We start from the raw sequence: 57671 nt of genomic DNA, 5'->3' as shown, positions 1-57671 counted from the left end.
CAATGCGCTTGCGGAGACCACGACGGCCGTGACCGTCGCGAGCGATCCGGCGATGCCCGCGTACGCCCCGAAGTGGTGGGTCCACTTCGTGGGGTTGAACATCATGAAGAAGATCGTGCCGAAGACGATGCCGAGCAGACGCCAGGTCGGGCTCACGGCGACGCCGGGGATCCGGCGGCGGCGCAGCAGCACGAACAGCGTCGTGAACAGGCACAGCAGCATCGTGAGGAACGCGAAGCGGCGCGGCAGCGACCCGTCGACGGTCTGCACCATCAGGTAGTAGTAGCGGAGGAAGTCGTTCCACCACTCCTCGTTGGGGCCGATGATGGTGCGCACGCGGGTCGCCTCGAGGACCGCGGCGAGAGTCTGGTCGGAGAACACCACGACGAGCACGAGCAACCCGGCGGCGCCGATCGGTGCGAGCAGCGGCAGGGTGCCGACCTCGCGGTGGCGGCGCACGATGATCCGCGTCATCGGCCGGATGCCGGCGATGAGCGCAGCCACACACATCAGGCCGGTCGGTGCCGCGGCGAGCGTGAACGCGCCGATGATCACCGCGGTCGCGGCGGGCAGCAGACGACCGGTCGCGATGGCACGCTCGATCGAGCACCAGGTCAGCAGCGCACCGAGGGCGACGATCGGCTCGGGCCGCAGACCGTTGTTGTAGGGGAGCCAGAAGGCGAGGAAGACCAGTCCGCCGGTCCACAGTGCGATGTGGTTGTGTCGCACGGCCCGGCCGAGGCGCGGCACCACCTCACGGCTGATGACCATCCAGCACAGGATTCCGGCGATCAGTGCCGGGATGCGCATCCACGGGCTGGCCGTGGAGATCTTCGCGAACGCCGCCAGCACGTCGTAGTACCAGCCGAAGGGTGCTTCGGGGACACCGAACCAGCGGAAGTAGTTGGCCATGTAGCCGGAGTTCTCCGACACCCGCGCCATGGTCAGCAGGTAGCCGTCATCCGAGGTGTTCGCACCGAAGAAATGCCAGCCGACGAGCGTGAGGACCACGACGACGTCGACGCCGGTGAACTTCCACCAGCGGGCCGGCAGGAACCGGCGGTGACCACGACCGTCCGTGCCGTCGAGCTTGGCCAGCGCGCCGAGCGCGAGTGCCGTCGACAGCACCGCCAGGATCATCGCGAGGGACTTGACCAGCGTCGGCGACGACGTGAACCGGGAATCTACATCGACGGTGACGTCGAGGCCGGGAACTGCGGTCGGCAGGTCGCTGAACACGCCCACGACGAGCGGCCTCAGGTCGCCGGTGAGCTCACCGGACCGCGGGTTGCCGTTCTCGTCCGAGAGGCCGACGAACTCGGCGGTGGTGCGTTCGGAGTCGGAGAAGATCTGCAGTTCGCTGCACGCACCCGACTCGACGTCGGCGCGCGGCGCGGTCGCGACCACCACGTTGCGGTCGAGCACGTCGACGTTCTCGGCGCCGACCCGCACGAACATCGCGTTGAGCGCGGCGTCCTGCCCGTTGGTGGGGGCGGTCGCGAGCAGCATCCCGCCGTCGCCGGGCATCTCCGCGACGGCGCTGCACGGCACGGTGGCGCGGAACTGGAGGGGGACCTGCGACATCAGCGGCAGTTCGACGTCGGTCGCCGCCGCGTCCTGCGGCCACGACATCGTCGCCTCGGTCACGCGGACCGGGAGGAACGGTGTGGCCAGCGCCAAGATCATGCCGAGCAACCCGGCGACGACGGCGACGAGTCGCGCGGTCCGGTACCGAGTGCGAAGGTCCTCGCCCATCGACCGTGGGGCGGTCGGAGCGGGCGCGGGTGAGGTCGTCACGTCGTCGGGCACGGGAGTCGATGGTATCCGGCGACGTGGTGTGACGGCACTCGCCCTTACTCCAGCAGGACGGGGACCCCGTCACGGATGCGGCCCGGCGACCACAGGCCGGAGCGGGTCGTCACGTCGGTGGTGACCTCCGCGGGGGAGGCATCCGGGTCGATCGGACGGTACTGCTCGAGCGATCCCCAGTCGCGATCCCAGTCGTGGTTCAGATAGGTGGGGACGGCCTCGGCGTTCAGCAGAAGCGGGATCCAGCCGAGCGGTCCGCCGCCGATGTCGTCCTGCCAGCCGTTCGTCGCGTCGGCCCCGACACGGTCCGGGAGGATGCGGTACTCGGGGACCTCGGCGACACCGTTGCGGTGCCCGAAGGGTCGCTGGCACGGGAAGGCGAGACCCACCGACCAGTCGATGAGGACCGGGGCGTCGGATCCGACGACCTCCTGCAGGGTTTGCATGCGCGGCATCCGCGGCGGCGTGACCGCGACCCACTGGTCGGGGGAGAGGTCACCGTCGTCGACGACGATCCGCACGGCGTCGGCGTCGGCCGGGATCGCGTCGCTCGGCACGCGCAGGTTGCGCCAGGACGGCGACGGGCCGATGTCGATCGGGGCGAGCGTGGCCAGCGGCGTCACGTCGTCCCCGGACGACGAACCGAACTCCAGCAGCACGTCCTGACCGGGGGTGATGACACCGTCCGGGTCGACGTAGCGGACGCGTCCCGCCGCGGTCACGACCAGCAGCGGTGTCTCGTCGGTGCGCTCCGGCAGCGCGTACCAGCCGGATTCGAGCTCGGCCGACTGCTGCACGCCGGAGCGGTAGCTGCCGAGGACGGGCGTGGTCTGCGGGTCGAGGCCGAAGGGCAGCTTCACGGTGCTGCCGTTGATGCCCTCGTCGCTGGTGCGACCGCCCTCGGTGCCGGCGCTGGTGGATGTGGTGGTGCCGCCCTCCTCGCTGTCGATGGTGTTGGCGCCACCGGTCGTGGTGGTCTCCGCGTCGGCGGTGAGGTCGAGGGCCACGCCGTTCGGGGTGAAACCGACGGCCGTGCCCGCACCCAGGGCCTCGCCCGCATCACCGTCGAGAGGCTGCAGCATCGTCGCGTTCGGGTCGGACTCGACGAGCACCTCGTTGGCGAGTCCGCAGGAGTTGCCCGTGAGGGCCGCCGCGTTCGACTTGGCGATCGAATAGGCCGGGTACTGCGAGACCGCGCCCTTGAGCAGCGACAGCACCTCGAACAGCACCACCGCCGCCGCGACCAGCGTGAGCGGGGCCGACGCCAGGGCCCGCACCCTGCCGTTGCGGTCGGGCCGCGGCGTGGTGAACGGCTCGCGCAGGTGGAACCACGCGGCGAGGAGCAGGGCGAGCACCGTGAGGCCGAGCAGCGCCGTGGAGAAGGCGTAACCGGAAATCGACGGCGGCTTGTCCCACCACGGGATGCCGTAGCTCGAGACGTACCACCAGCCGTTCGAACCCGTGAAGGCCATCGCCAGGACGAACAGCACCCCGGCGGTGAACAGCGCCCGGTTGCGGGCCGATCGGATGCCGACCGAGCCCACTCCGATCGCGGCGAGCGCAGCCACCGACGCGGCCAGACCCGCGTACACACCGAAGTGGTGCGTCCACTTCGTCGGCGTGAGCATCATGAGCAGCAACGACGCGAAGACGATGCCGAGGATGCGGCGCGACGGTCCGATCGCGGTGCCCGGGATGCGGCCCTTGCGCAGGATCAGCATGACGCACACGACCAGGCACAACAGCATCACGAACACGCCGAACCGGCGGGCCAGCGAACCGTCGGGGGAGACGGTGAGCAGTGCGTCCCACCGCAGTCGCTCGTCGAACCACGGCACGTTCGGGCCCACGGCCGAACGCACGCGTGTCGCTTCGAGGACCGAGGCGAGTGTCTGGTCGGCGAAGACGGCGATGAGCACGACGGTGCCCGACGCCAGGATCGGCGCGAGGGGTGCGACGACACCGACGAGATGCCGGCGCGCGATAAGAACCTTCACCAGCGGGCGCATCCCTGCGACGAGCGCGGCCACCGCGATCAGGCCGGTCGGGCCGGCGGCGAGCGAGAAGGCCGCGATGAGGACCGCGATCGCGGCCGGCAACATGCGGCCGGTCGCGATGGCGCGTTCGATCGAACACCAGGTCAGCAGTGCACCGACCGCGATGATCGGCTCGGGGCGCAGACCGTTGTTGTAGGGGAGCCAGAAGGCGAGGAAGACCAGCCCGGCCGTCCACAGCGACACCCGGCTGTGCCGGACGGCGACGCCGAGCCGGGGGATGACCTCGCGGCTGATGACCATCCAGCACAGGATCGCCGCGATGAGCGTGGGCAGGCGCATCCACACGCTCGACGTCGAGACCTGTGCGAACACGACGAGCACGTCGTAGAACCAGCCGAACGGCGCCTCGGGCACACCGAACCAGCGGAAGTAGTTGGCCATGTATCCGGCGTCGCCGGACACCCGCGCCATGTTGAGGATGTAGCCGTCGTCCGAGGTGTTCGCGCCGAGGATGTGCCAGAGCAGCAGGGTGCCCACGACCACCGCGTCCACCAAGGTGAACCGCCACCAGCGGGCCGGCAGGAACCGGCGCGCGCGGCGCCCGTCGATTCCGTCCAGGCGATGCAGGGCGACGAGAGAGACCAGCGTCGCGAGCGCGCACACGATCATCGCGAGGAGCTTGAGCACGGTGGGGGTCGAGGTGAATCGCGAATCGAGCTCGGCGCGCACCGACAACCGTTCCGTGGAGTCGTCACCGTCGGGTTCGAACGCGCCCGCGGGGCCGGTGAGATCGCTGAAGACACCGACCATCTGCGGCCGCTCGTCGCCCTCGAGCTCGATAGCGACCGGCGGGTCCGCGCCCACGATCTCGGCAGCGGTGCGTTCGGAGTTCGATGCGACCGTCACCGCCGTGCAGGGTTCGTCGAGCGGCGCCGAGACGAGCACCGAGTTGCGCAGGACGGCCTCGACGGTGCCGGGGGCGCCGTCCTCACCGGGTACCGCGCGGATCACCAGGCCCTCCGCCGTGGCGTCCGGGGAGCCGGACGGGATGGTCGAGACGAGGGTGCCGCCGTCGGAACCGAGCTGCGCTGCTGCCGCGCACGGCACGCTGACCCGCAGCGTGAGCGGGGCGTAGGTGACGAGCGGCGCCTCGACACTGTCGATGCTGCCGTTCTGCGGCCACTCCAGTTCGCCGGTTTCCTGCCGGACCGGCAGGAACGGAAGAGTCAGAGCCAGCACGAACCCGAGCAGTCCCGACACGATCGCGACGATCCGAGCTGTGCGGACGCGCGATGTCGGGTCGGACGAATCGGTTTTCCCGGGCGAAGCGGTATCGGCTGGCACAAGCGTCGATGCTAGGCGAGTCCCGTCACGGTCCCGGCTCGCGCCGCTCCGCTTGCACTACTCGTGGGTACTCCGCGGTTCTGTCCGACCACGTCCGGAGCGATGCCTCCCGCCACTAGCATCGCTGTCTATGAAGACGTCCACCCCGATCGGGCGCGCTCTGCGCGCGGCGGGCATCGGGGAAGTCTGCGACGACTCGACCACGCGCGCGCTGTACTCGTCCGACGCTTCTCTCTATCGCGTCCCGCCACAGGCCGTGGTGCGCGCCCGATCGATCGACGACGTCGCCACGACCCTCGACGTGTGCCGCCGAGAAGGTGTCCCCCTCACCTCCCGCGGCACCGGCACGTCGCTCGCGGGCAATGCCGTCGGACCCGGCGTGGTCATCGACTTCTCGCGTCACCTGAACCGGGTGCTCTCCGTCGACCCAGAGACCCGGACCGCGCGGGTGCAACCGGGTGTCGTGCAGGCCGAACTGCAGCGCGCCGCGGCACCGCACGGTCTGCGCTTCGGCCCCGATCCGTCCACCCACAACCGGTGCACGATCGGCGGGATGATCGGCAACAACGCGTGCGGGGCGCGGGCGCTCGGCTACGGCCGCACGTCCGACAACGTCGTCGCCCTCGAGGTGCTCACCGGCACCGGTCACCCGCTGACGCTGCCCGGTGAGGACCCGACGCTCGGGCCGCTGCGCGAGATCGTCGCGCGCGATCTCGCGACCATCCGCACCGAATTCGGTCGTTTCGGCCGGCAGGTGTCGGGTTACGCACTCGAGCATCTGTTGCCGGAGAACGGATTCGACGTCCGGAAGCTGTTCGTCGGCAGCGAGGGCACCCTCGGGATCACGACCGAGGCGACGGTGGAGCTGGTCGCCGATCCCGCCGTCCGCACGATGGTCGTGCTCGGCTATCCCGACATCGTCGCCGCCGGTAACGCGGCGCACGGACTACTCGGGTTCCGGCCCACGGCGTGCGAGGGACTCGACTCACGGATCGTCGACATCGTCCGGCACCGGCGCGGACCGCAGGCGGTACCGCCCCTGCCGTCGGGTGCCGCGTGGCTGTTCGTCGAACTGGCCGGTGACGACGCCGACGAGGTGCGCGACCGGGCGTGCGCACTCGCGCAGGCCGCCGCCGCGACCGACGTCCTGCACGTCGAGGATCAGGCGCGGGCCGCCGCGCTGTGGCGTATCCGGGAGGAGGGGGCCGGCCTGTCGGCGAGAAGTCCGAAGGGACTGCCCGCGCACGCGGGATGGGAGGACGCCGCCGTCCCTGCCCACCGGGTCGGCGACTATCTCCGCGACTTCGAGGAACTGCTCGCCGGATACGACGTCACCGGCTATCCCTACGGGCACTTCGCCGACGGATGCATCCACATCCGCCTCGACATCCCGCTCGAGGTTCCCGGTCTTTTCCGTGAATTCCTCTTCGAGGCAGGCAAACTCGTCGCCGAGTACGGCGGGTCGATGTCGGGGGAGCACGGCGACGGCAGGGCCCGGAGCGAACTGCTGCCCCTGATGTACTCGCCCGACGCGCTCGCGCTGTTCGGCGCCGTGAAGTCGGTCTTCGATCCGGAGAACATCCTCAACCCCGGAGTGCTCGTCGACCCGCGTCCCGTCGACGTCGACCTCCGTGTCCCGGCCGCGCGGAAGGTCCGGGAGGGGCTGGCCTTCCGCTACCTCGACGACGGTGGCGACTTCACGCAGGCCGTCCACCGGTGCACGGGGATCGGCAAGTGCCGCGCCGACAACACCGGCACCGGCGGGGTGATGTGCCCGTCCTTCCTCGCGACCCGCGAGGAGAAGGACTCCACCCGCGGACGAGCACGGACGCTGCAGGAGATGCTCAACGGGCACCTCGTCGACGAGTCGTGGCAGTCGCCGGAGGTGCACGAAGCGCTCGAGCTGTGCCTGTCGTGCAAGGGATGTCTGTCGGACTGCCCGACCGGGGTCGACATGGCGACCCTCAAATCCGAAGTGCTGCACCAGACCTACCGGGGACGGCGACGGCCCGCCAGTCACTACGGTCTCGGCAGGCTACCGCAGTGGGCGGCGATCGCCTCCCGCGCGCCGCGTGCGGTCAACGCTCTGACCCGGATCCCGGGCGTCGCCCCGCTCGGCTTGACCGTCGCCGGTCTCGATCGACGCCGTCATGTTCCGGCGTTCGCTCCCCGCACCTTCCGGAAGTGGTTCGCCGACACCCTCCCGCAACGATCCCGCACGGGTGATCCGGTGCTGCTGTTCGTCGACACCTTCACCGAGTACTTCACCCCGGAGGTCGGGGCCGCTGCCGTGCGTGTCCTCGAGACGGCCGGATACAGCGTGCACATCACCGACGAACCCCGCTGCTGCGGACTGACGTGGATCACCACCGGCCAGCTCGACCAGGCCCGGAAGATCGTGGGCCGCACTGTCGCCGAACTCTTCCGCAGCGGCATGCCGATCGTCGGGCTCGAACCGTCGTGCACCGCCGTCCTGCGCTCCGACGCGGTCGAACTGCTCGGGTCCGCACCCGCGCGTCTCGTGGCCGACAGCACCACGACCCTCGCCGAACTCCTCGCCGACTGGGAACCGCCGTCGCTGGACGGAACACGGATCGTCGCGCAACCCCACTGCCACCACCACGCCGTCATGGGCTGGGGTGCCGATGCCGCCCTGCTGCGGCGCGCGGATGCCGACGTGCAGCGACTCGCCGGCTGCTGCGGCCTGGCCGGGAACTTCGGGGTCGAACGCGGGCACTACGACGCGTCGGTGGCGGTCGCGCGGACCCAACTGCTGCCGGCCGTCGAGGCGGCATCCGACGACGCGGTGATCCTCGCCGACGGGTACTCGTGCCGTACCCAACTCGGCGATCTCACGACGCGGCGCGGCACGCACCTGGCGGAGTTGCTGGCCTCACGACTGCCGTAGGTACGGCGGGCTCACCCTCTGCGGCGTCGCCCTCTGGTGCGTTCGCTTCGGGTGGGGCGCGGACCGAGTTCGTAGGGGATCTTCAGGATGTGGCGGGTTTTGGCGTCGATGTCGCAGTTGCCGGAGGCGACGGAGTGGAGAATTCCGTTGTAGACCAGGTCCCACAGGTCAGGGTTGCGTTGGAGATGGATGAACTTGAAAGAGTGGATCTCGTTGCCGTGGGCATCTTTCAGCCGAAGGACGCGGTTGTAACCGTCGGCGGAGAAACGGATGCGGGTGAGGCGGTAGGTGTCCACCCAGCTGCTACGCCATTGCACCCAACTGGCACCGGCTGCGGTCCAGTGGTTTCCGATGGCGCGGAACATCATCCACCCACCCGCAACAACAATGATCCAAGCACCCCACCAGTGAATCCAGCGAAAATCTCCGCTCGAGATCGTGAAGAACACGACCGTAATGCTCATCATGAGCAGCGCGTTGAAGTATCGGTGGTTTGCGGGAGGCTGGAGCCATTCGAGGGTGGGGCCGAGATGGTGCGGTATTTCCGGGGGGGTCCGTGGGAGCCGGTGGGCCGGTGTGCGCTCGGTTCCATTGTAGATACGCGGTGCACGGGGAGGGCGCGGGTCGCCTGTGATCGGATCAGGCATCTGAGGAAGGTCGGTTGCGTTCATTTGTGCCTCAGAACAGGTTTCCTACCCAGCGTGCTGCGGAGCCGGCGGCGCCGGAGATATCGTCCCAGTGTTCGATTACTTCGCCCACACCAAACGCGACACCGACCCCGGCGCCGACGGCGAGCAAGGTGGCCGGCCCTCCCGCAGCACTGGCGAGTATCAGTTCGGTCGCTACGGTTCCGGCAACAAACCCACCTACATCTTTTGCGACGGCCTTTACGGCGTCTCCAGTGGTTTCGGCGCTCATGACATCGACGTAGGTCTGGGCACCCGTAAGAAACCCTCCTACGACAGGTACTTTCGATCCGAACTTTGCTAGCGCGGACCCCTCCGGGAGATAGTCATCAACGTAGCTGCCGAAGAACTCGATGAACCTATTGTTGCCGAGTCCTGCAAGCAATCGAGAGTTCTCCGCAGCGAACCGCGCTGCATCGTCCGCGCCACCTTGGAAAGCTCGAACAGCCCTGGCCGCCGTCGCTTCCGGGTACGGATCACCAAGTCGCGCCGCTTCGGCAGCAAGCTCACGCAGCCGGGCGAGGGTCGCACCTCGCGTAGCGGCTTCGTTGCCCCATTTCGACAGCTCGGCGACTGTCGTCGCTATGTATCCGCCCAAGGTATGCGCCAAGAGCCATTCCCATTGGGCTTCTGCGTCCTTCAGAATCGTCGTCGGCCCGCGCAGGGCCTCCGCGAGCGCGCTGTGCGCTGAGATTTCGACCGCGCGACCGTCGGCAACAAGCGCCGCAGCCGTCTCGTAAGCCGCGATCTGCTTCGCCCGAAGTATCTGGGGCGCAAGATCGTACGAGTTCGGATCGACGTCGAGTGGCTCACCGATCCCGCCGCCGAACTCCACGGGAAGGTCGGCTTCCGCTGCTGTCGCCTCGGCCTGCGACATGCGTGACCGGACGGTGACGAGTCCGTCGGCGAATGCGCGCAGGGCAGCGGCAATCACGTCGATCTGGTCTGCAGCCTCGGTCGTCCCTGTGATGACGCGGTCGAGCGTCGTGCGGAACGCATCTCCCGCAGGGCTTCTGAATTCGTATTCGGATTCGGTGCGTCCGTCGCGTGCCGACTTCAGCCGGTCGTTCACACCTGTGGCGAGGGCAGCGAGCGAATCCGCACATGCGTAGCAGGAGGTGGGGTCGCCGAATACTCGGGTGTCGAGACTCATCCCTCACCTGCCTTCGCGATCTCCTGAGCAGTGTGCGACTCGGCGTCCTGGTAGGCGCGCAGACTGTCCTGGGTGGTGTCGGCTGCACTGGCCAGCGACCGGACCGCTGCGTCCAGCGCGGAAGCAATCGACCCGAGAGCTTCGACGAGCAGCGGAGTGGCGGCGCCCGCGTCGGGTATCGGCGCAGGATCGGATCCGAGCTCGTCGATTCCTATTGCTCCGGTCGCCAGGAGCTTCGCGACCGTGTTGAGGTCGCCGATGTCGATGGTCACCGGGTCGCTCTCCTGCCGAGCGGGTCCTCGAATGGACGGTCTTCGTCCTCGACCGGGGGCGGTGGTGGTTGTCGGCCGTCGAGCAGGACCACGTCGTACCGGGTGGTCCGATGGATCTCCTGCAGCCCTCTGCTGTCGACGCCCATCCACGGTTGCTGCGGTCCACAACAGCGGACCAGTTCCTCCAGTGAGGTGTAGGCGGGCAACGCCAACCGGTCGTCGGACAGAGTGCGCATCTCGAGCCGAACCTGCCCGGAACTGTCGCGGCGTCGGATCGGCACATACAGAACGTCGCTCATCGAATCCCCCGATTCCGTCGTACCCCCCGTACGACTCGCCGAGACCCTACCGCAGCGGCGATGAGTTTCCGGCTCCTGCCCGGTCGGTATCTGCGACAGCACCGCTGCCCACCTACCAGGAGGTCGTCATGAACACCTTCACCCCGTCCACCACCGGCACCCGCAACGACACCGCCGCGGCACCCTCACGCACCGCTCGCATCGCAGGCCTGATCGTCAGCGGCCTCGTCGTCCTGTTCCTGCTGTGGGACTCGATCATCCACATCGCCAACGTCTCGCAGGTACAGGAAGCCATGGCCGATCTCGGATTCGATCCGAGCCTCAACCGCGTGTTCGGCGTGGTCCTGCTGATCTGCCTGATCGCCTACGTCCTGCCGCCCACCGCGATCCTCGGTGCCGTTCTGCTCACCGGTTACCTCGGTGGTGCCGTCGCGACGAATCTGCTCACCGAGCAGCCGATCGTCGGCACGACCCTCTTCCCGATCTACACCGGCATCTTCGTCTGGGGTGGATTGTGGTTGCGGGACATCGGGGTTCGCCGCATCATGCCGATTCGCCTGTCGCGGTGACGACAACGAACGGTCCCACCTCGGTCACGGCGAATCGGGGATCGTCGAACAGTTCCTTGGGGAAGGTCACCGTGTACCGCCGCACATTGGGATCGTTCGGGTAGACGTCCTCGGCCAGACGCAGCGTGTAGCCCTCGGCGCCCTGTCGGAAGACGACGGCGTCGGGGGCTCGCCACGGCAGCTCCTCCCACGCGGCGAGCAGTTCGTCGGGGGAGGAGAGTTCCGACCACTCCTCGATCGCCGCGGCACGCGCGGAGAACTCCGCCAGCGGGTTGGCGTAGTGCGAGGTCAGGGCCTGGAAACCGAAGTACGGGTAGTAGGCGAGGAAGGACGTGTCGGCCGTGAGAACCACGTGGTCGTCACGCTCGCCTCCCAACTGGGACAGCAGGACGTCGTCCACCTCGGCGTAATAGGACGCGGCACCGGCGGGTCGCTGGTCGGCGCGTTCACCGGCCCCGTCGGTGTCGGTGTAGGCGACGGTGATCTCGCTCCCGAGCACCTGGGGGATGTTCTGGGTGAACGCCAGCGCACCGAGAGCACCCACCGCCACGAGAACCCTGCGCACGCGCGGATTCTCGCTGGTCGCCAGGCTGATCCAACGCGAGAAGTCGACGAAGGCGAATGCGCCTGCCGCAGCGAGCAGTACGAGCAGGATCACCTCGAGACGGAACGCGAGCAGGGTGTTGCCCACGGCGGTCAACGCCATCGAGGCGAGGTACCACAGGTAGACCGCGATCACCCCGAGCCCGAGCGCCTGCGCCCGATGCGACGACGACGCGCGGCCCACGAGCCACACGGTGCCCAGCAACGACAACAGTCCGATCAGAGACACGTGGAACATCGGTAACGGCAGTCGCGCACCGGCATCGGGGAGATAGTGCGTCGCGGTACCGGACTCGGACGGGGGATTACCGCCCAGCACGTCGAACACGAACGGCGCCCACACGATCAACGCGACGAGCATCGCGATCACCGCGATCACCACGAGACGCACGAGCACCGGAAGAACCGCACGCCACGACCCGGTGGCGCGACGCGCGAGGTACGCCGCGACGACGGCCATCACCGTCACCGCGAACGCCGCGATACCGAGATAGAGGGTGTAGAAGGTCGCGGCGAGACCGAGGAACAGGCCCGTCCCCACGACGGCGCCCCAGCCCTGCCGTCCCCGACCACCGCGTGTAGCGGGCAGGAAACCGCCCCAGGCCAGCACCAACGCCGGCGCGACCAGCACGGCGATCACCGCTCCGTAGGGTTCCGGCGAACCGTAGGCCAGCACGACGAGCGTCGTCGCGGTGGCGGCGAGCACCGCCAGGTCGGAGCGGACCAGTTCGGACCACAACACCAGGGCGACGACCGCCGCGACCGCCAGCGAACCGATCGCATACGGCTTGAACGCTTCCCAGCCGTCCATACCCAGCACGTTCGCGACACGGCCACCGATCCAGAACCACCCGGCCGGATAGAACGACGGCAGGTCGGCGTAGTTCATGTCGCGCAACGCCGCGCTGTCCGTCAGTCGCGTGAGGAACTGAGTGCGGAACTCCTGGTCGACGGAGATGCCGTGCAGGTAGAGGCGGGTCGCGGCGAGCGGCATCCCGAGGGTCGCGGTGACCAGACCGGACAGCGCCGCCCACGACAGCACCCGCGCCCCCGTCACCCATCTGCGGCGACGCAACAGATAGATCGACAGGCCGAGCACCGCGAGTGCCGCGAACTGCATCACGGTGGTGACGGCCTGCGTCACGTTCGACGAATTGAACGCCGGCCACTGCACGCGGTCGAAGGCGAACAGCCCCACCGCCGCGACGAGTGCTGCGACGAGCGCTGCGCAGACGAACTGCACGAGCGTCGAGACGGCACGGCGTAACGGGGCTACTGCTACAGGAGTGTCGGCGAGCACCCCACGAGCATAGAGATGCGTCCGCGAGACGAGTGGTGGCCCGATCCGTGCCGCAAAAACGCCGCCGTCCACCGGTCGGGACCTTCATCCTGGAAGTTGCGTCGGGAAACCGGGCCGTCGGTACGGCCCGGGGAATCCGAACGGAAGGCTCAGATCATGTCAGGTAAAACGGTTCGTGCGGCCCTTGCAACGCTCGCGACGGCACCCCTCCTCGTCTTCGGGGCGGCGCAGGCCTCGGCGTATCCGGTGATCGAACCGGGTGCGCCCGGCGGTCCCATCGACGGCCGGTTGTACGACCACCACGGCGTCGATCCCTACCAGTGCATCGTCGTCGGGGCGCCGGGTGTCGGCTACGCGACGAACGAGGCGGGGCAGGACGGCACCGTGAACGGCGTCTTCGTGAACGAAGGGTCGATCAACCACTGGTGCTACGGGCCGCCCGGGATGATCCACAGCGGAACCGGCTACGTCCGGTAGACCCCGAAAAGACGACTGCCCCGCCGGAACGGGTCCGGCGGGGCAGAGGGTGCACGTCTGTCAGATCGGCAGCTTGCGGAAGATCGCGCGCGGCAGGTGACGCAGCACGATCATCACGAACCGGAAGGTGCCCGGCGCCCAGACGATCTCCTTGCCGCGATCGGAGGCTGCGACAGCGAGCTTCGCGACATCTTCCTTGTTCACGGTGAGCGGGGCCTCGTCGACGTGCGCGCTGAACTGCGTGCGCACCTGGCCGGGGCGCACGACGGTCACGCGCGGCCCGAACGGGCGCAGCGCCTCACCGAGTCCGAGATAGAAGCCGTCGAGGCCGGCCTTGGTGGAACCGTAGACGAAGTTGGCGCGCTTGACGCGCTCGCCGGCGACCGACGACATCGCGATGATGCGCCCGAAGCCCTGCGCCTTCATCCTGTCGCCCACCAGCACACCCACGGAGACGGCGGCCGTGTAGTTGACCTCCGCGACCCGCACGGCCTTGCTCTGGTTCTGCCACAGTTCCTCGGCGTCGGCGTCCAGACCGAAGGCGACGATCGCGATGTCGACGTCGCCGTCCTTCCATGCCTGGTCGATGACGGCCGGGTGGCTCGCCGTGTCGAGCGCGTCGAAGTCGATCAGGTCGACCTGCGTCGCACCCGCGGCCTTCGCCTGGGCGACGGCGTCCTCACGACGCGGGTCGCCGGGCAGGGCCGCGAGGATCACGCGGGCCGGTGCCTTGCGCAGGTACTCCTCGACGATGGCCAGGCCGATCTCGGAGGTGCCACCGAGCAGCAGCAGGGTCTGGGGATTGCCGACGGCGTTGATCATCAGTGGAGTTCCAACCTTCTGGACATATCGGAGGCGAAGACGTTCGTGGGGTCGACGGAGCGGCGCACCTTCAGCCACTCGTCGATCCGCGGGTACATGGCGTGGAAGGTCTCCGCGTCGGTCCGCGAATCCTTCGCGGTGTAGAGGCGACCACCGAACTCGAGGACCCGCTTGTCGAGTTCGCGCACGAACTCGTTCAGGCCCGCCTTGATCGGGAAGTCGACGCAGATGTTCCACCCCTTCATGGGGAAGCTCAGCGGCGCCTTGTTGCCCTCACCGAACAGCTTGAAGACGTTGAGGAACGAGTAGTGCCCCGACTTCTGGATGTCGACGATGATGCGCTTGAACTCGTCGACGGACTCCGGCGGCACCACGAATTGGTACTGCAGGAAGCCCTTCGATCCGTAGGCGCGGTTCCACTCACCGAACATGTCGAGCGGGTGATAGAACTGCGTCAGGTTCTGGACCTTGCCGGTGTAATTGCCCGATTTGCGGTACCAGACCTCACCCACCGCCGAGAAGGTGTACTTGTTCGCCAGGCCGTTCGGGAAGACGTCCGGGAAGGTCAACAGCGTCGGCGCGTCGAACTTCAACGGGTCCTTCTGCAGCTTCTTCGGCAGCTGATCGAGCTTCGCGAGCGAACCGCGGGAGATCGCGGCGCGACCGAGCTTCGGCAGCGGAGCCACCGCATCGAACCAGGCGCTCGAGTAGTCGTAGTTCTCCTCCGAGCCGTCGCTGTGCACGGCGATCGTCTCGTCGAGCGTGGAGGTGACCACACCGTCGGCGATGAAGTACGCCGTCTCGGTCGGGGTCATCTCGATGGTCGCGCGGAGGATGATGCCCGTCAGACCCATGCCACCGACGGTCGCCCAGAACAGTTTGGAATTGCGTCCGGTGGGCGTGCACGTGCGAACCTGGCCGTCGGCCGTGAGCAGGTCGATCGACTTCACGTGGTTGCCGAAGCTGCCCGCGCTGTGGTGGTTCTTGCCGTGGATGTCGGAGCCGATCGCACCACCGATCGTCACCTGCCGGGTGCCCGGCAGAACCGGGACCCACAGGCCGAACGGCAGGGCGGCGCGCATGAGCTGGTCGAGGTCGACGCCGCCGTCCACCACCACGCGCCGCGAGTCGCGGTCGATGCTGTGGATCTTGTTCAGCGCCGTCATGTCGACGACGAGCCCGCCGGCGTTCTGCGCCGGGTCGCCGTAGGAGCGCCCGAGCCCGCGTGCGATGACACCGCGACGCAGGTGCGACGGCTTCGACTCGTTGTCTTCCGCGACCCGCGCGACCGCCTCGGCGATCACTTCGACGTCGGGGGTGGACAGCACCTCTGCGGTGGTCGGCGCGGTGCGCCCCCAGCCGGTCAGGGTGCGGGTCTGGGTGGGGAGCGGCTCGCTCGCCTGCTCCGTAGCTGTCGTGGACATCGGGGTAAAGGCTACCCGTGTGTCCTGGTCACCCGGCAAGATGCTGTTCCTCACGGGCGTTACCCTCGTCTGCGTGCCGGAATCCCACGACCATGTGCAGCCGCTGCCGGAGCACCACGCCCCACTGGCTCCCGAACTGCCGTTGACCGATTCGACGGCCGACGAGGCGCTGGACCTGAAGACGCAGCTCACACGGTTCGTCCTGACCGGCGGGTTCTCGGCGATCGTCGACTACGGCCTGTACGTCCTGCTCATGGCACTGGGCGTCACGCGCGACGTCGCGAAGGCCCTGTCGTTCGTGGCCGGCACCACCACCGCCTACCTGATCAACCGCCGCTGGACCTTCAAGGCCCCGCCGAGCCGCGTTCGTTTCGCAGCCGTGGTGGTCCTCTACGCAGTGACGTTCGCCGCACAGGTCGGCATCAACCGCGTACTCAACGAAGCCCTCGGCGACGAGTGGTGGGTCACGCCCTTCGCCTTCGTCGTCGCCCAGGGCACCGCGACGGTGATCAACTTCGTCGTCCAGCGGGTCGTGATCTTCCGCCTCCGCTGATTCGGGTGGATCCGACCCCGCTCAGCGGGGTTCAACCCACCGAAGTCCGATTCAGGGCCTGACGGATCTGCCGCACCACCTCGTCGGGTTCCTGGGTGATCGCGTGCCAGGTGAAGCGCAGCACGTGCCAGCCGGCGTTGATCAGGACGTTCTGCCTCTCGGCGTCGCGGCGGTGTCGCTCGGCGTCGCGGTGCCAGGCCCACCCGTCGATCTCGATCGCGACCCGCTCGGCGTCGAACACCACGTCGATCTCGAAGCCGCAGCTCATCGCGTGTGCTCGCCACCCGGTGAACCCCGCACCACGGAGTAGTCGGTGGAAGATGCGTTCGGCCTGGGAGTGGCCGCCTTCGCGAGCCGAGCACAACAGATGAGCGGCGCGGGGTGCGCCGTGACGTCCGAGATTCCTTCGATGTGCCTGCTCGAGGGCGGGTAGCGAGGTGTGACGCTGCAGCGCGCGGTCCATGAGCACCGAACCCGTCGGCAGTTCGACGGCGGCTTCGAGCACTGTGAGTGGCAGCGCGGTGACCGGTAGACCGCGCACTACGACGACGTCGCGTCGCTGGAGGTCGCGTCGGCGTACCCGCACCCCGTGGCGTCGGGCGAGGGTGCGCTTCTGCGGCACGGTCACGTAGCGGAGAGAAGGAGCGCGGTCGAGCAGTCCGTGCCACCATGCCGCGCTCGGTCCCCAGGCTGCCGCTTCCGGACCTGCCGCGTAGACGGCTGCCCGTAGCGCCACAGCCGGCGTGCATTCCCGGTCGGCACGCAGGTAGACGCCGCGTGCGAGCGCGAACCAGTCGCCGTTCTCGACTCGTCGGTCGACAGCGGAAGCGCTCATTCCGCAGTCCAGTGCTTGTGCTCGGGTGATGACGCCGTCCTGAGCGGCCATGATGCGGTACGCGTTTCGCAGGTTCATATCCGGTTCGACGCAGTGATCGCCGTTCCGGTTCCGCACCGATCGATTTGTGTGGATCCAGCCCCGGAAACCGGGGTCGAATCCACACAAATCGTCAGAAGCTCGGGAGACGACCCGCTTCGCGGGCGTCGGCCAGGGTGGGTGCCACCCGATCCTTGGCGGACAACTCGTACTCGAGCGGACGACCGTCGGCACCTGTTGTGGGCCAGTCGATCCCGATCTCCGAATCGAGGGGATTCACCTCGTGCTCACGGTCGGGGTTGTAGCCCGTCGAGCACAGGTAGACGACGGTCGAATTGTCCTCGAGGGCAAGGAAACCGTGGCCGAGGCCCTCGGACAGGAAGATCGCGCGCCGGTCCTTCGTATCCAGCAGCACCGAATCCCACTGCCCGAAGGTCGGCGACCCGACCCGCAGGTCGACGACGACGTCGAGCGCCGACCCCGACACGCACGTGACGTACTTCGCCTGTCCCGGAGGGACATCCGCGTAGTGGATGCCGCGCAGCACCCCGGCGGCGGAGACCGAGCAGTTCGCCTGCGCCAACTCCAGGGGACGGCCGGCGGCGTCGACGAAGGTCTCCTGCTTGAACCATTCGAGGAACACGCCCCGGTCGTCGCCGAACTGTTTCGGCGTGATCTCCCACGCCCCGGCGATCGTCAGTTCGCGGTACTGCACCTAGCGGTCCTTTCCTCGTTCGAGCAGATCCAGCAGGTAGCTGCCGTAGCCCGACTTCACCAGCGGCTCGGCCGCGGCGCGCAGTTTCTCGTCGTCGATGAACCCGAGTCGCCAGGCGACCTCCTCGGGTGCGCCGATCTTCAGGCCCTGGCGCTGTTCGATGGTGCGCACGTAGTTCGACGCGTCGAGCAGCGAGTCGAAGGTGCCGGTGTCGAGCCAGGCGGTGCCGCGCGGCAACACGTCGACCTGCAGTTTCCCCGCTTCGAGATAGGTGCGGTTGACGTCGGTGATCTCCAGTTCGCCACGCGCCGACGGCTTCAGCGACCGGGCGATCTCGACGACGTCGTTGTCGTAGAAGTACAGCCCGGGCACCGCGAAGTTCGACTTCGGGTCGTCGGGTTTCTCCTCGAGGGACAGGGCGCGGCCGGTGGAGTCGAACTCGATCACCCCGTAGGCCGACGGGTCGGACACCCGGTACGCGAACACCGCGCCACCGTCGATGTGGGCGAAGCGCTTGAGCTGCGTGCCGAGGCCGGGACCGTAGAAGATGTTGTCGCCGAGGATCAATGCGACCGGCTCGGTTCCGATGTGGTCGGCGCCGAGCACGAAGGCCTGTGCCAGACCGTCGGGCGAGGGTTGGATCGCGTAGGTGATGTTCACGCCGAACTGCGAACCGTCGCCGAGCAACCAGCGGAACTGTCCGGCGTCGTGCGGGGTGGTGATCATGAGGATGTCGCGGATCCCGGCGAGCATGAGCGTCGAGAGCGGGTAGTAGATCATCGGCTTGTCGTAGACGGGCACGAGCTGCTTGCTCACGCCCTGGGTGATCGGATGCAGACGCGAGCCCGTCCCACCCGCGAGGATGATTCCGCGCATGTCGGACAGTCTCGCATGAGTAGGCTTGCCCCAATGAGGCTGCTCGTCACCGGTGGTGCCGGTTTCATCGGCGCGAATTTCGTCCATCAGACCGTCGCGGAACGACCCGACACGCAGGTCACCGTGCTCGACAAGCTCACCTACGCCGGCAACCGCGCCTCCCTCGACCCCGTCGCCGACAAGATCACTTTCGTCCAGGGCGACATCGCCGACGCCGAGCTCGTCGACCGGCTCGTCGCCGACACCGATCTGGTGGTGCACTTCGCCGCCGAATCCCACAACGACAACTCCCTGGCGAACCCGGCGCCGTTCGTGCGGACCAATCTGGTGGGCACCTTCACGCTGCTCGAGGCCGTCCGCAGGTACGACGTGCGCTATCACCACATCTCCACCGACGAGGTCTACGGCGACCTCGCCCTCGACGACCCCGCCCGCTTCACCGAGGCCACCGCCTACAACCCGTCGAGCCCCTACTCCTCGACCAAGGCCGGCTCGGATCTGCTGGTGCGCGCCTGGGTGCGCTCGTTCGGCGTCCGCGCGACCATCTCCAACTGCTCGAACAACTACGGCCCGTACCAGCACGTGGAGAAGTTCATCCCCCGCCAGATCACCAACGTGCTCACCGGCGTGCGACCGAAGCTCTACGGCACCGGCACCAACGTGCGGGACTGGATCCACGTCGACGACCACAACAGTGCCGTGTGGACGATCATCGAACACGGACAACTCGGCGAGACCTATCTGATCGGCGCCGACGGGGAGACCGACAACCGCACCGTCGTCGAAACCGTCCTCGAGCTGTGCGGCAAGGACAGGACCGAGTTCGATTTCGTCACCGACCGCCCCGGCCACGACCTGCGGTACGCCATCGACGCGACCCGCCTGCGCACCGAACTGGGCTGGCAGCCCCGCTACCGCGACTTCCGTGAGGGCCTGGCCGCGACCATCGACTGGTACCGCGCCAACGAGCAGTGGTGGACGCCACAGAAACGCGCCACCGAGGCCGCCTACAGCCGCACCGAGCGCGTTCTGGGCGGATAACCTGCGCCGTTCGGGATGATCCCGGCACAATTCGCGAATGGGTCGAAACACTGGTGCACGACGCACACAACCGTGGAGCTCCTGTTTCCGCTGCTACTGTCGCATCGAAAACAGCGGATCGACCACGAGCGGGGAGTAGCCCGATGGAGCAGGCAGCTGCCGGCGACACAAGCACGATCGGACATGACGCGGACACGCTGGACGAGGTTCTCACCGAGCCGGTGCGTCGCGACCGGCTGATCGTCCAGCGCGGCGTCTTCGCATCCCTGTCGCCGCGCGTGCCGGAGAAGATGTACGTCCACACGAAGGGCGACGCGGCGTCCGACCGCTACGGGCTGCAGCTCGCCGACGGAGCGACCGCCCACACCAACACCTACTTCGGGCGTTTCCCCGCGACGTTCTGGCAGCGCTGGACCGACGTGAAGACCGTCAACCTGCAGCTCACCTACGGCTGCTCCGGTACCGCGAAGTTCACCGTGTGGGCGTCCGACGCCCGCGGACGCGAGCGGATCGTGACGGTCGAGACGGTGTCGGGTTCGGGCGAGCTCGACCTCGAACTGCCGATCGAGCGGTTCGTCGACGGCGGTGCGATGTGGTTCGCCGTCGACGCCAGCAACGGATCGGTGCTCGTCTCCGACGCGCGCTGGACGGTCGCCGCACCCGAGCGCCTGCGACCCGCCGCCGTCGTCATCTGCACGTTCAACCGCGCCGACGACTGCACCGTCACCGTCGGCACCCTCGCCTCGGACGACGGGGCGATGGCCGACATCGAAGCGGTGTGCATCGTCGACCAGGGCACCGACCAGGTGCGCTCGCGTTCGGCGTTCGCCGAGGTCGCCGACAAGCTCGGCGACAAGCTCATCTATCTGACCCAGCCGAATCTCGGTGGTGCGGGTGGTTTCTCGCGTGGCATGTACGAGATCACCGGCTCCGCCAAGGCCGAGCACGCCAACGTCATCGTCATGGACGACGACATCCTGTGCGAGCCCGAATCGGTGTTGCGTCTCAACGCCTTCGCGAACATGACGGTGCAGCCGACGATCGTCGGCGCCCAGATGCTGTCGCTGAGCAACCCGCAGGTCCTGCACGTCTCGGCCGAGCGTGAGGTGCTCGACGAGATCACCGCCGGCGCACTGACTCCGGGTGCGCGCATGGGCATCGATCTCGTGAAGAAGAAGCAGGACATGCGTTTCGACGCCGGCTGGAACGGCTGGTGGACCTGCCTGCTGCCCGCCGAGATCATCGCCGACTGCGGCCTGCCCATCCCGCTGTTCTTCCAGTGGGACGACATCGAATACGGCATCCGCGCCCGCTACGCGGGGCATCCGACGGTCACCCTGCCGAATGCGGGTGTGTGGCACGCCGACTTCTACCTCAAGGACTACGACGACTGGGCGCGCTACTTCAGCATCCGCAACGGTCTGATCGTCTCGTCCATCTACGGGCGCTTCGACGGGAACGACATGTCGAAGTACCTGTTCCGCAAGATCAGTGAGCTCATCGTCTCGATGCAGTACGGTCTCGCCGCGACCTTCATCAAGGCTGCGGAGGACTTCCTCGCCGGACCGGACTTCCTCTACGACGGCGGCCAGTCGGTGCTTAAGGAACTGCGCGAACTGCGCGACCGCTACCCCGAGACGAAGCCGCTGTCGGCCGCGCAGGTGGGCAAGGAATCCGACCCGCACACGCAGATGTCGGTGTGGCAGTTCGAGCCCGACAAGAAGCGCGAGGGCCTGGTTCTGCTCAAGCGTGCCGTGCAGCAGTTCGCCGGTAAGGTCGACCGCCGGACGGTCACCGTGCCCGCGCACTTCGCCGCATGGTGGCACGTGTCGCTGTTCGACAAGGCCGTCGTCACCGACGCCTCGCAGAACGCCGTGCGGGTGCGTCACCGCGACAAGGACACCGCCGTCGAACTCGCGAAGCAGACCGCGAAGGTGTGCTGGCAGCTCCGCAAGGAAGCGCCCCGGATGAAGACGGTCTGGCAGGAATCGCTACCCAAGCTCACGAGCCGCGAGAACTGGGCGCGCCTGTACGGCATCGACGGGTAGACCGTGCGGGCATGGTCGTTTCCCGTGCTCATCGGGGTTGCGACCGTGCTTGTCGCAGGGGCGTTCTCGTGGGTGCCCTCGCTGTGGTGGGACGAGGCCGCGACCATCTCGAGTGCCGACCGGTCCGTCGAGGGGATGCTCCGCGTCCACACCCGGATCGACGCCGTCCACGGCCTGCACAACCTCCTGCTGCACTATTGGTTCTCGCTGGTGGGCGTCGACGAGTTCACTGCCCGCCTGCCCGGTGTGCTCGCGCTCGGGGCGGGTGCCGCAGCCGTCACCGCGACCGGCCAGGTGCTGGCGGGTCGTCGCGTGGGGATCGCCGCCGGAGTGCTGTTCGCGCTGTCCCCGCGGGTGACCTGGGCGGCCACCGAAGCGCGGTCCTATGCCTTCGCCGCGGCGCTGGTCGCGGTGTTGTCGCTGCTGGTCGCGCTCGGCTGCACGACCGGCCGTCGACGCTGGTGGGCCCTGTACGCCGTCGTCCTGCCGGTCGCGACAGTGATGTTCGTGTACTCCGCGACAGTCGTCGTCGCGCATGCCGTCACCGTGCTGGTCCGTGGTCGTGGGCGCGGCGCGTTCCTGCTGTCCGCAGGGGTTGGCGCTGCCTTGTCGACGCCGTTCGTCCTGCTTGCCTACTCGCAGGCCAAGCAGGTCGCGTGGATTCCCCCGCTCGACTCGATGATCGTCCGCACGATCGCCCTGGACCAGTGGTTCCCGCAGACCCCGTGGACGGCCGCGTTGTTCGCCGCGATCACCGTCGCCGGGGTGATCGTCGCGGTCCGTCGTGGCGTGGGACAGGGGGAGCGCACCCTGCTGTGGCTCGCGGTGCCGGGCTTCGCCGTGCCGATGGTGCTGCTGCTCGGCTACTCGCTGCTCGAGGACAACATGTACCTCGAGCGCTATCTGTCGTTCACGGTTCCCGCGATGGTGCTGCTCGTGGGCTGGGCCGCCGCCCGTGTCGCGACCCGCTGGTGGTCGATGCTGGTGGTGCTGACCGCGGTCGCCGTCAGCGTCGCGCCGGCCTACGTGCAGCAGCGACAGCCGTTCGGCAAGCCTGGCGGCATGGACTACAGCGTGATCGCCGACCGGCTCGTCGAACGCTCCGAACCCGGCGACTGTGTCGCCTTCGAACCACGCGTCTCATGGGCACCGACGTCACTGCGCGCCGTCGTCGACGCCCGGCCCGACGCGGTGGAAGGACTCGACGACGTGGGACTGGGATACGACGCCGTCGACCGCGTGAACCTGTGGTCGACCGATGCCCCGCCACCGGAACTTGCCCGACGCGCGGCGGCCCGATGCGGGGTGCTGTGGGTGATCGCCGACGGCGAGCGCGAGACCGGCTTCCGGGTGTGGCACCCGAACAACGTGTGGTGGCGGTTCGAACCCCACCGGTTCACCGAGACGGACACCTACCGGGAGCTCGAGGCCGTCGGTTTCCGGATCACCGACCGGGAGCCGATCCACCGTTCACAGCTGGTCCGGCTCGAACCGGCTCAGACCCAGTAGGCGACGCGCGAGCGGTAGTTGCGCAGCGCGAGCAGGGCGATACCCCAGCCGACGACGGTGATGATCAGGACGATGACCCAGTGGTAGAGCTGCTGGTCGCCGCCGAGCAGCGGGGTCCGCACGATGTCGAGGAAGTGGTAGAGCGGGTTGATCTCGGCGATCCGCGCGCGACCCTCGTTGCCGGTGCCCTCGAGCGTCTTCTCCGTCCAGATGATCGGCGTCATGAAGAACAGCAGCTGGACGATGCTGCCGAGCAGCGGCGCGATGTCGCGGTAGCGCGTGGCGAGGATGCCGAACACCAGCGACACCCACACCGCGTTGATCGCGATCAACGCCAGCGCCGGGATGGCGAGGAAGGCCGTCCAGTACAGCTGACGTGGGAAGAAGATGAAGATGCCGATGTAGATGACGATGTTGTGCGCGAACAGGATCATCTGCCGCCACACCAGCCGGTAGACGTGCACACTCAACGGCGTCGGCAGCTGTTTGATCAGGCCCTCGTTGGACATGAACACGTCCGCGCCCTCGAGGATCGACCCTTGGATCAGGTTCCAGATGATGAAGCCGAGCGCGACGTACGGCAGGAACTCCGGGACATCGAGGTTGAACAGCGTGCCGTAGAGGACACCCATCGCGATCGCCGACACACCCGTGGCGATCGTGATCCAGAACGGACCGAGCACCGACCGGCGGTAGCGCTGCTTGATGTCCTGCCAGCCGAGCAGCAACCACAGCTCGCGGTGGTTGAATCCTTCGCGCAGATCCTGGAACGCGCGCCGGAACGAGCGTGAGGACGACTCGATGGGTTCGTCGTCGACGGTGAGGGCATCAGACACGGGTCCCGAGCCTACCCGCGGCGCAAATGTGACCTGCCGGGGCGCGGGGTGATCGGGACTCCCGACGGATGCGCAGGTCCTGTCGATCTTGCACGATTTTCTCGACGAGAACTGCACGCCCGTGTCGATCGCGGTCCGGTGCGGTATCCGGAGCGTGGCACCATCGATCCGACTACCGGGGAGAGATCATGACGCTTGCTCTGCAGGGTTTGGACGAGATCCGCGCGGACCAGGAGAACTTCTACCGCCACCTGCACTCTCATCCGGAGTTGTCGCATCAGGAGACGCGCACCGCGGCCGAGGTGGCCGAACGATTGCGGGCCGCGGGATGCGAGGTGCACACCGATGTAGGCGGCACCGGCGTGGTGGGCGTTCTGCAGAACGGGGACGGCCCCGGTGTGCTGCTGCGCGCCGATATGGATGCACTGCCTGTCCGGGAGAAGACGGGTTTGGACTACGCCAGCGCGGCGATGGCGACGGATGCGGACGGAAACGAGACTCCTGTCATGCACGCGTGCGGACACGACATGCACGTCGCGTGCCTGGTCGGCGCGGTGGAACTGCTGGCCCGGTCGACCGCGCAGTGGCGGGGCAGACTCGTCGCGGTGTTCCAGCCCGGGGAGGAGGTCGCGGACGGCGCCCGGCGGATGGTCGACGACGGGTTCGCCAGGATCGCCGGGAAGGTCGACGTGGCGTTGTGTCAGCACGTGCTCGCCTTTCCCGCCGGCCTCGTCGGTACGCGCAGCGGTCCCACCCTCTCGGCCGCCGACAGCATGCGCATCACCGTTCACGGCCGGGGTGCGCACGGGTCGATGCCGCAGGCCTCCGTCGACCCGGTGATCCTTGCCGCGATGATCGTCGTCCGGTTGCAGACGATCATCGCCCGTGAGACTCGGCCGGGAGAGCCGGCGGTGCTCACCGTCGGCAGCGTCCAGGCCGGGACGAAGAGCAACGTCATCCCCGAGACGGCGACCATCCTGCTCAACATCCGCACCTACGACGAGGACACCCGCCATGCGATCCTCGCCGCCGTGAAGCGGATCGTCGTCGCCGAGTGCGACGCCTCCCGTTCGCCGCGACCACCCGAGTTCGAACTGTTCGACCAGTACCCGATGACGGACAACGACCCCGTGGTCACCGAGCGGGTCGCGGCGGCGTTCGCCGAGCACTTCGGGGACGACGCGGGTGAACTTCCGTTGCAGACGGCCAGTGAGGACTTCAGCGTCATTCCCCGCGCGCTCGGCATTCCGTACACGTACTGGGGGATAGGTGGCACCGATCCCGAGCTCTACCGTCAGGCCGAAGTCGAGGGGCGCATCGCCGACGACGTGCCGGTCAACCACTCGTCGAAGTTCGCCCCGCTGCTGCAGCCGACCCTCGACGCCGGGACGGCTGCTCTGACTGTCGCTGCGCGGGCGTTCCTGGGGATTGCATGACGGACGGAGACGCCCCGTGGGGGTGACTACCCAGAGCACGTTGTTGCTCGTACTCGATCTGCTCGGCACCTTCGCCTTCGCTGTCAACGGCGCCTTCACCGCCGTACGGGTCGCGAGGATCGACATCGTCGGCGTGGTGACGCTCGGAATGGTGACCGCGCTCGGTGGCGGGATCATCCGCGACATCCTGATCGACGACCTTCCCCCCGCGACGTTCAGCGACTGGCGTTATCTCGCGGTGGCCGCTGCCGGAAGCCTTCTCGCTCTCTTCGGCCGCAAGCTGGAGCGATTGTCCAAGCCGATCACCGTGTTCGACGCCGCAGGCTTGAGTCTGTTCGCGGTCACCGGTGCGGGTAAGGCCCTCGATTTCGGGTTGGGCCCGGTGCAGGCGATCATCCTGGGCACGATTACCGGGGTCGGGGGCGGCACGGTGCGCGACGTGTTGATCCGGCGGGTTCCGGTCGTGTTGAACAGCGAGTTGTATGCCATTCCTGCGCTGGTGGCCGCGACCGTGCTCGTCGTCTGCGAGAGTCTCGAGGTGCCCACGCTGCCCGCAGCGCTCGGGGCTGCGGCGTTGTGCTTCGTCATCCGAATGGTCGGGGTCCGTTACGATCTCGACGCGCCGCGTCCGCGTGGGTTCGACGACCCCGACCCACCGAAACCGGCCTGACCGAAACCGGTGTTGTTGTCGATTTTCGATGCGTTCTCGCAAACAACGCCGGACTCGATCGGCCGCGTCAGTCTCCGTCGCCGTCCGCAACCATCTGGCCCGAGTCGCCCAGCCACTCGTACAGTTCCGAAGCGGGTTGAATCTGCACCTGCTGTGTCTCGCCGACCCATGCGCTGGCGACGAGCGCCCCGAGGGTGATCGCATACTTGTTGCGGCGACGCTGCGGAGTGCGGGTCTCGACGTCTGGATCGATCTGCCGCAGTGCGGCGTCGAATTCGAGCCGATGATCTTTCATGATCGCTCCTCGAACGTCCGATGACGAGACCTACGGTTGGACTGCTTCGATCGTTGCACATCAGCGCGTCGCGGGGAACGGTTCGGCAGCGCAGCGCCGGCGTGCGGCGAGTGCCCGTGAGTGTCATCGAGATCGACGTGGGACCACCCACCTCGGCCGGGCATTCCGAACGGCCGCACGACGGCCGCGCTCCACTCCCGCCACGCCGGGCACGGTGGGGGAGGTTCGTCGTTCAGGAAACGGACGGCTGCGTCCTCGAAAGCCGGTGACAGGGGAAGGTTCGCGTGGGTGGTCCGAGCCGGACAACCGTTCCGTTCGACGCCGAGCCGCCAGTTCGGCGCGAGAGGGAGGTCGGTGACCGACGGGAGGGTCATCGCCCGCGTGCTGTCGGGAAGGGGCTGCGCCAGAACGGATTCTGCCGCTCCGGCGGTACCGAGCAGTTCCCGTGCCGTCGGAGTCTCGGGATCGAAGTGGAGGCGGAACAGGTCGGTGACGGGGACGGCGGCGCGCAGCAGGTCGCCGACGACCCGTCCGGGTGCGTTCACGTGTGGTGGCGGGTAGCCGGTGGGGGTGCTCGGAAAGAGGCCGATCAGCAGGAGTGCGTCGGCGTCCACTCGTCCGGTGGCGACGGCTTCCCACACCACCCACACGGCGTGCGAATGCGCCGCGACCACCAGCGGGCGGGGGAGCACCGACGCCTGTTCGACGAACAGGTCGACCTGCTCGCGGAACGGGCGCTGGGTGTCGCCGGGCTCGTAGGGTGAGCCCGTTCGTATCGGGCAGGTCGCGCTGTGCCGAGGCTGCCCGTCGCCCGGCCCGGCGTACGAGAAGTAGTACACCTGCTCGCAGCGGTAGCCGAGTCGGTGCACGTCCGTCGCGTGAATTTTCGCCTGCCCCGAGGCGGAGTTGATCCCCGCAACGATCATCAGCGAACCCGGTTGCGGTGAAGCGGGTTCGGACCTGCCGGATTCACGGCTCGTGACGACAACGATCGACACGGTGACGAGTACAACGACGAACGCGATCAGGGCATACACAGGCCGACGCAACGCCCCACGCTCCATCATCACGATCGCCATGCCGGTCGCGGCGGCCGAGACGGGTACGAGTGGCACCGTGAGGACCGGGATGCGATCCGCGACGACACCGAGCATCACGACCACCGCGCAGTACGGCGCCATCACGTCGATACGCAGTCCACGGCGCCAGGAGAGTGCGACATTCCCTCGCAGGTCGTGCCGGCCCTGCCAGGGGATCGGCCCGAGAACCAGCACCACCACCGCGACCAGGACGACCGCGAGCCAGAACAACCGCGCATACAGAACGGCATATGCCGCGGCGTCAGCCACTGTCGCCAGCAGCACCGGACCGAAGGCGACCGCGTAGAGGAGGGCCGCGAAGCGGAGCCTGCGGGCATCGAGACCGCCCAGGAGCCACGCCAGGAGCGTCACCCGGGCCGCGAACAGCAGCGCGCACACGATCAGGAAGACCGGCCACGACGGTGCCCGCGACATCAGGATCCGCAGGTCGGTGAACTGATCCAGGGGCGGCAGGGCCACCAGATGGATCAGTCCGGGCCAGGTCGGGATCGAGTTGGTCGCGGCGAGCAGCACGACGAACGCCGCTGCGACCGCGAGCGGCCACCACCGCGTCCACCGTCCCTGTCGCATCCGCGGGACTCCCGTTGCCGACTGCCTCGAATGTAAGGGATGCGATGGTGGACGAGCGACCGAGGACAACTCCTCGTGAGCACCCGTACGGACAGGAGGACCGCATGGCCGAGGTAGCGAAGGGGTCGAAGACCGATCTCACCGATCTCCGATACGAGGTGAGGCTCGGTGCCGCCGTGGACGGAGCGGTCGACCTGATGGCCGTCCTCCTCACCGACGCCGGCCGGGTACGCAGCGACGACGACTTCGTGTTCTTCAACAACCCGAAGGCGCCGGGCGTCCACCTCACCTCCGACACCTCCGTCACCGTCGATCTGTCCGCCGTGCCGGCGGACGTCCAGCGGGTGCTCGTCGCCGCGAGCACCGAGGCGCAGGGACGCACCTTCGGTGAGGTTCCGGGTGTACGCGTCGAGGTTCGGGGCCCGGGTCAGGTGCTGGAGTTCGTCCCGCCCGGCCTGGCCACCGAAACGGTCCTGCAGGTCGTCGCGCTGTACCGGCGCGGGAGCGGGTGGCGTCTCGACGCCGTCGGCCAGGGCTATCAGGACGGACTCGCGGCGTTCGCGACCGACCACGGGATCGTCGTCGACGATACGGACGACGAGCCCGAACCGACCGTGTCCGCTCCGAAGGCGTCCGCTCCGAAGGCGTCCCCCGCGGCGAGCCCGATCTCGTTCGAGAAGGTGCAGATCTCGCTCACCAAGGATTCGCCCACGCAGACGGCCCGGATCGATCTGCGCAAGTCGCAGGGTGACCCGAACTGGGTGCTCACCGTCGGACTCGAATGGGACGGGCGCGGTGCGACGTACGACCGGAACGGCAACGTGAAGAAGTACGGCAGCGGCGATCTCGACGTGTACTTCTACTGCCGCAACGAGGACACGAACGACTATGTGGTCATCAGCGGGGATCCCGGCCACCGGGGGAGTCTCGACACGTGGCCGTACATCCACCACTACGGCGACAGCAAAGGTCCGGGAAGCGGAAAGAAGCCTGCCGTCGAACAGGTTCGGGTGCTGCCGAACGAGAACGGCGACCTCCTCGTCAACATCTATCAGAGCGTCGACAACGGAGCAGGTGCGATCGACAAGTTCGGAAAGCCGCGTGTGGCAATCCGATACGGCCGCGCCGGGCACGACGGACTGCCGGGTCCCGACGCCGACGAGATCCTCGTGTACGTCGGCAACGGGAAGAACTCGTACTGGGCGACCGTCGCGCACATCGACGTGCAGGACGGTGTGCTGACCGTCGACGGTGAGACCCGGTACAGCAGGTTCGGGAGCGAACGCATGCCCGGGCTCGACTCGTCCGGCACCTGGGTGCGCTCCCCGAAGGGCGGACCGACCGGTCGCAGCAAGAAGCGGAACGACGGCCTCGGTCTGGATCGCTACGCCGGAGCGTGCCCGAAATAGCCGATCTGCTGCCGACACGCCGTTCTCTCCCTCCCCGACGAACCGCCACCACCGGCCCACCTGAGGAAAGGAGGTCGTATGTCCTCTTGTGGGGTCACGCCGCGCGATATCGGGGAGAATGACGGCGGGCGGGACGTACCGGAGATGGGAGTTGACGCGGCATGACGGCGACAGCCGAGTCGGGAGAGACGTGGTCGGCGGAACGCCTGTTCGCGGGACCGGGAGAAAGCCAGGAGCGCTTTCGGAAGACCGACTGGTCGGCCACACCCTTGGGTCCGGTGGAGTCGTGGCCTGCGGAATTGCGGATGGCGGTACGGACGGTGCTGCCGTCCGAGGTGCCGATGCTCCTGTGGTGGGGACCGCAGTTGGTGCAGCTCTTCAACGACGCGATCATCCCCGTCCTCGGCGACAAATATCCCGCGGCGGTCGCCCAGCCGGCACCCGAGTGCTGGCACGAGGTGTGGGACGAGGTCGGCGCCCGCGTCGAACGGGCGATGGCGGGGACGGCCACCTTCGCCGAGGAGGAACTACTGTTCATGCAGCGCCACGGCTACGAGGAGGAGACCTACTGGACCTTCTCCTACAGCCCCATCCGTGACGACTCCGGCGAGGTGGCCGGGGTGTTCGTCGCGACCACCGATGTCACCTCACGGGTGCTCGGTGAGCGGCGCCTGGAGGCCTTGAGCAGCCTCGGCACGGTGGCGATCACCGATTCGGGAATGTCGGTGATCGACACGTGCCGGAACGCGTTGGACGCGCTCGCTCCGAGCCATCAGGACATTCCCCTGGCCGCGCTCTTCCTCGACGGCCGCGTGCTGGATCCCGATGATCCTCGATCGAACTGGAAGCAGCTCGCGTCGATCGGGACGAAGCCCGGCTTCTCGGGTGCGCTGCTCGGTCCGGACGAGGACCGGTTGCTGTCGCAGGCCGCCGCGGCCTCCGCACCGATTGTCGTCTCGGGCGTCGCCGAGCGCTCCCCGGATCTTCTCGACCCGCAGCGTGCCCTCGGCGACCATCCGATCGACAGCATCCTCCTCGCGCCGTTGAAGGCCTCGGGTCACGACTTCCCGTTCGGTGTCCTTGCCGTCGGGCTGAGCCCGTACCGGGTGTTCGACGCCGCGTACTCGACCTTCGTCGACCTCGTGGTCACGAAGATCTCGGGGCTGCTGCGCGATGCGTCGGCGATGGATGCCGAGCGTCGGCGGGCCGATGCGTTCGCGGCACTGGACGCTGCCAAGACGCGGTTCCTCGAGTCGATCAGCCACGAGTTCCGCACGCCGCTCACGCTGCTCCTCGGCCCGTTGCAAAGTGTGCTCGACGAGGCCACGACGTTGACGGAGGCGCAGCGGCAATCGCTGGAAGCCTCGCAGCGCGCCGCAGTCCGGTTGCGGCGACTCGTCGACGCGTTGCTCGAAGCGACGCGTGCCGAGACCGACCCGTCGCGGAAGCCCCTGAGGCCGACCGATCCGGCGGCGCTCACGGCCGAATGTGTGGCCCTGTTCGCCGACGCGGCTCAGCGTGCGGGCCTGGACCTGCGCAGCCGGATCGCCGACGCGGCGGCCGAGCAGACCCGGCTCGATCCCCAGACGTGGGCTCATATCGTGCTGAACCTGCTCTCGAACGCGATCAAGTACACCCCCTCGGGATCGATCGATGTGGATCTGGACATCGAGGACGATCTGCTGGTCCTGAAGGTCGCCGACACCGGTCTCGGCATTCCGGAATCGGAACTCGGTCGCATCTTCGAACGGTTCCATCGCGTCGATAGCGTCGGGGGACGCAGTCAGGAGGGCATCGGGCTGGGTCTGTCCCTCGTCTCGGACTGGATCCACACGCTCGGCGGAAGTGTGACCGTGTCCAGTGAGCTCGGGCGCGGCAGCACCTTCACCGTGTCCGTTCCCCGCGTCCTCGACCCGACGTCGGAGTCGCCTGCGGGAACCGTCCCGGGGGATCTGAGCGCCATGTACATCGGCGAAGCGCAACAGTGGGACAGGGTCACTTTCGACGAGGACGAATCGTCCACGCAGGGAGAGGATGTGGAATCGTTGCCACGGATCCTCGTGATCGAGGACAACGCGGACATGCGTGACTATCTGACGCAGTTGTTGCGTCGCCAGAGCTGGCACGTGGATGCGGTGGGGGACAGCGATGCCGCACTCGAGCGGATCCGATCGCGACCGCCGCATCTCGTCCTCAGCGACATCATGCTCCCCGGTCGGGACGGGGTGGAGCTGCTCGGGGAGATCCGCCGCGACCCGGCGACCTCCCGTTTGCCGGTCATCCTCCTGACGGCACGGGCCGGCGCGGAGGCCACGATCGGTGGTCTGCGTACCGGCGCCGACGACTACATCACCAAACCGTTCCACCCCGATGAACTCGTCGCCCGCGTTCGCGTGAACCTCGAATTGTCGTGGCTGCGTGAGCAGATGCTCGCCGCGCGGGAACGTGAATCCGACCAGTTGAAGACGGCCCTGGAGACCCGGTCGACACTGAGCAAGGCCGTCGGATTGATGATGGCCACGTTCAAGTGCGATGCCGACGCGGCGTTCGACAAACTCGTCGCCTTCTCCCAGCACCGCAACGTCAAGGTGCGTGAGATCGCCGAGCAGATCGTCGGCGATTACACCGCCTCGCTCACCGATTCGTCGAAATAACTCGGGGATCAGCCGCCCTGTGACGGATCAGGCTCCCGCGTACAACTTGTCGATCTCCTCCGCGTATTTGGCATCGATGGGCTTGCGCTTGAGCTTCATCGTCGGGGTCAGCTCGTCGCCGGAGGGTTCCCAGATCGTCGGCAGCACCGTGTACTTCTTGATCTGCTCGACCCGCGACAGCTTGCTGTTCGCCTCCTCGACCGATTTCGCGATCGACTCGAGGACCACCGGGTGCCGGGAGAGCTCCTCGTGGGTGCCGCTGAGACCGTGCTGTTCGGCGAAGACGGCCAGGGCATCGGGATCGAGCGCGAGCAGTGCGACGTTGTAGGGGCGGTCGTTGCCGATGGCGACGGCGCCACCGAGCATCGGGCAAGCGGCACGCAGGGCGCCTTCGATGTTGGCGGGCGACATGTTCTTCCCCGCCGCGTTGACGATGATCTCCTTCTTCCGGTCGATCAACCGCACGTATCCGTCCGCGTCGATCTCACCGATGTCGCCGGTGTGCAACCAGCCGTCGGAATCGATTGCATCCGAAGTCTTCTCGGGGTCGTTGCGGTAGCCCTTCATCAACAGCGGACCCGAGACGAGCAGTTCGCCGTCCTCGGCGATCCTGAGCTGCGCACACGGCACGGCCTGCCCGACGGTGCCGATGCGGATGGCGCCCGGCCGGTTCATCGTGACCACGCACGAGGTCTCCGACATACCCCACACCTCGGAGCACGGAATGCCGAGGGCGAGAACGAACTCGAGGACCTCCGGCGAGATCGCGGCGGCACCGGTGACAGCGGCCCGGACCTGGTCGAGGCCGAGCTTGCCGCGGATCGCGGACAGCACCAGCCTGTCGGCCACCGCGTGCTGCACCTCGAGGGTGCGGGGGACCGGTTTGCCGTCGGACTGCAGCCGGGCGCGCTTGCGTCCGACGTCGATCGCCCACAACGCGAGTTTCTTCTTGATCGGGCTCGACTCCTCGGCGAGGGTCTTGTCGATCGCGGCCTTGAGCTTGTACCAGACCTGGGGGACGGCGCCGAAGAGCGTCGGCCGCAGGCTCGGTAGCACGGTGATGGCCTGCTTGAGGTCGTCGAGCGTGGTGATCTGCATGCCGCTGTACAGGCTCGAGTAGTGCGAGCCCCAGCGGTTGGCGATGTGCGCGTCGGGCAGATACGACAGGATCCGGTCGTCCGGGCCGGTGGGCAGATACGAGCTCGTCGCCTCGAGTTCGGCGAGCAGGTTGGCGTGGGTGAGTTCGACACCCTTCGGCGGCCCGGTGGTGCCGGAGGTGTAGATGAGGGTCAGCAGGTCGGGCGGTTGCACGGCCTTCCACGAGGCCTCGAAGTCGAAGGACGGATCGGCGGCGGCCTCGAGGCCGTCGAGGGAGATGGTGCCTTCCGGTTTGCCGTCGATGCACACGAGGTGCTCGACCTTCGTGTCGCCTAGCGCCTGCCGCAGAACGGGGACGAACTGTTCCTCGGCGATCATCACGCGGTTGCCGGCGTTGCCGAGCACGTACGAGATCTGTTCGGCGGTCAGCGAGTTGTAGATCGAGAACGGCACCGCGCCGAGGTGGATCGCGGCGGTGTCGAGAAGGTGGAATTCGGGCCGGTTGGTGAGCATGAGGCCGACGGTGTCCCCGCGGCTCACGCCGAGGCCGGCGAGTCCGGCGGCGAGGCGTTCGACGCGCTGCGCGTACTGACGCCAGGTGTAGGAGACGGAGTCGTCGGGGGTGCGCAGCGCGACCTTGTCGGGGTACGCCGCGGCGGTGGTCTGGAAGGCTTCGCAGAGGGTCGACGGTGAGGTGGCACGAGGGGTCATCACTGGCTCCCGAGGTCGAGTGTGGCGAAAGTGTAGGACGAAGTGCGTACGTCCGTGGTCGGATTTGCCGGATTGTTGCGCCGGAATCGAGACTGTCGTGCGGCAATGCAGGCAAGTGTTTGTTCCTGCTCGCCCCGGGTACCGCCGGGGACATGACCACCGTGGATCGCATCGCGGATCCGTGGGGTTCGCGCACACCCTACGGACCCGGGCAACGCTGGCCCACCCGCGTCGACACCTATCTCGCCGACGGACTGACCGAGGACGATGTCGACAGATGGGTGCAGTCGGCGACCATCCTGCATTCCAACGGCGACGGCCTCGACATCGCCGTCAAGGACGGACGCATGGTGGGGGTGCGCGGACGCGCCGTCGACCGGGTCAACCACGGGCGGCTCGACCCCAAGGACCTGTTCGGCTGGCAGGCGAACCACTCGGAGGACCGGCTCACCGTGCCGTTGATCCGCCGCGACGGCAAACTCGTCGAGACCGACTGGGACACCGCGATGGATGCCGTTGCCGGTCGCACGAAACAACTGCTCGACGAGCGCGGCCCCAGTTCGGTCGGCTTCTACACCACCGGGCAGCTGTTCCTGGAGGAGTACTACACCCTCGCGCTCATCGGTCACGGTGGCATCGGCACCAACCACATGGACGGCAACACGAGGCTGTGTACAGCGACGGCGGCGGCCGCCCTCAAACAGTCCTTCGGGTGCGACGGCCAGCCCGGCTCCTACACCGACATCGACCAGGCCGACGTCATCGCGCTCTACGGACACAACATGGCCGAGACGCAGACGGTGACATGGACGCGGATCCTCGATCGGCTCGCCGGACCGAATCCGCCGGCCGTGATCTGTGTGGATCCGCGGCGGACGCCGGTCGCGCGGGCCGCGACGGTGCACCTCGCCCCGCGCCCGGGCACCAACGTCGTCCTCATGAACGGGCTGTTGCACGAGATCCTGCGACGCGGGTGGATCGATGAGAAGTACATCGAGGACCACACCGTCGGATTCGACGAACTGCGCAGCCGGCTCGACGACTATCCCCTCGAGAAGGCCGCCGAGATCTGCGACGTCCCCATCGAGGATCTGCGGGAGGCCGCTCGACTGCTCGGCACGGCGGAGCGGCTGCTCTCGACGGTCCTGCAGGGCTTCTACCAGTCCCATCAGGCCACCACGGCTGCCGTGCAGGTGAACAACATCCATCTCGTGCGCGGCATGCTCGGCAGGCCCGGTTGCGGAGTCCTCCAGATGAACGGGCAGCCCACCGCGCAGAACACCCGCGAATGCGGCGCCGACGGCGACCTGCCGGCCTTCCGCAACTGGGCCAACGAATCGCACGTCGAGGACCTCGCCCGGGTGTGGAACATCGACCCGATGCGGATCCCGCACTACACCGCGCCCACCCACCTCATGCAGATGATGCGGTACGTCGAGGACGGCTCGATCCGCTTCCTCTACGTGAGCGGGACGAACCCGGCGGTGTCCCTGCCGGAACTGCGCCGGGTGCGCGAGATCCTCTCCCAGGACAGGCTTTTCCTCGTTGTGCAGGACATCTTCCTGTCGGAGACCGCGCAGCTCGCCGACGTCGTCCTGTCCGCTGCGACCTGGGGTGAGAAGACCGGGACGTTCACCAACACCGACCGGACCGTGCACCTGTCGGAGAAGGCCGTCGAACCACCCGGACAGGCCAGACCTGATCTCGACATCTTCGTCGACTACGCGCGCCGGATCGATCTGCGTGACAAGGACGGCGACCCGCTCGTGAAGTGGTCCACGCCCGAGGAGGCATTCGAGGCGTGGAAGGAGTGCACGGCCGGGCGGCCCTGCGACTACACGGGCATCACCTACGAGAAACTACGTGGCGGAAGCGGAATCCAGTGGCCGTGCAACGCCGACGCACCCGACGGGACCGAACGTCTCTACGAGGGCGGAAAGTTCTGGGCCGCACCGGACTACTGCGAGAACTACGGACGGGACATGGTCACCGGAGCGCCGGTCGAACCCACCGAGTACCGGGCGCTGAACCCCTTCGGCAAGGCGATCATCAAGGCGGGTGAGTATCTTCCCCCGCACGAGACGGTCTCCGACGAGTATCCCTATCTGCTCACCACCGGCCGCACGCTCTACCACTTCCACACCCGCACGAAGACCGGCCGCGCCCCGCAACTGCAACGCGCGGCACCGGAGGTGTGGGTGGAGATGTCGGCGGGCGACGCCGAGCGGCACGGCTGGTCGGAGGGCGACCTGCTGCGGATCGACACCCCGCGCGGGCACGTCACCGCGCGGTTGCGGATCAGCGGGATCCGGAACGGGGTGCTGTTCCTGCCGTTCCACTACGGCTACTGGGACACCCCGGCGGGCCACGAACCGGCGCTCGAGGGGCGCGCGGCCAACGAACTGACCTTCACCGACTGGGACCCGGCGTCGAAGCAACCCCTGTTCAAGTCGGGCGCCGCGCGCGTCGAACGGATCGCCGTCGCCGACGACGGGCCGTCCGCGGCACCGACCACCACCGCGTCGGCACCGGTCTCCGGCAGCGTGCCCGCCACCTCGGGTGGACCGGACGCCGAGATCACCGAGACGCTCGACGACGGAGGGCCGCGATGAACAAGGTCTCCCTGGCGATCCGCGAACTGCACCGCTCGGAGAACGACCTGGCGACCGAACTGCTGCGCACGGCGGACCGGCACAAGGTCGACCACGAGATCTTCTACGTGGCGCGTGACATCGCCGGCTGGTCGCAGCAGCACGTGCGCGAACTCGCCCGCGTCGGCCACGACTACGACCTCGACCTCGACGACGAGCCCCAGGGCGTCCACGAGGTGCTCGCGGAGGTGCGGCGGAAGGGAAGCGAGATGCTCGGACGCCGACACGCCCCGAGCGTCCTGTTGCTGCGGGACCTGCGCACCGTGCACCGCATGGCGGCGGGTGTCTCGCTCGACTGGGAGATCCTCGCCCAGACGGCGCAGGCCCTGAGCGACCGCGAACTGCTCGCCCTCTCCGAACGCTGCCATCCGCAGACCCTGCGCCAACTGCGCTGGGCGAACGCGAAACTCAAGGAGATCGCAGCGCAGACGGTCATCACCGACTGAGCGGCGGCCCCGTCAGGGTCGTTCGAATCTCTCCTCGCGCCCGAGTCTGCGCAGCCGGATCCACTCGCGCAGACCGGCCGGGTCGCGGCGCGTGATCAGGAAGTACCAGCCGAACCGCACCCATTCCTGGGGCAGCAACCGGCGCAGTCCCGGCTGCGACAGCAGGTAGCCGCGGTTGCGGTAGGTGAAGAACCGCTTGGTGTCGTTGTCCGGATACTGCGTGTGCATCCGGCCACCGAGGATCGGCTTGAACTCGTCGGCACCGTCCGGGTGCAGGTAGGCCGTCTGCAGGCAGGTGCCGAACGGCAGTCCCGACCGGACGAGACGGCGGTGCACCTCGACCTCGTCACCGCGGACGAACAGGCGCAGGTCGGGCACGCCCACCGCGTCGATCGCCGCGGCCGTGAAGAGCGCGCCGTTGAACAGCGAGGCGATACCGGGCAGCAGGTCCTCGTCGCCGAGTTCGTGCCGCCACCGCCGCCACACCACACCGCGGCGCAGCGGGAAGGCGAGGCGGTCGGGTTGCGCGATGTCGCACACGACCGGCGACACCTCGGCCAGGCCGTTGCGCTGCGCGCAGTCGAGCAGTGTCGCAAGCACGTCCGGTCCCTCGGGGCGGCCGTCGTCGTCGGCGAGCCACACCCGGTCGGCTCCCAGCGACAGCGCGTACAGGATGCCGAGGGCGAAGCCGCCCGCGCCGCCGAGATTGTGCTTCGAACCGAGATAGCTCGTGGGCAGGTCCACCGCGTCGACGAGCTCGCGCACCGCGTCCTCGTCGCCGTTGTCGACCACCACGAGATGGTCGAGCGGACGGGACTGCGAGGCAAGAACTTTCAGCGAGTCCGCCAGCAGTTCGCGCCGGCGGTGCGTGACGACGACGCCGATGATCCGTTCGTCAGCCACCGTTCGAACCCGTCGAGGCCGCGGTGTCGTGGGCGGACTTCGCGATCCGCTCACGCTCGAGCTCGTGGAGGATCGTGCGCACGTGATCGCCGGCCTCGTCGCCCTCGTAGGCGCGCACCACGTGCTCGATGTCGCCCTGCTCACGGATCTGACCGTGGTCGATCCACATCGCCTGGTCGCACAGCTGGGCGAGGAACTCGTTCGAGTGGCTGGCGAACACGAGGATGCCCGAGCGCGCGACGAGATCCTGCAGACGCACGCGTGCCTTCTTCATGAACTCCGCGTCGACCGCGCCGATGCCCTCGTCGAGCAGCAGGATCTCGGGATCGATGCTGGTGACCACGCCGAGCGCGACACGCACCCGCATACCGGTCGAGTAGGTGCGCAGCGGCATGTTGAGGTAGTCGCCGAGCTCGGTGAAGTCCGCGATCTCGTCGACCTTGGCCAGCATCTGCTTGCGGCTCATCCCGAGGAACATGCCGCGGATGATGATGTTCTCGTAGCCGGATATCTCCGGGTCCATGCCGACGCCGAGGTCGAACACCGGCGCGACGCGACCCTTCACCCGAGCGTGGCCGCGCGTGGGCTCGTAGATCCCGGAGAGCAGACGCAGCAGCGTGGACTTGCCGGCACCGTTGTGGCCGACGAGGCCGACGCGGTCGCCTTCCTTCAACGACATCGTGATGTCGCGCAGAGCCTCGACGACCACGACGTCGGAGTTGTTGCGGCCGATCGCTCCGCCCGCCTTACCCAGGAAGGCCTTCTTCAAGGAGCGGGTCTTGGCGTCGAAGATGGGAAAGTCGACGCACGCGCCGCGCGTTTCGATGCTGACCCGACTCACGATGCTGCTCCAGACGCTGACACGGGACCCGAGCGTACCCGTCGCGCCGATACCCGAGTCCCGGGGCGTACCCGGCGGGACTACAGGTACTGGCCGGTTCCGGGGTGGGTCTGACCGGGAAGCGATTGATCGTTCTGACCGCGACCGCCCTGCGCGACGCCGGGAGGAAGCGCTCCCTGACGCATCTGCTCGAGCTGGGCACGAGCCGCCATCTGCTGAGCGAACAGGGCCGTCTGGATGCCGTGGAACAGACCTTCGAGCCAACCGACGAGCTGGGCCTGCGCGATGCGCAGCTCGGCGTCGGAGGGCACCGCGTCCTCACCGAAGGGCAGCGCGAGCCGCTCGAGTTCCTCCCGCAGATCGGGGGCGAGGCCCTGACCGAGTTCGCGGATGGACGACAGGTGGATGTCCTTGAGCCGGGTGCGGCTGGCGTCGTCGAGCGGCGCGGCCTTCACCTCTTCGAGGAGCTGTTTGATCATGGTGCCGATCCGCATGACCTTCGCCGGCTGCTCGACCATGTCGGCCAGGGATTCGCCGCCGTTCTCGGTCTTCTCCTCCTCCGGCCGGCCGTCGGCCTCCACGCGGGCCGCCTCCTCGCGGGAGACACGGATGGGCCGGCCGTCGGGGCCGATCACGAGAACCTGGTCGTTGTCCGGATGCGTCATGGCTCCATTCTCCCTTTCCCACCCCGGGGGTGCCCGGTTGCCCGAAGGTCCCGGAGTGCCGGGTACCCCGATCGAGCCTACCGAGAAGGCAACGCCGGATGCAGGCACGGCGCGTCCCGATTGACATCGGGACCTAGAGTGTCTGCCATGGCTTACGACGTTGCCCGGATCCGGGGGTTGATCCCCTCGCTCGGGGACGGGTGGATCCATCTCGATCCACGGGCCGGTATGCAGATCCCCGATGTGGTGTCGCGCACCGTGTCCACCGCCTTCCGCAACTCGGCCGCGTCAGCGACCGGACGGCACCTGTCGTCGCGTCGCAGCGCCGCGATCCTCCAGGAGGCGCGCGTCGCGGTCGCGGAACTCGTGGGTGCCGACCCGGACGGGGTCGTCCTGGGCCCGAGCCACGCGGTGTTGCTCGCCTGGCTCGCCGAAGCACTCAGTTCCCGCCTCGGGCTCGGCACCGGCATGGTCCTGTCACGGCTCGACGACGAGGCGAACATCGCTCCCTGGTTGCGGGTCGCGAGCCGCTACGGCGCGCAGGTGCGCTGGGCCGAGGTCGAAATCGAGACGTGCGAGCTGCCCACCTGGCAGTACGAGGAACTCATCACGCCCACCACCCGGCTCGTCGCGCTCACCGCGGCGTCGTCCATCGTCGGCACGGCGCCCGACGTGCGGGTCGTCGCGGATCTCGTCCACGAGGTCGGTGGGCTCATGGTCGTCGACGCCGCCGGCGCCGCCCCTTACGCCCACGTCGACATCGACGATCTCGGCGCCGACGTCCTCACCGTCGACATCGCCGCGTGGGGCGGACCGCAGATCGGTGCGCTGGTCTTCTCCGACCCCTCGCATCTCGAACGGGTCCCGGCGATGTCGCTGAACCCGCACGCGCGCGGCGCCGAACGTCTCGAGGTGGGCGGTCACCAGTTCGGTCTGCTCGCCGGTATCCCCGCGTCCATCGACTTCATGGCCTCACTGGACGACGACGCCACCGGTTCGCGCCGCGAGCGTCTCGACATCTCGATCAGCTCGATGCAGAACTACCAGGACGTGCTGTTCGACCGTCTGATGCGACAGCTCGACAGTCTCACCGGCGTGATCGTGCTCGGCCGCGCGTCGAGCCGCGTCCCCACCCTCAGCTTCACCGTCGACGGGGTCCCGGCCGAGAAGGTCGCCGCGCATCTCGCCGACCGCCGCATCGCGACGGTGGCGAGCACCCGCGGATCGAGCCGGCTCCTCGACTCCCTCGGCGTCAGCGACGAAGGGGGAGCGGTGAGCATCGGCCTCGCTCCCTACACCACGAGCTTCGAGGTCGATCAGCTCGTCCGCGAGCTCCGCAACCTCTAGTTCCGCTCGATCCGCAGCACGACCTTCCCGACGGTCTCGGGGCTGTCGAGCAGTTCGTGTGCCTGTGCTGCCTCGGTGATCGGCAGCTCGGCGTGCACGACGGGATGGACCTTCGCCTCCTCGATGAGCGGCCACAGATTGGCGCGCACGGAGTCGATGATCTCGCTCTTGCCCGACGGACCCGAGTCCGGACGGCCGCGCAGACCGGTCGCGATGACGTGACCGCGCTTGGCGAGCAGCTTGCCGAGGTGCAGTTCACCCTTGGTGCCGCCCTGCATGCCGATGACGACGAGCCGTCCGTCCGGAGCGAGGACGTCGATGTTCCGGGACAGGTACTTCGCACCCATGTTGTCGAGCACCACGTCGGCGCCACCGAAGGCATTGCGCACCTCGGAGACGAAGTCCTGTTCGCGGTAGTCGATCGCCAGGTCGGCACCGAGTTCGCGGCAGCGGTCCAGCTTGCCGGCCGAGGCCGTCACCGCCACCTTCGCGCCGAGCGCCTTGCCCACCTGGATGGCGTGCGTGCCGATGCCGCCACCGCCACCGTGGACGAGCAGGACGTCGCCGCGCTTCAGGCCGGCCGTCATCACGACGTTCGACCACACCGTGCACGTGATCTCGGGAAGCGACGCGGCGACCGCGATGTCGATGCCCTTCGGGACGGGCAGCAACTGGGACGCGGGCACCGCGACCTTCTCGGCGTAACCGCCGCCGGTGAGCAGGGCGCAGACCTTGTCGCCGATGTTCCAGCCCGTCACCCCCTCGCCGAGTTCGGAGATCACTCCGGAGCATTCGAGGCCCAGGATGTCGCTCGCCCCCGGGGGCGGCGGATAGAGGCCGCGCCGTTGCAGCAGGTCGGCGCGGTTGACCGCGGTCGCCGCGACATCGAGAAGTACGTGCCCGGGAGGCAGGTCCGGGTCGGGCTGCTCGGTCCACCGGAGAACTTCTGGACCACCGGGTTCGGTGGCGACGATTGCATACATGTGTTCGACGCTATCGCGTGCGGCGCAGTGAGGGGACGGTCACTCCGCTCACGGCGCGCTCACCTGCTCGAAACTACCGTGCAGTAACCGGATCGGGCCGTCGGCATTACACTCCCGGCGTGACCAGCGAACGAGACGAACCCAAGTGGTTGACGGCAAAGGAGCAGGAGGCCTGGCGGCTCTACATGGACGGCAACAACCGTCTCATGAGCGCCCTCAGTCGGTCCCTCAACGATCGACACGACCTGTCGCTGGCGGAATATCGGATCCTGGTCATGCTCTCCGAAGCCCCCGACGGTGCCCTGCGCATGAGCGACCTCGCCGACGGCGTGCTGTCCTCGCGCAGCCGTCTCACCCATCAGATCCGGCGGATGGAGCAGGAGAAGATGGTCGTGCGCAGCTCGTGCCCCGACGACGGTCGCGGTGTGCTCGCCACCATCACCGAGGAGGGCCGGCGGCGCCTGGCGGAGGCCGCCCCCACCCACGTCGACGACGTGCGCAACTACCTCATCGACCTGCTGTCGGCCGACGAGCTCGACATGCTGGCGCGGGTCTTCGCGCGCGTCGAGCACACTCTGGCCGACCGTTGAGGTCGCGAATCGGTTAGGCCCTGCTTGCGCGGAGCGGTTAGGATCTGCCACGGAAGCGTGGCAGAGCGGCCGAATGCACTCGCCTTGAAAGCGAGCTTGGGTAACACCAACGGGGGTTCAAATCCCTCCGCTTCCGCCACGGAAGAGGTTCCGGCACCCGTCAGGGAGTCGGAGCCTCTTCTCGTTTCTACCGCCGGGTCGCGACCATCTTCTCCTCGAGGATCCAGGTGCGCCCCTCGTCGACGGAGTACTCGCCGAGCCAGACGAAGTGATCCGCACCCACCTCCGTGAACCGCCACCGGAGGAACGGGTCGCCGTCGGTGCTGATCAGGTGCATCTCGTCGCCGGACGGTCGTCCGACGAACTTGCGGACGCGCCCGTGGATCGGTTCGATCCAGGTGGAACGCCAGGCGCCGATCCCGTCGTCGAAGAACCGGATCGTGGTGCCGTGGAACGCATAACGCTCGTCCTCGGTGGATTGCGGACCGCCGGCCGGGACGATCCACACATCCTGGATCGCGCGCCCGCCGAGCACGGTGCCGAAGTGCAGTTCTCCGCGGAACGACGCGGGTGCCTCCTCGTCCCCGGGGCGGCTCCACTGCAGATCCCAGCTGCCGTCGAACCGTGAGAAGGCCTCGAGCTTCGGGTCGGCGACGCCGGTCAGAAGAGTGGCACCGAGAGCATTCATGCGGCCAGTGTGCCCGCGCCGTGCGGGCATGTCCCCGGTTCCCGTGGACCGATCACATCTGTCAGCTCGGTCCGGCGGCCACCGCTCGTTCCACGGCCGCGGCCGCACCGTCGTGCCAGGGTTCACCGTGGCCGACGAGGACGTGCTTCGCGCCGGTGCCGGCGATGGCCGCCAGCGAGGCGAGGGCCGTCCTGCTGTCGGCGGTCGCCGCACCCGAGACGATCTGCGGACCGTGCCTGCCCGTGTACGGATCGAGGGTGACGATGGCGTCGCCGACGATCACGGTGTCGCGGTCCGGGAGATGTAGCGCGCAGTGCCCGTAGGTGTGGCCGGGGGTGTGCAGGGGGACGGGGCGGCCCGGCAGGTCGAGCGGTTCGGAGTCGTGGAAGAGCGTCACATCGTCGACCCCGCGCACCCACAGCGCACCGGCCACGGTCATCCGGGCGAGCACGGGGATGCAGGCGGGATATCGGACGGGATAGCGCAGCCGGTTGCGTTCGTGCTGGTAGCGATAGGGGTGGGCGGCGAGGAACTTCTCGTCGCGATGCGCCCATACCGGCACCCGCCACCGTTCACGCAGCCGCTTCGCGGACCCGACGTGATCGAAGTGGGCGTGCGTGAGGACGACTCCCTGCACGTCGTCGATCCGACGACCGATGCGTGAGATCGCCTCTTCGATGCGACCGGCCGTCGCGGGCAGTCCCGTATCGACGACGGTCACTCCGGCGTCGTCCTCGATCAGGTAGACGTTGACGTCGGCGTGCGCGAGGCGATGCACGCCCGGCGCGACATCCGTGTGGAGCATGGTGGCCCTTCGCTCGGGGGAACGTGCGGGTTCAGCTGTGTCCGTCGATCTCGTCGGCGATGAAGGCGGCCCACGACCGCACTTCGTCCTCACCCGCCGACGGACCGAACGACCGGTAGTCGAGCGCAGCGAGTTCGGACACCAGATCCGGTGTGTCCTCCGCGCTTTCGTCGCCCACCGCGAACAACCACACGAGCTGCTGACTCAGCCCGGAGGCCCGTGACGACAACAGTTCAACGGTGTCGGGCGAGTACTCGCCGGCGTCGACCTCGCCTCCGAAGACGACGCCCTCGAACTCCTCCGACCGCTCGAGATCGGAGGTGTCACCGACGGTGACGTCGATGTCCCGCTCTCCCAACGCGTCGGCGACGAGCCGGGCGATCTTCTGGGTCGGACCTTCGGGACTGTCCGTGACGACGAGAACGGTCATTGTGTCTCCAGCATGTTCGACGACTCGGGTTCACTGGTGCGTTCCCGGTCCCCGAGGGGCGGAAACATGCCCCGGCCGTGTCAGTGGGAGACGCCGAGCGCCCGCACCCCCGGCGCTCCGGAGCGGCGGACGAATTCGGAGTCGGCGAGGCGTTCGTCCGCACCGAGATCCAGCGACAGGTCGACGGTGGTGGCGAGCCGGTAGGGCTTGCTCTCGATCACGTCCCCGATCGCGCGTCGCAGTCGCGACACCTCGGCGCGGACCGACACGGCGTGGTCGTCGTCCCCGTAGAGGGCCCGGCTGAGCGCTGCGACCGTCATGCCGTCCGGGCCGCGCTCGTGCAGCAACAACAGGATCTCGGCCTGACGTGCGGTGACGATGCTACGCCAGGAGTCGTCGTCCCCGAACACCTCCACCGTGGGCGACGACGACACGTGCAGCACCATCCGCATGCGCGACGGCGATGCCGCGCCGCGGATCAGCCAGCCGTGCGAAAGGCGCTCGGGCACACACAGTCCCATACCGGGAACGGTCAGCGGGCGTGCGTGCCGCGGAACCGCGACCCGCTCGGCGGCGATACCGGAGGCGTGCGCGACCCAGCCGTCCTCGTCGACGAGCAGCACGGGTCCACGCGTCGACGACAGCAACGGAGCGGCCTCGGTGCGCAGCCGTTCGAGCCGCACCTCGTGCCGCCGCCACAGTTGCGCTTCGGCGAGCCGGACGGCGGTGTCGACGAGGGCGATGATGGCCGGGTGCAGGGTCAGCGCGGGGCCGCTGACGTCGACGATGCCCAGCAGGTCGCCGCGGATCGGATCGTGGATCGGCGCGGCGGTGCAGTACCAGGGGTGCTGGGTCGTCTCGAAGTGCTCACCCGAGAACAACTGGACGGGCGCGGCCTCCGCGAGCGCCGTGCCGATGGCATTGGTGCCGACCGTCGATTCGGTCCACACCGTGCCCTCCTGGAAACCGAGGGTGTCGGCGCGCGAACGGATCGGTGCCGAACCGCTGCGCCAGAGGATCACGCCGTCGGCGTCGGTCACCACCAGCAGCAGATGCGAGGCGTCGGCGACAGGTGTGATGACCTGCTTGAGATCGCCGATCACCGCGGAGAGGGCGGATGCACGGCGACGTCGCTCGACCTCCGCAGCGGGCAGCCGGCTGCGTTCGTTGGTGCCGGTGGGATCGAGGCCCGCGTCGAGCACGCGCTGCCACGAGCGGGACACGAGCGGGCGGGGTCGCATGGGTGACCGGGCGCCGCCGATGACCGCGTCGTGCATCCGCGTCAACTCGCGCGCGTAGCGCGACAGGTCGGTGCCGGGCGCGATCGCGCTGAACGTGGTCACGGTCTCCTCTTCGTCGTCGTCCTCGGAGCATAGGTGGCAAATGTGTGCTGCGCCACAAATCGGACGCCGTGCAACGTGACGCAACGCTTGTGGGGGAGCGGTCGCGGGGAGTGTCCTGGATCACATCACCACGGGAAAGGACTCACCATGACCGACACCCTCGACAAGCCCACGACCTCCGGCACCGCGACGCCCGACGAACGCGTCGACGCCTGGTTGCAGGCTTTCGAAACCGCCCTCGCGCAGCGCGACATCGACGCGGCTGCGGGCCTGTTCGGCACCGATTCCTTCTGGCGCGACCTGGTCGCCTTCACCTGGAACCTCAAGACCGTCGAGGGACGCGAAGGTGTCTCGGACATGCTGCACGCGCGACTCGCCGACACCGACCCGAGCGGCTTCCGCACCACCGAACCAGCGAGCGACGACGACGGAGTGCTCAGCGCCTGGATCGCGTTCGAGACCGCGGTCGGTCGCGGCGTCGGCCATCTGCGTCTGAAGCGCGACGAGGAGAGCGGCGAGGACCGCGCCTTCACGTTGCTGACCACGATGCAGGAGCTGAAGGGTTACGAGGAGAACAAGGGCACGCGTCGTCCCCGCGGCACGAAGCACGGCGCCGACAAGCACCGCGTCACGTGGTCGGAGCAGCGCGAGATCGAGGAACGCGAACTCGGTTACACCCGTCAGCCCTACGTCGTGATCATCGGTGGTGGTCAGGGCGGTATCGCGCTCGGTGCGCGCATGCGTCAGCTCGGTGTTCCCGCGATCGTGCTCGACAAGTACGACCGTCCCGGCGACCAGTGGCGCGGCCGCTACAAGTCGCTGTGTCTGCACGATCCCGTCTGGTACGACCACCTGCCGTACATGCCGTTCCCCGACAACTGGCCGGTCTTCGCGCCCAAGGACAAGATCGCGGACTGGCTCGAGATGTACACGAAGGTGATGGAAGTTCCGTACTGGTCGAAGTCGGAATGCACCTCGGCGAGCTACGACGAGGCGACGGGCGAATGGACCGTCGATGTCGTGCGCGACGGCGAACCGGTGGTCCTCCGGCCCAAGCAGCTCGTCATCGCGACCGGCATGTCGGGTAAGCCGAACATTCCCGACTTCCCCGGAATGGACCTGTTCCGCGGCGAACAGCACCACTCCAGCGCCCATCCGGGCCCGGACGCCTATGCCGGCAAGAAGGCCGTCGTGATCGGTGCCAACAACAGTGCGCACGACATCTGCGGTGCCCTCTGGGAGGTCGGCGCCGACGTCACCATGGTGCAGCGTTCGTCGACCCACATCGTCCGGTCCGATTCGCTGATGGACCTCGGCCTCGGCGACCTGTACTCCGAGCGGGCCCTCGCCGCCGGTGTCACGACCCAGAAGGCCGACCTGACCTTCGCGTCCCTGCCGTACCGGATCATGCACGAGTTCCAGATCCCGATCTACGAGAAGATCCGCGAGCGCGACGTCGAGTTCTACGACCGGCTCGAGAAGGCGGGCTTCCAGCACGACTGGGGCGACGACGGCTCGGGTCTGTTCATGAAGTACCTGCGTCGCGCATCCGGCTACTACATCGACGTCGGCGCCTCGGAACTCGTCGCGAACGGCGACATCAAGCTCGCCCACGGCAATGTCCGCGAACTCACCGAGACGTCGGTGATCCTCGAGGACGGCACCGAACTCGAAGCCGATCTCGTCGTCTACGCGACCGGCTACGGCTCGATGAACGGCTGGGTCGCCGACCTGATCTCGCAGGAGGTCGCGGACAAGGTGGGCAAGTGCTGGGGTCTGGGCTCCGACACGACCAAGGACCCCGGCCCCTGGGAGGGTGAGCAGCGCAACATGTGGAAGCCCACACAGCAGGACGGTCTGTGGTTCCACGGCGGCAACCTGCACCAGTCGCGGCACTACTCGCTCTACCTGGCGCTACAGCTCAAGGCGCGCTACGAGGGCATCCCGACCCCGGTCTACGGGCTGCAGGAGGTGCACCACCTCCGCTGACCGACTCGGCTCCCACGCGTCGCTCCCGCCATCGGGTGGGGGCGACGCGGCCGTACATCCTCCTATTCGTCACGAATCGGAGGGTGAGTATTAGGGTCGCGTGCAGGTCCGCTTGACCGGGTACAGGTAGTGACTGTGAGATCACTGCAGGTCGTCGGGGGACGGGGAGTTCGATGGTGAAGAGACTTGCGGCGGCTGTGGCAGTGGCCCTGATGGTGCCGGTCTGCGGCACGGCGGTCGCCCATGCCCGACCGACCCATGCCCAGCCGCCCCACATGCAACCGGCGTCGGCCAGGATCGACCGCGTCGAGCGCGTCGGCGACAGGCAGACGAAGCTGTTCGTCCACTCGGCCGCGATGAACCGGATCGTGCCGGTGCAGGTGCTGCACCCGGCCTCGGCGGGGCCGCGTCCCACCCTCTATCTGCTCGACGGTGTCAGCGCCGGCGAGGAGTCCGAGTTCCGCGAAAGCACGTGGACGCAGCGCACCGACATCGAGGAGTTCTTCGCCGGCAAGAACACCAACGTCGTCCTTCCCGTCGGTGGCACCGCGAGCTACTACACCGACTGGAACAACCCTGACCCCGTCCTCGGCGTCAACAAGTGGGAGACCTTCCTGACGGAGGAACTACCCCCGCTGATCGACGCCGAATTCGACGGCAACGGCGTCAACGCCGTCGCGGGCCTGTCGATGGGCGCCACCGGCGCGATGTCCCTGATCACCCGCAATCCCGACCTCTACCAGGGCGTCGCGGCGCTCAGCGGCTGCTACGACACCTCCAGCGACCGCTCCCGCGACACCGTCCGCGGAACCGTCGCGTACAAGGGCGGTAATCCCGACAACATGTGGGGACCGCCCGAGGACACCCGGTGGGAGGAGCACGACTCCTACCTGCTCGCCGAGAAATTGCGCGGCAAGGAGGTCTTCCTCAGCACCGGCAACGGCCTGCTCGGCCCGCACGATCTCGGCGCCGGCCAGGACGTGCTCACCGTCGGCGCGCCGCTCGAGATCGGCACCTTCGTGTGCACCGTCACCTACGACCGTCGCCTCCGCGAACTCGGCATCCCCGCGCAGGTCGTCTACCGCCCGTGGGGCACGCATTCGTGGAGTTACTGGCAGGACGACATCAAGGCCGCGTGGCCGACCCTCGCGGACGCCCTCGGACTCCGCTGACCGCGCATCGACGGCACCGTCTCAGTGCAGGCGGATGCGGTCGACCGCCGGCGGCTCCACTCGTGAGCGGGTCGCCAGATAACTGTTGAGGGCGTCGAGATCCTTGCCCGCGCCGACCAGCCCGTGTGCTTCCGTGCACACGGTGAAACCGTCTCCGCCACCGGCCAGGAAGTTGTTCATCACGACCTTGTACACGCGCTCGGGGTCGACGGCCTCGCCGTCGATCGTGATCGAGCGGATCCGTTCGCCGCGCGGCGCCAGGCGGTCGAGCGTGTAGGTGAGATTGTGCGACGGCGCCAGGATGCGTTCGATCTCCGAGCCGACCGGGCCGTCCTGGAACTGCTGCTCGAGCAGCACGTCGAGTTGGGCTCCGGTGAGGTCGAGTACCTGCAGCATGTTCCCGAAGGGCTGCACGGCGTAGGTCTCGCGGTACGAGACGGTGCCGTCGCCGGCGAGGAGGTCGCCGCGGAGTCCGCCGGGGTTCATCAGGGCGATCTGCGCCCCGAGATGCCGCGTCGCGGCGAGTTGTGCGTCGGCCACCAGATTGCCCAACGCAGACTCTCCGCTCGGGCTCTCGCTGCGCGTGACGTCGGCACCGATGCGGGCGATGGACCGGTTCGCGACCACCGCCGACTTCTCGACCGCCCGGTCGACGAACTCGAGGGTGGTCGGATCCGGGTCGATGTCGTGCGTGACGACCTGCGTGAAGACGACGGTCCGGTCGCGCAGCACCTCTCGGCTCTGTCGGTCGATGACCAGATCGGCGACGGAGAGGATGCGCCCGTGCGAGGCGCCCTGCACGACGGTTCGCGGCCTGCCCGCCGGGTCGGTGTACGTGCAGTTGAAGTGCCGGTCGCCGTCGGAGGTGACGATGAGGTCCACCTCGGGGGAGACGGACGTCGCGATCGCCGCCGCCCCGCCGTCCCCGCTCGGGCACGGATCGTCGCCGTCGATGGCTCCGATGTCGCCCTTGTAGAGCACCACGATCGAGCGGACGCCGAGCGCGCCGAGGATGTCGGCGGTGCGATTGACCGCGGCGATCTCGTCCTCGAACCGCAATCCCGCGATCGCATCGGGCCGGATCATGTCGGGGGTGTTGCTCGGCACGACGCCGATGACCCCGACGGGCAGGCCGTCGACGTAGTCGATGCTGTAGGGGAGTGCGGCCGGTGTGCCGTCCGACGTGGTGAGGTTGGCGCCGAGAATCGGGAAGTTCGCGCCCTCGAACGGCTCGGTGTAGAGGCACCCTTCCTTCGGGTGACAACCGCCGTCCCGGAGCCGCTCGAATTCGGCGTAGCCGCGGTCGAGTTCGTGGTTGCCGAGGGTCGCGGCGGTGAGATCGAGTTCGTCGAGCAGAGCGATGGTCGGCTCGTCGTGGAACAGGCCCGACTCGAGCGGCGACGAACCCCACGTGTCGCCCACGGCGTAGAGCACGGAGTTGTCGGCCTGCTCCCGGAGCTGGCGGACGTAGGCGGCGAGATAGGCCGCACCGCCCGCGGGGACCGAGACGTCGTCCGACCGGACGACCTCGCCGTGCAGTCCCTGCGGGGGCAGCAGATTTCCGTGCAGGTCGCCGAATGCGATCACCCGGAGCGGGACGGTGTTCGAGGGGGCGGTGCTCGACGGTGCAGCGCCGGCAGGTGCCGCACCACCGAAGGCGACCAGTGAGCCGACGACTGCGCAGGCCGACAGGGCGCGCCGCACCTTGCCTGCCCCCATGCAGTTCCTCCGACCCCGGCCCGATCCGACCGCCCGAGTCTGTCAGGGCCGGATCACGCCACCGATACCCAGCCATAACGGTTGGGTCTCGTCACAGGATCAGCCGATGCCGGCGAGTGCCCGTCCCTGCCCGGTCGCGAAGTCGAGGAACAGATCGTTCTCGTGCGGGTCGCCGATCGTCACCCGGGTGCCCTCGCCCGTGAAGTTGCGGAGCACCACGCCTGTCTCCGCTGCGGCTTCGGAGAACGCGGCGGAGCGTTCACCCAGCGGCAGCCAGAGGAAGTTCGCGGCACTCGTGGGCACCTCGTAGCCGGCCTCGACGAGTGCCGCGTGGACCCGTTCCCGCTCGGCGACGACGCCCTCGGTGCGCGCGAGCAACTCGGTCGCGGCGGCGAGCGAGGCCACGGCAGCCGTCTGGGCGAGCGAGTTCACGGAGAACGGGGTGTGGACCTTGCTCAGCGCCGTCACGACGGACGGGTCGGCGACCGCGTATCCGACGCGGATACCGGCGAGACCGTAGGCCTTGGAGAAGGTGCGGAGCACGACGACGTTGCTGCGACCCTCCGCGAGCTCGAGACCGTCGGCCAGATCCTCACCGGGCTCGGGGCGGACGTACTCGAAGTACGCCTCGTCGAGGGCGACGACAATGTGCTGGGGGACGGCGTCGAGGAACTGTGCGAGCTCCTCCTTGCCCAGCAGCGATCCTGTGGGGTTGTTGGGATTGCACACGAAGATCAGGCGCGTGCGGTCGGTGATCGCGGCGAGCATGGCCTTCAGGTCGTGCCCGTGATCCGCGGTGTTCGGGACGCGCACGGCGGTCGCGCCGGCGACGGCCGCGATGATCGGGTACGCCTCGAACGACCGCCACGCGAAGATCACCTCGTCGCCCGCATCGCACGTGATCTGCACGAGCTCCTGGCACAGGCTCACCGATCCGCAGCCCACGGCGATCTGCTCGGTCGGGACGCCGAGTCGCTCCGACAGTGCCGCGACGAGCTCGGTCGCACCGTTGTCGGGGTAGCGGTTGAGGCCGGCGGCAGCGTCGGCGATCGCCTCCCGGACGCTGGGGAGCGGGCCGATGGTCGTCTCGTTGCTGGCGAGCTTCACCGCACCGGGGAACGAGCGGCCCGGAACGTAGGCGGGGATCGATTCGAGGTCGGGGCGGGTCCGTGGAGTCACGAGCCGATTATGCGCCTCGTCGTGTGACCGCCGGTCGGCAGGATGGGGGAGACCGTCCATCTACACGCCTCTGACCAGGCGTTTTGCGTTTCCCCTCGGGGCATGTGTAATGTTTCGATCCGGCGGTTCGAGAGCATCGAATCCCCGAGGAGGCGTGCCAGAGCGGCCGAATGGGACTCACTGCTAATGAGTTGTCCCCCTTACCGGGGACCGGAGGTTCAAATCCTCTCGCCTCCGCCAGTTGGTGTAGCGTCACCAACGACAATTGAATACACATGCGCCCGTAGCTCAACGGATAGAGCATCTGACTACGGATCAGAAGGTTAGGGGTTCGAATCCCTTCGGGCGCACACACGAAAACCCTCACCGGTACTTCCGGTGAGGGTTTTCTCGTTCCCGGATCTTCTTGTTGCACAGCCCCTCACGTGAGCTGTGTGATGGTCCTCTCGGCGAAGTCCTCGATCGGCGCGCGGTACTGCTCGGCGGTGCCGAGGAGGTGATCGTGGTCGCCCGAGTGGGTGACCTCCCAGTTCGCCCACGGCGACACCATGACGCCGGTGATGCCGATCTTCTCCGCCCGCCGGTACAGCTCCACGGACGGTTCGTCGCGCAGGCCGACGATGAAGTCGAAGGGCTCGTTCTCGCGTCCGTACTCGCGGCGATAGCCGTTGATGCGATCGATCCACTGCTCGGCGACGTCGATCGTGTAGGCGGTGCCGACCCAGCCGTCGCAGTAGCGCGCGGCACGTCGGAGCGCCGGTCCGGATTCACCACCGCACAGGATCGGTACCGGGCTCGGCGGGCGGGGTTCGATGGTCATCTCGGGGATGTCGTAGTACTCGCCCCCGGAACGAGACCCATCCTCCCTTCCACAGTTCGCGGAGCGCCCGGATCATCTCGTTCAGCCGGGGTCCGCGGTTGTCGAAGTCCTGGCCGAGCAGTTCGAACTCCTCGCGCATCCATCCCGCGGAAAGTCCGATGGAGACCCGACCGCCGGCGATCGTGGCGGCGGTGCCCACCTGCTTGGCAACCTCGAGGATCGGACGGGACGGCACGATGTAGACGTTGTTGCCGAAGTGCAGATTCTTCGTCACGGCGGCCATCGCACCGATGAGCACCCAGGCGTCGGGCCACTCGGTCTCCGGCGACCAGAACGGCTTGCCGCTCTCGTGCCCGGGATAGACGGTCTTCAACTCCTTCGGGTAGATCAGGTGGTCCGAGACGAGCAGGCCGTGGAATCACTCGAATGCCCTCCGAATTTTCGATGCCCGCCGACGATGAGAGAGTGACGTTTACATTCTCAAGAACAAGGTTCTATCAGAGTGTGTGACCGCAGTCATGAGGTGAAACGCCACCGTCCCCGGTTCCTGCGCTACGAGTGAACGTTCCGTCTTCGTTTCGAGCTGACCCTCCACCTGGAGTCGGGGACTCGATCGTTCGCGTCCCCGGTCGGAGATCCTGCCGGTACCGCAGGTGAAATCCGTCTATTGACGAGCCCGCTGGGGCGGAAGTAGATTTCGTACCACTCTCGAAAAGTTAACGACAATTCGCACGACGGTCCGGCAGCGGCGGTCGCGCTCTGCGGGGAGAAGACATGGAACTTGCGTGGTCAGAGGCCGACGCCGCCTTCAGAGACGAGGTGCGATCGTTTCTCGAGGAGAAGCTGACGCCCGAACTGCGGCGGGCCGGCCGACTCGCGACGAGCGTGTACTCCGACCACGAAGCGAGCATGGAGTGGCAGCGCATCCTCCATGAGCGTGGTTGGGCGGCGCCGGCCTGGCCGGTCGAGTACGGCGGATGCGACTGGACGCAGACGCAGCACTACATCTTCAGCCGCGAGTCGATCCTCGCGGGCGCCCCGAACCTGTCGCCGATGGGCATCCGCATGGTCGCGCACGCGATCGTCGCCTACGGCACCGAAGAACAGAAGAGCTACTTCCTGCCCCGGATCCTCACAGGTGAGGTCTTCTTCTGTCAGGGCTACTCCGAGCCCGAGGCCGGCTCCGACCTCGCGTCGCTCAGCATGGCGGCGGTCGACGACGGCGACGACCTGATCGTCACCGGCAGCAAGATCTGGACCACGCACGCCACCGAGGCGAACTGGATGTTCGCGCTCGTGCGCACGTCGAAGACCGGTCGCAAGCAGCAGGGCATCACCTTCCTGCTCATCGACATGACCTCGCCCGGCATCGAGATCCGCCCTCTGGTCATGACGTCCGGTGAGGAAGTGCAGAACCAGGTCTTCTTCGACGGTGTGCGTGTCCCGAAGAAGAACGTGCTCGGGAAGATCGACGACGGCTGGACCGTCGCGAAATACCTGCTCGTCTTCGAACGCGGGGGAGCGGCGGCAGCGCCGGCCCTGCAGGTCATGGCCGAGCGGATCGCCGAGGCGGCCGCCGAACAGCCCGGTCCGTCGGGTGGCAGGCTCATCGACGATCCGGCGTTCTCCGCCAAGCTCGCCGAGGCACGTATCCGCACCGAGGTACTCGAGATCCTCGAATACCGCACTCTCGCAGCGTTGTCCGCGGGCAAGAACCCCGGTCCCGCGTCGTCGATGCTCAAGATCCTGGGCACCGAACTCAGCCAGACGATCACCCAGCTGACCCTCGAGGCGTCCGGTCCGCGCGGTCGGGTCTACCAGCCGCACATCACCGCGCCCGGTGGTCCGGTGGCCGACTACGTCCCGCCCGCCGACGGTTACGTCAGCGGTGAGGAGTGGCAGGCCGTCGCGCCGCTGCGTTACTTCAACGACCGTGCCGGGTCGATCTACGCCGGCAGCAACGAGATCCAGCGAAACATTCTCGCCAAAGCAGCATTGGGGCTCTGATGGACTTCGGTTTGAGCAAGGAGCAGGAGCTCCTTCGTGATTCGGTCACCAAGTTCCTCGCCGGTCGCTACGACCTGGCGCAAAGCCGGAAGGTCGCGACCACCGGCGAAGGTTGGCAACCGGAGGTGTGGCGGGCATTCGCCGAGGATCTCGGAATCCTCGGGGCCACGCTTCCGGAAGAGGTAGGGGGGATGGGCGGCGGACCGGTCGAGTTGATGGTGGTGTCCGAAGCACTCGGGCACGCACTCGTCATCGAACCGTACGTCGACACGGTCGTCCTCGGGGGCGGGTTGCTCGGTCGTGCAGGGGTCGATCGAGCCCGGTCCGTCCTCGAGGCGATCGCTGCCGGTGAAGCCGTCACGGCGTTCGCCGCGACCGAGCCCACCTCCGGATACGTCTTCCACGACGTGTCCACCACCGCGCGTCGCGAGGGCGACGAGTGGGTCGTCGACGGTGAGAAGACCGTCGTCACCAGCGCTCCGCTCGCGACGCACCTGCTCGTCACCGCCCGCACGTCGGGCGAGCGCACCGACACCGACGGCATCTCGCTGTTCCTCGTCGACTTCGACCCCACGAACCCGCCGACCGGTGTGGAGATCCACTCCTACCGCACGATCGACGACCGACGCGCCTCCGACATCGTCTTCTCGGGTCTGCGACTGCCCGCCGACTCGCTGCTCGGCGAGGAGGGCAGCGCATGGCCGTCCGTCTCGCGCGGCATCGACGAGGCGACCGCCGCCGTGTCCTCCGAAGCCGTGGGTCTGATGCGCAAGGTGCTCGCCGACACCGTCGAGTACGCCAAGCAGCGTCAGCAGTTCGGTCAGCCCATCGGCAGCTTCCAGGCACTCCAGCACCGCATGGTCGACATGTACATGGAGGTCGAGCAGGCGGTATCCGCCGCCTACCTGGCCGTTCTTCATCTCGACAGCGACGACGCCACGCGGGCACGCGCGGTCTCGGCCGCGAAGGCGACGATCAGCCGTGCGGCACGCTTCGTCGGCCAGAACGCTGTCCAGCTCCACGGCGGCATGGGCATGACGGAGGAACTCGCCGTCGGGCACTACTTCAAGCGACTGACCGCGATCGAGTACGAGTTCGGCACCGCCGAACAGCACGTCGCCCGGTACGCACAGCTCACGAAGGGCTGATCGGATCGGTCCAGGGGCCGGTGCGGGGGATCACCCCTGCGCCGGCCCTGCATCCGTTTCCGGGGGAGCAGCCAGAGCATCCTCCACGCGCGTCGCGGCGACGACGGGGTCCTCGTGCTCCCACACCCGCACCACCGTCCAGCCTGCGGCCTGCAGGCGCGCATCGGTGTCCCGATCGCGCTGCACGTTGGCGGCGAGCTTGGCCGCCCACCACTCGGCGTTGTTCTTCGGGAACGTCGCGTGCTGCGGGCAGCTGTGCCAGAAGCATCCGTCCACGTAGACCGCGACCCGACGACGAGGGAAGACGAGGTCGGCCCGGCGTCGCATACCCGGCAGAGGAGCGCGGTCGACGAAGAACCGCCGCCCCCGGCGATGCAGTTCCTTGCGCAACGCCACTTCGGGAACGGTGTCGCGTCGGCGCTGCCGGCTCATCCGCGCACTCGTACGCGGATCCGTCCCGGGCCGATCCGACGACGCCATCACGGTGTCTTTCAGGCTGCCACTCGCGGGAAGCCACCCATGCGTTCGAGGTGGTTCTCGACGTCCTCGAGGAATCCGGGCAGGAAGCGCAGGTTGCCGGAGCGTGCGCGTCGGAGGAATCCTGCCGTCGCCCGCGCCGACAGCAGACGGGCGTCGAGGAGGAAACCGCCGAGGTCTTCGTAGGGAGCCTGGACGGGCCACTGCGACTCGTGCACGCGGAACGCCTGTCCGCGGACACCCCACGCGGCGGTCGGCCAGGTGTCGCCCGGAAGCAGCGGGGTCTCGTGGTCTGAGCTGTACGCGATGGGATTGTTCAGACGGTGGCCCACCCACGACGCCATCCGCACGCTGACCGCATTGCCGACCAGACGCCACCGGTGCCCGGCGCGGACACCGGGCGCCTCGACGGCAGGAGCCGTCCAATCGGCGTCGAAGCCCTGGAGTCTCTCCGCGTCGGTCAGGCCGGGGGTGACGATCTCACCGGACGGCAGTCGCACGGCCGGAGGGCTGGCGATACCGAGCGTCGAACCGCCCTTGAGCGTGGGCACGGCGTTGACTGCCCATCCGAGACCGCGCACACCCTCGGTCCAATAGAAGCCGCAGGGGAACAGATCGGGATTGCCCTCCATCGGCATGCCGGCGTCCTGACCGAACAACACCGTGCGGGGATCGTCCGTACGAGAGGCAACCATCAGGACGCGGTGCCGACGCTGGGGGAGACCGAAGGCGCGGGCATCGACGACGCGATAGGCCCACATGTAGCCGAGCTCCTCGAGAGCGTCGGTGATGTGGCGCATCGCCGCACCCCGGCCGAGCTGCAGCATGAAGGGAACGTTCTCGACGACGAGCCAGCGCGGGCCGTTCTTACGCTTCACGAGACGGAACACTTCGTCGACGAGTCCGGACTTCGATCCCGTGATGCCGGCCGTGCGTCCGGCCTGGGAGAGGTCCTGGCATGGGAAGCCTGCGGCGACCAGTTCCGTATCGCGGGGGAGAGACCGGAGACGGGTGACGTCCGGATGAAGCGGAACGTCGGGGAAGCGCGTACGTAGTACTGCCTGAGCACCCGGCTCGATCTCGCAGAGGAATTCGGTGTTCCACCCGTGTCGCCCGAGTCCGAGCTCCAGACCGCCGATACCGGCGAACAACCCCACCATGTTCCCCGTCGACGTCACGGCACCCTTCCTCGCTCAGCTCAACGGTGAACGTTACTCGAGAAGTAGGACGATCCGTGAGCGGACGCGACGAGCACCACGATGGAGGGGTCCTCCTACCCCTCCTGTGAAGGGCTCCGGGCCACCGAAACCGCCATTGACCTGGCGATTTGGTGTTCTCGGAGATGTTCGCGTAACTTATTCCAGGTCAGAGCGACACGGACACCGACCCGGGCCGAGAGGAACGGGACAA

47 protein-coding genes, 3 tRNA genes and 1 pseudogene (1 of these 51 running past the window's edge) are annotated in these 57671 nt (G+C 67.9%); 22 read left to right on the top strand and 29 right to left on the bottom strand.

The features are described from left to right. Together ACLBYD_RS00255 and ACLBYD_RS00250 are read right to left on the bottom strand one after the other, a co-directional pair. Positions 1-1809, bottom strand: the 5' portion of a protein-coding gene (locus ACLBYD_RS00255) for an arabinosyltransferase domain-containing protein (protein ID WP_447814950.1). It extends 1500 nt beyond the left edge of the window; 1809 of the gene's 3309 nt are visible here — the first part of the coding sequence; its start codon is at positions 1807-1809; its stop codon lies off the left edge, out of view. Positions 1810-1853: 44 nt separating this feature from the next. Next, positions 1854-5150 carry an arabinosyltransferase domain-containing protein gene (locus ACLBYD_RS00250; RefSeq protein WP_447814948.1) on the bottom strand — a complete coding sequence of 1099 codons (3297 nt, stop codon included), beginning with the start codon at positions 5148-5150 and terminating at the stop codon, positions 1854-1856. Positions 5151-5280: 130 nt separating this feature from the next. On the opposite strand from ACLBYD_RS00250, the gene ACLBYD_RS00245 reads away from it, so the two are divergent. Beyond that, positions 5281-8058, top strand: coding sequence for an FAD-binding and (Fe-S)-binding domain-containing protein (locus ACLBYD_RS00245; RefSeq protein WP_447814947.1), 2778 nt, complete (start codon positions 5281-5283; stop codon positions 8056-8058). Positions 8059-8069: 11 nt separating this feature from the next. Here the strand turns inward: ACLBYD_RS00245 and ACLBYD_RS00240 are convergent, their stop codons facing one another. The 4 genes from ACLBYD_RS00240 to ACLBYD_RS00225 all read right to left on the bottom strand — a co-directional run bounded on the left by ACLBYD_RS00240 (position 8070) and on the right by ACLBYD_RS00225 (position 10468). Continuing rightward, on the bottom strand, positions 8070-8507 hold the full coding sequence (locus ACLBYD_RS00240; protein WP_447814946.1) for a hypothetical protein: 438 nt from the start codon (positions 8505-8507) through the stop codon (positions 8070-8072). 229 nt (positions 8508-8736) lie between these two features. After that, positions 8737-9897: a hypothetical protein gene (locus ACLBYD_RS00235; protein WP_447814945.1), complete on the bottom strand. Its 1161-nt coding sequence runs from the start codon at positions 9895-9897 to the stop codon at positions 8737-8739. Further along, positions 9894-10169, bottom strand: a complete 276-nt coding sequence (locus tag ACLBYD_RS00230; protein WP_447814944.1) for a hypothetical protein — start codon at positions 10167-10169, stop codon at positions 9894-9896. The genes ACLBYD_RS00235 and ACLBYD_RS00230 overlap by 4 nt, the downstream gene beginning before the upstream one ends. After that, a complete protein-coding gene (locus ACLBYD_RS00225; protein ID WP_447814943.1) occupies positions 10166-10468 on the bottom strand; it encodes an SAV_915 family protein in 303 nt (100 codons plus the stop codon). Before ACLBYD_RS00225 ends, ACLBYD_RS00230 begins: the two co-directional genes overlap by 4 nt. Positions 10469-10596: 128 nt before the next feature. Here ACLBYD_RS00225 and ACLBYD_RS00220 point away from each other — a divergent pair, with 128 nt between their 5' ends. Then, positions 10597-11037 (top strand): DoxX family protein, encoded by a 441-nt coding sequence (locus tag ACLBYD_RS00220; protein WP_447814942.1) that lies wholly within the window; start codon positions 10597-10599, stop codon positions 11035-11037. On the opposite strand, the gene ACLBYD_RS00215 is transcribed toward ACLBYD_RS00220, so the two are convergent. Continuing rightward, the gene (locus tag ACLBYD_RS00215) at positions 11012-12940 is read right to left on the bottom strand and encodes an arabinofuranosyltransferase (protein WP_447814941.1); all 1929 of its coding nucleotides are present in this window, start codon (positions 12938-12940) and stop codon (positions 11012-11014) included. The two genes, ACLBYD_RS00220 and ACLBYD_RS00215, sit on opposite strands and share 26 nt — an antisense overlap. 156 nt (positions 12941-13096) lie before the next feature. On the opposite strand from ACLBYD_RS00215, the gene ACLBYD_RS00210 reads away from it, so the two are divergent. Next, positions 13097-13417 carry a hypothetical protein gene (locus ACLBYD_RS00210; protein ID WP_447814940.1) on the top strand — a complete coding sequence of 107 codons (321 nt, stop codon included), beginning with the start codon at positions 13097-13099 and terminating at the stop codon, positions 13415-13417. A gap of 60 nt (positions 13418-13477) precedes the next feature. On the opposite strand, the gene ACLBYD_RS00205 is transcribed toward ACLBYD_RS00210, so the two are convergent. Together ACLBYD_RS00205 and ACLBYD_RS00200 are read right to left on the bottom strand one after the other, a co-directional pair. After that, complete coding sequence (locus tag ACLBYD_RS00205; RefSeq protein ID WP_016692644.1) at positions 13478-14239, bottom strand: decaprenylphospho-beta-D-erythro-pentofuranosid-2-ulose 2-reductase; 762 nt, start codon at positions 14237-14239, stop codon at positions 13478-13480. Beyond that, the gene (locus ACLBYD_RS00200) at positions 14239-15663 is read right to left on the bottom strand and encodes an FAD-binding oxidoreductase (RefSeq protein ID WP_016692645.1); all 1425 of its coding nucleotides are present in this window, start codon (positions 15661-15663) and stop codon (positions 14239-14241) included. Before ACLBYD_RS00200 ends, ACLBYD_RS00205 begins: the two co-directional genes overlap by 1 nt. A gap of 19 nt (positions 15664-15682) precedes the next feature. On the opposite strand from ACLBYD_RS00200, the gene ACLBYD_RS00195 reads away from it, so the two are divergent. Beyond that, the gene (locus tag ACLBYD_RS00195; protein WP_016692646.1) at positions 15683-16216 is read left to right on the top strand and encodes a GtrA family protein; all 534 of its coding nucleotides are present in this window, start codon (positions 15683-15685) and stop codon (positions 16214-16216) included. Positions 16217-16247: 31 nt separating this feature from the next. Here the strand turns inward: ACLBYD_RS00195 and ACLBYD_RS00190 are convergent, their stop codons facing one another. The 3 genes from ACLBYD_RS00190 to rfbA form a co-directional block, all read right to left on the bottom strand. Further along, on the bottom strand, positions 16248-17129 hold the full coding sequence (locus tag ACLBYD_RS00190; protein ID WP_447814938.1) for a DUF559 domain-containing protein: 882 nt from the start codon (positions 17127-17129) through the stop codon (positions 16248-16250). Positions 17130-17223: 94 nt separating this feature from the next. Then, positions 17224-17805, bottom strand: coding sequence for a dTDP-4-dehydrorhamnose 3,5-epimerase (gene rfbC, locus ACLBYD_RS00185; RefSeq protein ID WP_447814937.1), 582 nt, complete (start codon positions 17803-17805; stop codon positions 17224-17226). Beyond that, positions 17806-18681, bottom strand: coding sequence for a glucose-1-phosphate thymidylyltransferase RfbA (gene rfbA / locus ACLBYD_RS00180; protein WP_447814936.1), 876 nt, complete (start codon positions 18679-18681; stop codon positions 17806-17808). Positions 18682-18714: 33 nt separating this feature from the next. On the opposite strand from rfbA, the gene rfbB reads away from it, so the two are divergent. From rfbB to ACLBYD_RS00165, 3 genes are all read left to right on the top strand, one after another. Continuing rightward, a complete protein-coding gene (gene rfbB, locus ACLBYD_RS00175; protein ID WP_447814935.1) occupies positions 18715-19722 on the top strand; it encodes a dTDP-glucose 4,6-dehydratase in 1008 nt (335 codons plus the stop codon). A gap of 143 nt (positions 19723-19865) precedes the next feature. After that, positions 19866-21770: a glycosyltransferase gene (locus tag ACLBYD_RS00170; protein WP_447814933.1), complete on the top strand. Its 1905-nt coding sequence runs from the start codon at positions 19866-19868 to the stop codon at positions 21768-21770. Positions 21771-21794: 24 nt separating this feature from the next. Further along, entirely contained in the window at positions 21795-23279 is a 1485-nt protein-coding gene (locus ACLBYD_RS00165) for a glycosyltransferase family 39 protein (protein WP_447814932.1), read from the top strand. Here the strand turns inward: ACLBYD_RS00165 and wzm are convergent. Next, positions 23267-24115 carry a galactan export ABC transporter permease subunit Wzm/RfbD gene (wzm, locus tag ACLBYD_RS00160; RefSeq protein ID WP_006553471.1) on the bottom strand — a complete coding sequence of 283 codons (849 nt, stop codon included), beginning with the start codon at positions 24113-24115 and terminating at the stop codon, positions 23267-23269. The two genes, ACLBYD_RS00165 and wzm, sit on opposite strands and share 13 nt — an antisense overlap. Positions 24116-24303: 188 nt before the next feature. On the opposite strand from wzm, the gene ACLBYD_RS00155 reads away from it, so the two are divergent. Beyond that, positions 24304-25551 carry an amidohydrolase gene (locus ACLBYD_RS00155; protein ID WP_447814931.1) on the top strand — a complete coding sequence of 416 codons (1248 nt, stop codon included), beginning with the start codon at positions 24304-24306 and terminating at the stop codon, positions 25549-25551. A 22-nt stretch (positions 25552-25573) separates the two neighbouring features. Next, a complete protein-coding gene (locus tag ACLBYD_RS00150) occupies positions 25574-26221 on the top strand; it encodes a trimeric intracellular cation channel family protein (RefSeq protein ID WP_120281100.1) in 648 nt (215 codons plus the stop codon). A 67-nt stretch (positions 26222-26288) separates the two neighbouring features. Here ACLBYD_RS00150 and ACLBYD_RS00145 read toward each other — a convergent pair whose 3' ends face one another. Beyond that, positions 26289-26516 carry a hypothetical protein gene (locus ACLBYD_RS00145; protein WP_447814930.1) on the bottom strand — a complete coding sequence of 76 codons (228 nt, stop codon included), beginning with the start codon at positions 26514-26516 and terminating at the stop codon, positions 26289-26291. Beyond that, positions 26513-28186 carry a hypothetical protein gene (locus ACLBYD_RS00140; protein WP_447814929.1) on the bottom strand — a complete coding sequence of 558 codons (1674 nt, stop codon included), beginning with the start codon at positions 28184-28186 and terminating at the stop codon, positions 26513-26515. The genes ACLBYD_RS00145 and ACLBYD_RS00140 overlap by 4 nt, the downstream gene beginning before the upstream one ends. 104 nt (positions 28187-28290) lie before the next feature. Between ACLBYD_RS00140 and ACLBYD_RS00135 the strand changes: the two genes are divergently transcribed. Continuing rightward, positions 28291-29595 carry a TerD family protein gene (locus ACLBYD_RS00135; RefSeq protein ID WP_447814928.1) on the top strand — a complete coding sequence of 435 codons (1305 nt, stop codon included), beginning with the start codon at positions 28291-28293 and terminating at the stop codon, positions 29593-29595. Between the two features lie 161 nt (positions 29596-29756). Continuing rightward, complete coding sequence (locus tag ACLBYD_RS00130) at positions 29757-32249, top strand: response regulator (protein WP_447814927.1); 2493 nt, start codon at positions 29757-29759, stop codon at positions 32247-32249. A 27-nt stretch (positions 32250-32276) separates the two neighbouring features. Here the strand turns inward: ACLBYD_RS00130 and ACLBYD_RS00125 are convergent, their stop codons facing one another. Then, the gene (locus ACLBYD_RS00125) at positions 32277-34058 is read right to left on the bottom strand and encodes an AMP-dependent synthetase/ligase (protein ID WP_447814926.1); all 1782 of its coding nucleotides are present in this window, start codon (positions 34056-34058) and stop codon (positions 32277-32279) included. Positions 34059-34210: 152 nt separating this feature from the next. On the opposite strand from ACLBYD_RS00125, the gene ACLBYD_RS00120 reads away from it, so the two are divergent. Both ACLBYD_RS00120 and ACLBYD_RS00115 read left to right on the top strand, forming a co-directional pair. After that, a complete protein-coding gene (locus tag ACLBYD_RS00120; protein ID WP_447814925.1) occupies positions 34211-36670 on the top strand; it encodes a molybdopterin oxidoreductase family protein in 2460 nt (819 codons plus the stop codon). Continuing rightward, entirely contained in the window at positions 36667-37155 is a 489-nt protein-coding gene (locus ACLBYD_RS00115; RefSeq protein WP_447814924.1) for a hypothetical protein, read from the top strand. Before ACLBYD_RS00120 ends, ACLBYD_RS00115 begins: the two co-directional genes overlap by 4 nt. Before the next feature lie 12 nt (positions 37156-37167). On the opposite strand, the gene glfT1 is transcribed toward ACLBYD_RS00115, so the two are convergent. The 3 genes from glfT1 to ACLBYD_RS00100 all read right to left on the bottom strand — a co-directional run bounded on the left by glfT1 (position 37168) and on the right by ACLBYD_RS00100 (position 39564). Then, a complete protein-coding gene (gene glfT1 / locus ACLBYD_RS00110; RefSeq protein ID WP_016692663.1) occupies positions 37168-38058 on the bottom strand; it encodes a galactofuranosyltransferase GlfT1 in 891 nt (296 codons plus the stop codon). After that, positions 38051-38902 carry a galactan export ABC transporter ATP-binding subunit Wzt/RfbE gene (wzt, locus tag ACLBYD_RS00105; RefSeq protein ID WP_120283862.1) on the bottom strand — a complete coding sequence of 284 codons (852 nt, stop codon included), beginning with the start codon at positions 38900-38902 and terminating at the stop codon, positions 38051-38053. The genes glfT1 and wzt overlap by 8 nt, the downstream gene beginning before the upstream one ends. Before the next feature lie 77 nt (positions 38903-38979). After that, positions 38980-39564, bottom strand: a complete 585-nt coding sequence (locus ACLBYD_RS00100; RefSeq protein ID WP_060652232.1) for a bacterial proteasome activator family protein — start codon at positions 39562-39564, stop codon at positions 38980-38982. A 147-nt stretch (positions 39565-39711) separates the two neighbouring features. Here ACLBYD_RS00100 and ACLBYD_RS00095 point away from each other — a divergent pair, with 147 nt between their 5' ends. Next, complete coding sequence (locus ACLBYD_RS00095; RefSeq protein ID WP_120281104.1) at positions 39712-40911, top strand: cysteine desulfurase-like protein; 1200 nt, start codon at positions 39712-39714, stop codon at positions 40909-40911. On the opposite strand, the gene ACLBYD_RS00090 is transcribed toward ACLBYD_RS00095, so the two are convergent. Continuing rightward, the gene (locus ACLBYD_RS00090; protein ID WP_447814923.1) at positions 40908-41894 is read right to left on the bottom strand and encodes an NAD(P)H-quinone oxidoreductase; all 987 of its coding nucleotides are present in this window, start codon (positions 41892-41894) and stop codon (positions 40908-40910) included. The two genes, ACLBYD_RS00095 and ACLBYD_RS00090, sit on opposite strands and share 4 nt — an antisense overlap. 119 nt (positions 41895-42013) lie before the next feature. Between ACLBYD_RS00090 and ACLBYD_RS00085 the strand changes: the two genes are divergently transcribed. Together ACLBYD_RS00085 and ACLBYD_RS00080 are read left to right on the top strand one after the other, a co-directional pair. Further along, the gene (locus tag ACLBYD_RS00085; RefSeq protein WP_060652229.1) at positions 42014-42484 is read left to right on the top strand and encodes a MarR family winged helix-turn-helix transcriptional regulator; all 471 of its coding nucleotides are present in this window, start codon (positions 42014-42016) and stop codon (positions 42482-42484) included. A gap of 51 nt (positions 42485-42535) precedes the next feature. Next, a tRNA-Ser gene (locus ACLBYD_RS00080) sits at positions 42536-42623 on the top strand. Between the two features lie 48 nt (positions 42624-42671). Here ACLBYD_RS00080 and ACLBYD_RS00075 read toward each other — a convergent pair. The 4 genes from ACLBYD_RS00075 to ACLBYD_RS00060 all read right to left on the bottom strand — a co-directional run bounded on the left by ACLBYD_RS00075 (position 42672) and on the right by ACLBYD_RS00060 (position 45750). After that, positions 42672-43172: a hypothetical protein gene (locus tag ACLBYD_RS00075; RefSeq protein WP_447814922.1), complete on the bottom strand. Its 501-nt coding sequence runs from the start codon at positions 43170-43172 to the stop codon at positions 42672-42674. Positions 43173-43233: 61 nt separating this feature from the next. Continuing rightward, entirely contained in the window at positions 43234-43977 is a 744-nt protein-coding gene (locus ACLBYD_RS00070; protein ID WP_447814921.1) for an MBL fold metallo-hydrolase, read from the bottom strand. A 31-nt stretch (positions 43978-44008) separates the two neighbouring features. Then, on the bottom strand, positions 44009-44407 hold the full coding sequence (locus tag ACLBYD_RS00065) for a flavodoxin domain-containing protein (RefSeq protein ID WP_060652227.1): 399 nt from the start codon (positions 44405-44407) through the stop codon (positions 44009-44011). Positions 44408-44487: 80 nt separating this feature from the next. Continuing rightward, the gene (locus ACLBYD_RS00060) at positions 44488-45750 is read right to left on the bottom strand and encodes a GAF domain-containing protein (RefSeq protein WP_447814920.1); all 1263 of its coding nucleotides are present in this window, start codon (positions 45748-45750) and stop codon (positions 44488-44490) included. A gap of 147 nt (positions 45751-45897) precedes the next feature. Here ACLBYD_RS00060 and ACLBYD_RS00055 point away from each other — a divergent pair, with 147 nt between their 5' ends. Both ACLBYD_RS00055 and ACLBYD_RS00050 read left to right on the top strand, forming a co-directional pair. Then, positions 45898-47739, top strand: a complete 1842-nt coding sequence (locus tag ACLBYD_RS00055) for an NAD(P)-binding domain-containing protein (protein WP_447814919.1) — start codon at positions 45898-45900, stop codon at positions 47737-47739. A 173-nt stretch (positions 47740-47912) separates the two neighbouring features. Continuing rightward, a complete protein-coding gene (locus ACLBYD_RS00050) occupies positions 47913-48911 on the top strand; it encodes an alpha/beta hydrolase (RefSeq protein ID WP_447814918.1) in 999 nt (332 codons plus the stop codon). Positions 48912-48932: 21 nt separating this feature from the next. On the opposite strand, the gene ACLBYD_RS00045 is transcribed toward ACLBYD_RS00050, so the two are convergent. Together ACLBYD_RS00045 and hisC are read right to left on the bottom strand one after the other, a co-directional pair. Beyond that, positions 48933-50630 (bottom strand): bifunctional metallophosphatase/5'-nucleotidase, encoded by a 1698-nt coding sequence (locus ACLBYD_RS00045; RefSeq protein ID WP_447814917.1) that lies wholly within the window; start codon positions 50628-50630, stop codon positions 48933-48935. A 99-nt stretch (positions 50631-50729) separates the two neighbouring features. Next, entirely contained in the window at positions 50730-51809 is a 1080-nt protein-coding gene (hisC, locus tag ACLBYD_RS00040) for a histidinol-phosphate transaminase (RefSeq protein ID WP_447814916.1), read from the bottom strand. Between the two features lie 148 nt (positions 51810-51957). Between hisC and ACLBYD_RS00035 the strand changes: the two genes are divergently transcribed. Then, positions 51958-52049, top strand: a tRNA-Ser gene (locus tag ACLBYD_RS00035). Between the two features lie 37 nt (positions 52050-52086). Then, positions 52087-52159 (top strand) — tRNA-Arg (locus ACLBYD_RS00030). Positions 52160-52230: 71 nt separating this feature from the next. On the opposite strand, the pseudogene ACLBYD_RS00025 reads toward ACLBYD_RS00030, so the two are convergent. Beyond that, positions 52231-52912, bottom strand: a pseudogene (locus tag ACLBYD_RS00025) (LLM class flavin-dependent oxidoreductase). Between the two features lie 491 nt (positions 52913-53403). Between ACLBYD_RS00025 and ACLBYD_RS00020 the strand changes: the two are divergent. Both ACLBYD_RS00020 and ACLBYD_RS00015 read left to right on the top strand, forming a co-directional pair. Beyond that, complete coding sequence (locus tag ACLBYD_RS00020) at positions 53404-54636, top strand: acyl-CoA dehydrogenase family protein (protein WP_447814915.1); 1233 nt, start codon at positions 53404-53406, stop codon at positions 54634-54636. Next, positions 54636-55784: an acyl-CoA dehydrogenase family protein gene (locus ACLBYD_RS00015; protein WP_447814914.1), complete on the top strand. Its 1149-nt coding sequence runs from the start codon at positions 54636-54638 to the stop codon at positions 55782-55784. The genes ACLBYD_RS00020 and ACLBYD_RS00015 overlap by 1 nt, the downstream gene beginning before the upstream one ends. A gap of 30 nt (positions 55785-55814) precedes the next feature. Here the strand turns inward: ACLBYD_RS00015 and ACLBYD_RS00010 are convergent, their stop codons facing one another. Both ACLBYD_RS00010 and ACLBYD_RS00005 read right to left on the bottom strand, forming a co-directional pair. Further along, the gene (locus tag ACLBYD_RS00010) at positions 55815-56264 is read right to left on the bottom strand and encodes a very short patch repair endonuclease (RefSeq protein ID WP_267499185.1); all 450 of its coding nucleotides are present in this window, start codon (positions 56262-56264) and stop codon (positions 55815-55817) included. Positions 56265-56275: 11 nt separating this feature from the next. After that, positions 56276-57421, bottom strand: a complete 1146-nt coding sequence (locus ACLBYD_RS00005; protein WP_447815339.1) for a DNA cytosine methyltransferase — start codon at positions 57419-57421, stop codon at positions 56276-56278. Positions 57422-57671 lie beyond the last annotated feature (250 nt).

The sequence above is a fragment of the Rhodococcus sp. C26F genome, from assembly GCF_053345925.1.
This window is presented reverse-complemented; position numbering and strand designations above follow the sequence as displayed.

Excerpts from the sequence above, each read along its gene's own strand:
- ACLBYD_RS00245 (WP_447814947.1), top strand. The coding sequence starts at position 5,281 with ATGAAGACGTCCACCCCGATCGGGCGCGCTCTGCGCGCGGCGGGCATC.
- ACLBYD_RS00235 (WP_447814945.1), bottom strand. The coding sequence starts at position 9,897 with ATGAGTCTCGACACCCGAGTATTCGGCGACCCCACCTCCTGCTACGCA.
- ACLBYD_RS00225 (WP_447814943.1), bottom strand. The coding sequence starts at position 10,468 with ATGAGCGACGTTCTGTATGTGCCGATCCGACGCCGCGACAGTTCCGGG.
- ACLBYD_RS00220 (WP_447814942.1), top strand. The coding sequence starts at position 10,597 with ATGAACACCTTCACCCCGTCCACCACCGGCACCCGCAACGACACCGCC.
- ACLBYD_RS00210 (WP_447814940.1), top strand. The coding sequence starts at position 13,097 with ATGTCAGGTAAAACGGTTCGTGCGGCCCTTGCAACGCTCGCGACGGCA.
- ACLBYD_RS00205 (WP_016692644.1), bottom strand. The coding sequence starts at position 14,239 with ATGATCAACGCCGTCGGCAATCCCCAGACCCTGCTGCTGCTCGGTGGC.
- ACLBYD_RS00200 (WP_016692645.1), bottom strand. The coding sequence starts at position 15,663 with ATGTCCACGACAGCTACGGAGCAGGCGAGCGAGCCGCTCCCCACCCAG.
- ACLBYD_RS00190 (WP_447814938.1), bottom strand. The coding sequence starts at position 17,129 with ATGAACCTGCGAAACGCGTACCGCATCATGGCCGCTCAGGACGGCGTC.
- rfbA (WP_447814936.1), bottom strand. The coding sequence starts at position 18,681 with ATGCGCGGAATCATCCTCGCGGGTGGGACGGGCTCGCGTCTGCATCCG.
- rfbB (WP_447814935.1), top strand. The coding sequence starts at position 18,715 with ATGAGGCTGCTCGTCACCGGTGGTGCCGGTTTCATCGGCGCGAATTTC.
- ACLBYD_RS00170 (WP_447814933.1), top strand. The coding sequence starts at position 19,866 with ATGGAGCAGGCAGCTGCCGGCGACACAAGCACGATCGGACATGACGCG.
- ACLBYD_RS00155 (WP_447814931.1), top strand. The coding sequence starts at position 24,304 with ATGACGCTTGCTCTGCAGGGTTTGGACGAGATCCGCGCGGACCAGGAG.
- ACLBYD_RS00145 (WP_447814930.1), bottom strand. The coding sequence starts at position 26,516 with ATGAAAGATCATCGGCTCGAATTCGACGCCGCACTGCGGCAGATCGAT.
- ACLBYD_RS00140 (WP_447814929.1), bottom strand. The coding sequence starts at position 28,186 with ATGCGACAGGGACGGTGGACGCGGTGGTGGCCGCTCGCGGTCGCAGCG.
- ACLBYD_RS00135 (WP_447814928.1), top strand. The coding sequence starts at position 28,291 with ATGGCCGAGGTAGCGAAGGGGTCGAAGACCGATCTCACCGATCTCCGA.
- ACLBYD_RS00130 (WP_447814927.1), top strand. The coding sequence starts at position 29,757 with ATGACGGCGACAGCCGAGTCGGGAGAGACGTGGTCGGCGGAACGCCTG.
- ACLBYD_RS00125 (WP_447814926.1), bottom strand. The coding sequence starts at position 34,058 with ATGACCCCTCGTGCCACCTCACCGTCGACCCTCTGCGAAGCCTTCCAG.
- ACLBYD_RS00120 (WP_447814925.1), top strand. The coding sequence starts at position 34,211 with ATGACCACCGTGGATCGCATCGCGGATCCGTGGGGTTCGCGCACACCC.
- ACLBYD_RS00115 (WP_447814924.1), top strand. The coding sequence starts at position 36,667 with ATGAACAAGGTCTCCCTGGCGATCCGCGAACTGCACCGCTCGGAGAAC.
- ACLBYD_RS00100 (WP_060652232.1), bottom strand. The coding sequence starts at position 39,564 with ATGACGCATCCGGACAACGACCAGGTTCTCGTGATCGGCCCCGACGGC.
- ACLBYD_RS00095 (WP_120281104.1), top strand. The coding sequence starts at position 39,712 with ATGGCTTACGACGTTGCCCGGATCCGGGGGTTGATCCCCTCGCTCGGG.
- ACLBYD_RS00090 (WP_447814923.1), bottom strand. The coding sequence starts at position 41,894 with ATGTATGCAATCGTCGCCACCGAACCCGGTGGTCCAGAAGTTCTCCGG.
- ACLBYD_RS00075 (WP_447814922.1), bottom strand. The coding sequence starts at position 43,172 with ATGAATGCTCTCGGTGCCACTCTTCTGACCGGCGTCGCCGACCCGAAG.
- ACLBYD_RS00070 (WP_447814921.1), bottom strand. The coding sequence starts at position 43,977 with ATGCTCCACACGGATGTCGCGCCGGGCGTGCATCGCCTCGCGCACGCC.
- ACLBYD_RS00065 (WP_060652227.1), bottom strand. The coding sequence starts at position 44,407 with ATGACCGTTCTCGTCGTCACGGACAGTCCCGAAGGTCCGACCCAGAAG.
- ACLBYD_RS00055 (WP_447814919.1), top strand. The coding sequence starts at position 45,898 with ATGACCGACACCCTCGACAAGCCCACGACCTCCGGCACCGCGACGCCC.
- ACLBYD_RS00050 (WP_447814918.1), top strand. The coding sequence starts at position 47,913 with ATGGTGAAGAGACTTGCGGCGGCTGTGGCAGTGGCCCTGATGGTGCCG.
- ACLBYD_RS00045 (WP_447814917.1), bottom strand. The coding sequence starts at position 50,630 with ATGGGGGCAGGCAAGGTGCGGCGCGCCCTGTCGGCCTGCGCAGTCGTC.
- ACLBYD_RS00020 (WP_447814915.1), top strand. The coding sequence starts at position 53,404 with ATGGAACTTGCGTGGTCAGAGGCCGACGCCGCCTTCAGAGACGAGGTG.
- ACLBYD_RS00015 (WP_447814914.1), top strand. The coding sequence starts at position 54,636 with ATGGACTTCGGTTTGAGCAAGGAGCAGGAGCTCCTTCGTGATTCGGTC.
- ACLBYD_RS00010 (WP_267499185.1), bottom strand. The coding sequence starts at position 56,264 with ATGGCGTCGTCGGATCGGCCCGGGACGGATCCGCGTACGAGTGCGCGG.
- ACLBYD_RS00005 (WP_447815339.1), bottom strand. The coding sequence starts at position 57,421 with ATGGTGGGGTTGTTCGCCGGTATCGGCGGTCTGGAGCTCGGACTCGGG.